The following is a 57,671-nucleotide window of genomic DNA, read 5'->3' as shown; positions in this document are numbered from 1 at the left end:
CGCTTTAGTCACATCCAAGGAGACCGCAATTGCTTGGCCATCTTGCGCTTTAATCTCGTTGGCCACCGCCTGGACAGCGTCGTCCTGAATGTCGCAACAAGCGACCTTAGCCCCGGCAGCTGCGAGGCCGATTGCAATAGCTCGACCGTTGCCCTGAGCGGCTCCCGTGACAACGGCAACCGCTCCCTGAATATCAAGCATATTTCCCTCCCTCGCCCAGCAATTTTAAGTGGCAGCGGCGCAAATTCGATATTCACGAACGCTTTTGATTATATACAATAAAACGACTTTGCCAATACCGAATGAGATATCCCAGGTCTCTGATTGCTCAGAAATGGCGATTCATCGAGGGTTAGGCCCCGCGCGACAACGCCTTCGTTTCTCTGGTGAAAGTGCGCTGGGAAATGTCGGGAGATCGAGAAAGCCGCCACTTCATTCGAATCACTGTCGCGAAATCGCGCTAAGTGTTTGTAAGCTCAGCGATTGAATGACGGCGCAATCCCACGGTAGCAAGGGACCTGGGCCGCCACCAATCCACCATCTTATTACGTCGCCATAGCCCTCTCGGCCTCATCGCTTCTGCGCCGAGAAATATCATATTGACAAATTACTTCATTATTAGAGAATGAAAATCGGAGGATGGTCACACGTCGTGGCCAGGCGGTCGTGGAATACGACCGGACGTCGGAGAGATTCGGGAGGAACTCATGAAGCTCCATTCCACCCTAAAAGGGCGCGAAGTCGCCATCCCGTGCGCCACAGGCTTCAATGAGGTGCGATCATGAACAACAACGCCGCCATTTTGCAGATGAAGAATGTAGCGAAGCACTTCGGAGCAGTCCGAGCGCTACAAGGCATTACGTTTGATGTTCGCGCCGGCGAAGTCCACGGTTTGGTCGGCGAGAACGGCGCGGGTAAGTCGACCCTGATGGGTATCGCATCCGGCGCTCTTGCGGCAACAGACGGAAACGTCTGGATATCCGGCGAAGAGGTTCGCGGCGATCCTCAGAAGGCAAGAAACCTTGGTCTAGCGATTGTTCGTCAAGAGCCCGCCTTGATGCCTGATCTTTCGGTTGCGGAGAACCTCTTTCTGGGTCTGCCTGAAGCTCGCAGACCGCGCCTGTCGAACTTGAATCCCTGGGCTAGGAACTTACTCCAGCGCTGGAGCACCAATGTCGCCATCGACGTTCGAGCACCCATCACAACACTTAATCCAGAGCAGCGCTTCATCGTCGAGATCGTCAAGGCTTTGGCGTGCGAACCTAAACTGCTGGTTCTCGATGAGCCGACTGAGCATCTCGCCACCGAAGACGTCGAACGCCTGTTCACACGAATTCGAGAAGTGACGGCTCGCGGGGCATCTGTCATCTACATCTCTCATCGGATCCGAGAAGTGCAGGCAATTGCCGATCGCCTCACCGTTCTGCGCGATGGCGAAGGACAAGGCTCATACGATGCCTCATCTCTGTCCGAAGACCAGATTGTCTCGCTAATCGTCGGTACTTCACTCGACAGAACCTTCCCGCCCAAGTCGACGTGGCATGACGGTCGGGTCATTCTTGAGACCAACAAGTTTTCTGGACCTGGTTTCGCGGATGTCACGCTAAAGGTGCGGGCGGGTGAGATCGTTGGTCTGGCAGGTATCGATGCCAACGGTCAGCGCGAGTTCATGCGAGCACTCGCAGGCATCAATCGAGGCAGCGGAAAGATCGTCATCAATGGAGGGGAAATCCGCATCCCCTCGTCCAAAGTTGCGATGCATCTCGGGATATCCTACCTGCCTGGAGATCGTCACCGCGAAGGCATCTTTGCTGACCTCGCCGTGCGCGAGAACTTCTCGATCCGCAGTCCAAGGCAAGACATACGCGGTGGTTTGATTAGTGCTTCCTCGGAAGAACGCCGCGCCAATGAGGCCGTCAAGCGTTTCAACGTCAAAACGCCTGATATTGACACACCGATCCGGTCTCTGTCCGGCGGCAACCAACAGAAGGTCGTGCTCGCAGGCGTCCTCGCGTCCAACCCAAAAGTTCTGCTCGTAGACGAGCCGACGCAAGGCGTAGACGTTGGCGCACGCGCGGAAATCTACAAGACGTTGAGAGAGGTTGCCGCTAAAGGCATCGCCATCATTCTCGTTTCGTCTGATCAACAAGAAGTCGCTGGTCTCAGCGACAAAGTGGCGATCTTCTCCCGTGGGCGGGTCGTGGAGACACTCTCTGCCGAAAGGGTCACAGAGGACAACATCACTGCATCGGTTCTCAAGGCTACGGGCCAGAGAGACAGACACCATAAAAATGTAGGCGCTATCTGGAGATGGGCTGCCGGCAATAGCGCGCCCCTCATAATGGTGGCAGCCGCAATTCTATTTCTTGGCGCCGCTGCCGCCTCGTACAACCCGTTTTATATCTCGCCGCGCAGTCTGACGGGAATGATGATGATGGTCGCGACCTTGGCGCTTGTCGCCTACGGACAACAGTTGCTCCTCCTTGTCGGAGGGATCGACCTCTCGGTCGGACCGTTAATGGGCCTATGCCAGGTGGTCGCATCTTTCTACCTGTTGGAGGAACTTGGTCCGGAATCTCACTTGATTGGCTGGGCTTTGCTGCTGCTCGTTGCGCTGATCGTCGGCTTGATCAATTGGCTGCTCGTTGAGCCATTGGGATTGCATCCAATGGTCGTGACGCTCGCCACTTTCATGGCAGTGCAGGCAGTTTCGCTTATCCTTCGCCCCGTACCAGACGGCATGATAGACTCCGACATCATGATGAGCCTTGGAACGAGGATCGGCATTTTCCCTGTTATATTCATTGTTGCCTTAGTCATAGCAGTGATCTTGGAGTTTGTCCTATATCGCCGAACTCTTGGTCTATCGCTGCGAGGCCTTGGTTCTCGCCAGGAAGCAGCTCGAACTGCCGGTATCAGGCCAGCAACCACACGACTGCTTGCCTATGTCGGATGCTCTATCCTCGCTGGTATCGCGTCGATCTCGATGATGCCTCAGGTGGGAATCGGTGATCCGCGAGCAGGCATTGGATATACCCTGGGATCAATCGCCGCCGTTGTCATTGGTGGTGCAAGCCTTTTCGGTGGTCGCGGCTCGTTCATTGGTGCATTCCTTGGAGCGGTCTTCATCACTCAGGTCAACTCTGTTACATCGTTTCTCAGCCTTGATCAGGCTTGGCAGTCTTATCTGCTCGGCTTCCTTATTCTTGCAGCAGTGTCGCTCTACTCGAAGAGCCGCCAGAAAGTGGTGCAGGCATGACCCAGGCAGCTATTCGTGAGAAGAACTCCATGACGTTGATCACTGTCGGCGAGCGCGTACGCAGAACGTCCTTCAATGAATTCACTTGGATTTGGGGTGGAACAGCCCTGATTTTCATCGTTAGCGCGATTGTGGCACCCGGCACTATTCGCCTTGCCTCAATATCTTCAATGTTGCCGTTTGCTGCAATTCTCGCAATTGCAGCGGTAGGCCAGACCATCGTGATCCAACAGCGAGGTCTCGACATGTCGCTGGCAGGCATCATGACCCTTTCTGGTTTACTGCTGGCAAAATTCGGTTTCATGACGGGATCACTGTTGCTGGCCGTTCCACTAACGCTGATCTGCGCTTGCCTGTTCGGTATTCTGAATGGCTTGTTGGTTGCCAAGGTTAACATCACCCCCATCGTTACGACCCTTGCGGTCAATGCGATCCTGCTCGGGGCAGTGCGCACTATTTCAGGCGGCAGTCCGATGTCTGCGCCGCCGGAGCTGGCAGCGTTTTCACATTATCAGGTGCTCGGCGTTCCCATGACCCTCATCTTGGCGCTGGTGTTCATCATCTTCATCAGCGTGGCCACCAGACGAACAGTATATGGACGGCGCTTCGTTGCCGTCGGTGCAAACCCAGCGGCCGCTGCGGCGGGTGGCATCTCTGTCCTTCCCTATCAAATTGGAACCTATGCGATTGCTGCGATCTGCTTTGCCGTCGCCGGAATGTTATATACGGGCTTCATCGGTTCAGCTTCCCAAACCGCAGGAAATGACTATCTTCTGCCTGCCATCGCGGCAGTTGTTGTCGGGGGGACGCCGTTTACGGGTGGTAGGGGAAGCGTGGTCGCAAGCGGCATAGCGGCCCTCTTCATGGTGCAGCTAGGTCAGATGGTTCTCGCCTTGGGTGCGGACACGGCTGTCCAGCTTCTGGTTCAGGCACTCTCGATCATCATCGCCGTAACGATCCGCTACATTCCGAACGCGTTGAGTGTGCTGAGGTCCTGACCTCAACCGCAACTACCTTCTGATACGGAATCTAAGATGATCTCAGTCTTTGGTCTGATGCGCTTTAACGAGGGTTACTCCACAGCTGAAGCAAAGGACACCGTTGCCGCAAGAATCGCTGAGAGACCGCAATTGCCGGGTTCAGTGGTGAACTTGGCGACTAGCCGTGGTCAGCTCGGCATCAGTTGCCAGCGCGGAAGCCTGGAAGTCGACGCCATCTCCCAGTTCAAGGTCGCGGATGTGTCTGCTGCCTTCACGGCTGCGGAACTGGGCGAAATGGATGTCGGCGCTGGCCTATCGCAAGGAGAGCTTACGGACATTTTCGTGCTGACTGCCTTTAGGAACACCGTTATCGAGCCGCCAACCACAGGCAAATACGTGAAACTTATGTCTCTGCTCACCAAGAGGACCGATGTAGATCTTGAGCAATTCCGAAGTGAATGGTTCGGTCTCCACGCGGTCCTTCTAAATCGTATGTCCGGCATCTTGGGTTATCGACAGAACTTCATCGTTGATGCTCCTCCCCGTGGCGACCGGACGCCGCTTCATGGCATTGTCGAGTTGTGGTTCGAAAGCGCCGAGGCAATCGAAAGAGCGTTCCGGTCGGACAAGGGCATCACCACGATGACCCACGCGAAAGAGTTCATTGGTGAGATCACTACCTACACGGTCGATCCAATCGACCTCTAAGGCGATCAATCCCTCCTAGAGTTTTCCTTGAAGGGCGTGGTAACGTGTATCCAGACCTGTCGTTTTACATCATCGCGACCACGGCGATTGTCATCTTGGGTCTTTCTAAGGGCGGTTTCGCTGGCGTCGGCATGATCAGTACTCCAATGTTGGCGTTGGTGATGGGTCCCCTTGAGGCCGCAAGTTTCATGTTGCCGGTGATGCTGAGCCAGGACGCTATCGCCGTTTTTATGTACCACCGGATTTTTAATAAAAGATCGTTGGCGGTGCTTTTGCCAGGGGCCGTAGTTGGTGTCATAGCCGCCTACCTACTCGCTTCCACTGTTGCCGAGTGGGTGGTCGAGCTAGTTCTAGGAGTTGTTTCCCTCCTATTCGCCCTGTGGCAGCTTGTTGTGACTTTAAGAGGCGCGCCGATGGTTGCTGACAAGGAAGTCAGGGGAAATCCGACTTTGGGAATTGCCTGCGGCGCTGGCGCTGGTTTCACGAGCACCATCGCGCATGCAGGCTCGCCGCCATTCCAGTTTTATACAATGCCGTTGCGGCTTGGTCGCGACGAGTACGTGGGGACCAGTGTCTATTTCTTCGCGATCCTTAACGTCATGAAACTACCGGTGTTCGTCGCGCTCGGGCAATTTCACGCGTCCGAACTTCCTCTCATCGCGATGTTCATCCCCATCGCAATGATCTCCAGCTGGGCCGGGGGCAAACTGGTGAGATACGTCAGCGTCGAAAAGTTCAATTTGCTGATTATCACGATGCTGATCGGTGTAAGCCTCGCTCTAATCGCTCAAGGTCTGAGCGGCTGATGCAGATCGGTGGAAACTGCACTAGTTCCTTTTTTTGTGGCTACCGAAAAGCCACGGTTGCTTAACTGCTCTGGGCGGGTTTTTGAATATCCTTCCCAGCATCAAAAGCTGCTTCACTTCTTCCAATAGAAGCTTCCGTGGCCGCATCGCCTCGACCACCTAACTCAAAGTGCCCGCCCGAAGGGGCAGACAAGAGCTGCACCTGGAGTAATGGCGAGGTGGGGAAACTAAGAAGGCTGAGATCTAGCGTGACCGTCAGTCGCAGCTTCGAACAATCAGGCGGCTACCTATAGGAGGCCGCCCCAATCGACTAGGGCGGCCCAAGAACCAGCGACGGGACGATCACCGCGCGAAAAGCGCCTTCAGCTTATCCTGCGGCAGAGACGAACCAAGGTCGGCGTCCGGCGGCAGGTCTTTATTGCACGCTGGGTCCTTACCCTGCTCACTGTCGGCAAACGGGAACGCAACAAGAGCGCGTGGCTCCGTGTTCGCGATGCCATTCAACTTAGCAAGCGCAGCGCGGAGAGCGAACCGCGTGTCGGCTGTAGTCCCGCTGAGAGCCAACTGCTTCCACGCTTTGCCACTGGATTTTGCATCCATGTAAACGCACGAATACTCGTTGTTCGTCGCAATAAACGCCATTGCGGGAATCGGCAGACCAGCTGCTTGATATGCCTTGACAGCCGCGAGGCTCGTCACACCGTAATCCGACGCGATTGCATCGATCTTCGGGTATTTTGCGATCAAGCCAGATACCGCCTTCTGCGCATCTGCCGGGTTCCAATTGGTGACAATGAACTTCTCGTCCAATAGCTTGATTTTTGGGTAGTCCTTAAGGCCTTCCTTGTAACCATTCAGAAAGGTGACGGATGACGCCGATCCTGCGAGACCACCAAGGAAGACCGTGTTTCCCTCACCCACAGACTTGCCCACCCATTCGCCAAACATCTTTCCCGCTCGGAAGGCGTCTTCGTATGGATTAACCGAGTAATCGACGCCGACCTTGCCCTTCAAGTTGATGAAGTACGGCGCCATGGTGACACCTGCCTGCGTGGCTGCGCGATAAGCGGGCAGGGCAGCGTCGCCGAAGTCCGTGTAAGTCACGATGATATCGAAACCTTGGGCGGTGTAGCCGTTAATAGCGGAATTGTAAGTTTGAGCGTCGCCTCCCGCGTCCGTGTACTGGACCTCGGTGATGTTGGAGCACTTCGAAGCCTCGTCCTTCAACTCGGCCAGAGCTGTCTTGCGCCAAGAATTGCCCCCATACCCGTCCACCAGCGCGACGCGCAACGGTTTCGTACCGCAAAGTTTGGTGATATCGGCATGCTTATTTACGTAGACGAAATCATCGGCCAGCGCGGTCTCCGCTGCGATTGCAGCAAGCGCCGTCGATGCGGCCGCAAGAACGATCTTCCTCGTTACCCCATTAATCTTCATGATCACTCCTCCCAAGGCCAGTTGGAAAATGCGCCACGCGGCCACGACATGGGCGCACGAACCCACCCCGCATGTTTGGCCATGCGGAGCGGGGGATTGATTTTCAACGCCAAAAAATGAACCTAGCCGCTGTTAGCCCAAGAAGGCCGCGACCGACTTTACCTCGGTGTAGAGGTCGAGTGCAGGCTTGCCCATTTCCCGGCCCCAGCCCGACTCCTTGTAGCCGCCCCAAGGCATGTTGGCGTCGCTCTGATTGTGGGTGTTGATCCAGACGATACCCGCCTTGATCTTCGCTGCGAGTTTGTGTGCTCGTGCCAAGTCCCTTGTCCAAACGCTGGCGCCAAGACCGTAGTTCGTATTATTGGCCTCGCGAGCGAGCGCATCGATATTATCCGACGTGATCTTCATAGCGCTGATAACCGGGCCAAAGATTTCTTCACGATAAACCGTCATCTCGGGATTGATATTCGTCAGCAAAGTCGGCTTGACGAAGTAGCCCTCCCCTCCAAGCGGGCCACCGGTAACAATATTCGCGCCTTCATCGATGCCCTTCTGAAGCAAGCTAGTTACGCGGCTATACTGCTTCTGCGAGATGATCGGTCCAAGGTTTGTTGAAGCGTCGAGACCATGACCCAGCTTTAGACCTTCTGCGTATCGAGCTACACCTTCGACCACCCGATCAAAGACATCTTCATGTATGTAAAGACGTGACCCAGCCGTGCATGCCTGTCCGCTGTTCAAGAACACGGCCTCTGCTACACCCGGGATAGCTGCTTCGATGTCGGCATCAGGGAAGACGAAGACAGGGCTTTTGCCGCCAAGCTCAAGGCTGACGCGCTTCAGGTTACCGGCAGCAACCCGAACAATGGCCTTGCCGGTCGCTGTGCTGCCCGTAAAGCCGATCTTGTCAATGTCATGGTGATCGACCATGGCCGCACCAATCGAGCCGTCACCAGTGACGATGTTGACAACACCTTCAGGGATGCCAGCTTCAATGCAGATTTCTGCCAGGCGTAGAGCCGACAGCGGAGTGTCTTCCGCAGGCTTGACGATAACCGTGCAGCCGGCTGCAAGGGCGGGCGAAAGCTTCCAGGCTGCCATGAGGAAGGGCACGTTCCATGGAAGAATTTGGCCGACCACACCTACCGGTTCACGGAGGGTATAGGCATGCCAATCGCCAGCCATGTTCACACTGAGCGTTTCGCCACCGACCTTATCAGCCCAACCCGCGAAATAACGGAAGTGATCCGCGGCAAGAGCAATGTAGAAGTTTTTAACGACCCCGAATGGCGACCCTTCATCGAGAACGTCGAGTTCAGCGAGTTCCTGCGAATACTTATCGATGAGCTCGCCTACACGGTAGAGAATTTTCGCCCGCTCTTTCGGCTTCATCGTGCGCCACGGACCGTTTTCAAACGCCTCGCGTGCCGACTTGACGGCCGCGTTGACGTCCTCTTTACCCGCATCGGCAACGTTGGCAATCACCTTCCCCGTAGCTGGGTCGACAACATCGCGGCGCCGACCTTCCTTCGGATCATGGAACTGGCCACCGTAAAACAGCTGGTGGCGGCGCTTCAGAAACGACTTTGTCTCCTGGCTGACGCTAGCGAGTGGGTCGGAAATCTTGAACATGGAGTTCATGACGCAGCCTTTCTATTATCTGGATATTGGGCGTCTCGGGAGAGACGTTAGCCTGATCTATTACTTGAAGAGCGCTTCCAGCTTCTCCGGTGGGAGCAGGGAGGACAGGTCAGCGTCGGGAGGCGCGGTGTCGCTGCACTTTGGCTTTACGCCTTGTGTGCTATCTGCGAACACATAAGGGACTACGCCTAGCGGCTCCTTCGTCTGGATCTTGTTGTGATACGCCAGTGCTTGGCGAAGAGCGAACCGAATATCACCGTTCGAACCGTCAAGCGCGAGGTAGGGCCAAGCCTTTCCGTCCTTCAGCTCACTAAGGTACTTGCAGTTCATCTCATTGTTAGTCGCGATTGCCGCGATTGCGGGCACCTTCACACCGGCCTGTTCGAATGCCTTGATCGTTGCAAGAGACGTCACTCCGAAATCGGAGGCAATTGCGTCGATCTGCGAATACTTTGCGATCAGACCTGCGGCAGCCTTCTGGGCATCAGCCGGATTCCAGTTCGTGGTGATATAATTTTGGTCAAGCAGCTTCAGGTCCGGAAACGCCTTCAACCCTTCTTTGTAGCCCTTTAAGAAGTCGGCCGAAGAAGACGCGCCAGCCGGTCCGCCGAGCATCAGAACGTTGCCCTTGCCGTTGAGCGCTTTCCCGACCCACTCTGCAAATGACTTACCGATGGCGATGGAGTCCTGATAGGGGTTTACCGCGAAATCGACGCCCGGCTTTCCCTTGAGAACGCCGAAGAATGGGACCATCGTTACCCCGGCTTGGAGTGCCGAGCGATAGGCCGGAATCGCGGCGTCTCCGAAATCGGTGAAGGCCAAGATAATATCGAAGCCTTGTGCCGAGTAAGAGTTGATCGCCGAATTGTACGCCTGAGGGTCCCCACCGGCATCAGTGTACTGAATGCCGGTGATATTGGTGCACTTGCCCGCTTCGTCTTTAAGTTCGGCAAGCGTGATTTTGCGCCAAGTGTCGCCACCGTACCCGTCGATCAGCGCGATCCGGATCGGCTTGGTGCCGCACAATGGTTTGATGTCGGCGCCCTGATCGACACGAGCGGACTGAGCGTAGCTTCCGGACGCCGCCGATGCGGCAAGTGCGAAAACGGCTGAGAAAAGTGCCAATTTCGAGGTCATCATGCTCATTAGTGTGCGTTCTCCAGCTGGCGTTCCGCAGACGCTCCTGAAGCTGCGGCACGGATCATGTCAGCAGCCTTCTCGCCGATCATGATGGTCGGGGCGTTGGTGTTCCCGCTCGTAAGGGTGGGCATAACCGAGGCGTCGACGACGCGAAGTCCATCGATACCCCGAACGCGAAGCTTGTCATCCACGACAGCCATCGGGTCCGAACCCATCTTGCAGGTGCCGACAGGGTGATAGACGCTTTCACAACGGGTTTTGATGTATTCGTTGAGGCCCTCGTCACTCGTAACATCGGCACCAGGGGCATACTCAGTGCCTCGGATATCATCGAACGCTTTTTGATTGACGATCTCGCGCGACATGCGAAGCGCATCGCGCATTACACGCAGATCGTCTGGTACTGAGAAGAAATTCGGGTCGAGAGCCGGAAGTTCACGCGGGTTAGACGACTTGGCGAGGACGGTTCCCCGGCTCTGTGGGCGCGAGAGGTTGAAGTATGGCATAAAGCCCTCTTCCCAGATGATCTCACGGCCATGATCGTTGTACATACACATGTTCAGGTGCCACTGAACATCTGGAGCGATGACTTCTGGACGAGTCTTCAAGAACGACATAACCTCGACGCCATGCGCAGCGGCCGCGCCAGCTCCTGTAAGAAAATACTGAGCGACGCCAAGAACCTGGCGGTGGAATTTGAGATACTTGAGAACCGAGAGCGGCTTGGTAATGCGGACCTTGAGGCCGCAACCGACGTGATCTTGGAGGTTCTGGCCGACGCCAGGAAGCGAGTGTTCGGCTTTGACGCCGATTTTCTTGAGGTGCTCGGGATCGCCGATCCCCGAAATCTGGAGGAGATGGGGAGAATTAAATGCCCCACCCGATACAATAACTTCCTTGTCAGCATAAATCGACTTGACTTCGCGGCCTTGAAGATACTCAACGCCAACCGCCCGACCATTCTTAAGAATAATCTTGGAGGCCAGCGCTCTCGTAATTACGGTAAGGTTCTTACGATCTTTGATCGGAGTGATATAGCACCGCGAGACGCTCGATCGGATACCGTCAGCTAGCGTGCCATCACACGGCCCGAATCCTTCCTGATTGCCCGAGTTCAAATCGTCGTTGTACTTGTACCCAGCCTGCTTGCCAGCTTCGAGCCAGGCCTTAGAGATCGGGTTGGAAATAGCGGCACGAGACGTCTTCAGCGGACCGTCGTAACCGTGAACATTGGGGTCGCCACCCCCGCACCAGCCTTCAGCTTTCTTAAAGTACGGAAGAATGCTGTCGTAATCCCAGCCGCGATTGCCAAGTTGCGCCCAACCATCATAGTCCGTGTGATCGCCGCGCGTATAAATCATACCGTTCACCGTCGTACACCCGCCGACGCTCTTGGCGCGAGGAACCAGCATAATGCGGTTGTTCACATGCTTCTGAGGGACTGTATAGTAACCCCAGTCAAGCTGGAGCGTCTGCATAAGGCGAAAATAGCCAGCAGGCATATGAATGAAGGGGCTTTTATCCCAGTCGCCGGCTTCAAGAAGCGTCACTTCAACGGCTGGGTCGGCGGACAGTCGGTTCGCCAGTACCGCACCCGCAGAGCCAGCGCCAACGATGATATAGTCAGTCATTTCAATCCTCCCGAAACGATGCCGATACAGCAGCTTAAGGCCGCAAAAATCGTTCGGCACCTCCCAATGCTTAACGGCGATTATTCATCGCCGAATATTTTTGTCAATAACAAATTTCTCGCGATACCAAGTCAGCGACGATTTAGGGCGCCAATCCTGTCGCCCATGTGAGGATTGAAATTTAATGACAAACTGTCGTAGGCCGCCTATGTCAAACGCTCCCAACAAGCATTAGCGATAGCCGCAGCAATACCGCAGATCGATAAGTTGACGTCAGCAGCATCAGAATGTCGACATCGCTAAGCCTGGGCTAAGCCCCTGCAATCGCCCTACCGTGGTAACTTTTGTTGGCGTCGCTGCCGATGCCGAGTTGATCGCACCGACCCCCCAAGGTCACGCCGAAAAGTGGCTTGGCATCTAACATTGCCAAAGCGCTCCGTTCATATGTAATGTGATAGTGATGGTATGCGACTAGCACCTGAATTATTTTGGACAAGGCAGCTTGTAGAGTCGCAACTGGGAGGACAATGTGGCACGAGACGCACGCGGAATTCAATCCATAGAAGTTGGCGGACGAATTCTCAGTGCCCTGATGCACGCGAGTGGTCCCATGATGCTTAGAGATTTGGCATCAGCGGCCAATCTCGCACCCGCTCAATGTCATGGTTACCTGACGAGTTACAAGAATATCGGCTTGGTCGAGCAGGACAGCAGGTCAGGATTTTACCAGCTTGGCCACTTCGCACTGAGGCTTGGTATCGGCCGCATTCGTGGAGTCGGATTGCTGAATTCTGCGTCCCAAGCCATATATCATCTCTCAGAAGAACTTGGTTTCATGGTGTTGATGGTGGTCTGGGGACCGCACGGTCCGACCATCGTGCAAGTAAGTGAGGGCAGGTCGCCTCTGACTCTGAACATTCGTCAAGGAACGCTCTTTTCGGTGACGGGAACAGCAAGTGGCATCGTCTTTGGCGCGTTCAGCAATCCTGAAGGAATGGACCGAATTGTAGATTCGGAACTGAACGGTCAAACAAGAAGCCATTCTCTCGGAAAAATTCCGCCTCGAAAGACGTATGAACTCGCTGTAAAAAAAGCTCAGGAATACGGCTATTCGGAAACGGTCGGTACGCCAATTCCAGGGATTAATGCTGTTTCAGCTCCGGTCTTCAACCGGCAATCAAAGCTAGAGTTGGTTATCACTCTCATAGGCCGCACGGAAGACATGCCTGTCGACGAGGGATCGGTTGCGGTCACTAAATTGCTCTCCGTTACGACGGGACTGTCTGAAAACACCTCTAGTGTGGGCGAAGCCAACGCTGCCTCCGCTTAATCTATTTGCCTTGACCCGGGGATCAAAGATGAACGTTCGAGTAAATGCTTCAGATAAAAGTGAAGCTAGAGGCATCCAGTCCATTGAGGTCGGTGCAAGACTTCTGAACGTTCTCGTCGAGGAGGAAGAGCCAATGATGCTAAAGGATTTGGCTCGCCTAGCAGGGATCGCTCCCGCCCAGGCTCACGCCTATCTTGTCAGCTACCGGAAACTCGGACTCATCGAACAAGAAGAGGCTGCTGGACGTTATCGTCTCGGTCCCTTCGCTCTAGAACTTGGCATAACTCGCATGCGTACGGTCGACCCCATGAGGATGGCACGGGAAGCCGCCACCGATCTTTCACTAAAAAGCGGTCTGAACGTTGCCCTTGTAGTTTGGGGCTCATTTGGTCCGACAGTCATTCAGGTTCAGGAGAGCGGCAGCCAACTGAACATGAACACGCGCGTTGGAACCGTCTACTCACTGACGGGAACAGCAAGTGGTAGGGCATTCGCAGCATTTATGCCTGAAGGGATGGTGCGCGAAGCTATTCGATCCGAACGCAAAGACGAACCGGGCTCGGGACGTGTTGGAAAGTCGAAGTTTTTGTCACGCTCAGAGATTGAAGCCATACGTACCGCAGGATATGCAACAATTGATGAACCTCCGGTTCCGGGCATCAACGCTTTGTCAGCTCCCGTTTTCGATCACATGGGCCAGATGCAATGCGCCATAACCGCGATCGGATTGGACACGGTTATGAGTAATTCACCTGATAGCGAATATATTCCAATGCTTCTCGAAACTACGCGTCAGCTCTCATTTCAATTGGGATATTCGAGTTCGAAATCGCTGCGAAAGCCATAGAAAGAACGCGTCATGCGGACCCGAAGCTTTCGGATGCGCCCAGGACGGCACCGGCAAAGATCATCAGGCCCGCCTGTAACGCGGATAGTCAATATACCCCTCGACGCCGGTGCCGTAATAGGCTTCTCGCTCCGCTGGAGTTGTCGGCCAGTCATTTGCCAGCCTTTCGACCAAGTCTGGATTGGAAATGAACGGCCGCCCTATGGCGATCAAATCCAGGAGACCGGCGTCCAGCGCTTCCTGTCCCGTCGCTTTGTCAAAGCCACCGGCAGCTATGAGCGTGCCCGCATACATTTTTCGGATCAGTTTTAGGAAATCGGCCGGAATACCAGGCAGACCAGACGTTCCAATGGTGTGCTGGTCACTCAGGTGTAGGTAGGCGAGCGCTCGTTGGTTCAGTTCGCCGATTAGCGCCAACCAAGTCTCTGCTTCCGTATCGTATGGCCTCATGTCGTGAAGTCGGCCGAAAGGTGAGATACGCAACCCGACACGGTGGTCGCCAATGGCGTCGATCGTAGCATCGATGACTTCCAGGGTGAAGCGAAGCCTGTTCTCAATCGATCCACCATATTTGTCTGTTCGATCATTCAGCGCTCCACTAAGGAATTGTTCGAAAATGTAGCCATTCGCGCCATGCAATTCGACACCGTCGAAACCGGCTTCCACTGCATTCAATGCTGCTTGGACAAAATCCTGCACAATACGCGAGACTTCGTCGGTCCCAAGTGCGCGCGGTGCAGAGCACGCCTGTTTACCCGCAACTCCATTTTCATCGTACGCGAACGCGGTGGAATTAGCAGCAACTATAGATGCCGACGAAACGGGTTGCCCCTGTTCCGGCTGGAGTGAGAAATGGGAAATGCGCCCCACATGCCAAAGTTGAGCGAAGATGCGTCCCTTGGCCATATGAACAGCATCGGTGACCAATCGCCACCCGTCTATCTGAGCAGCATCATGGATACCCGGTGTGAACAAATAACCTCGCCCTTCCTGTGATATCTGAGTGCCCTCAGAAATAATCAACCCTGCACTTGCTCGTTGAGCATAGTAGAGGGCCGTCGCCGCATCGGGTATCAAATTTGCCGCGCGCGACCTTGTCATAGGTGCCATTACTATACGGTTCGGAAGGGACATCCCCGATAGGTCGTAGGGTTGAAATAGGCTTGTCATATTTAACTCCTTGGTCCCAAACTAACTGATAGGCTAAATGATTCCCACCTAGGGGCTCACCGTAGCGAAATCAGGCAACGAAGCTATTTGCTGTCGTTCAAATTTCCCAAAGCGGATTCCACCCCAATACATTGCGAAGGCGCTTTCGAGTCAGGCCGCCTTGTGCCGGGAAATCTCACGCTCTGGAATGATCTCGAAAGGTTCAACGACGAACGTCGAAATTTCACCAATAAACTCCTTCGCGTGCATCATTGCCGTTCTTCCCTGGGCCGATTGAAATGCGTGCTCGATGGATGCCTCGTCCTCAAACCAGAGCTCAACGATGCCATCCAAACCTATTGCGTCAGAAATGGTCGCGTCGGAGAACCGATCCGCCTGCCAATCAATAACGAGGTTCTGACGGTAGCCTAATAAACCGGGAAGGCGTTTAACAAGCGGCGTGTGATGGTTGAACCACTGATCTTGAAATTCCTCTGCGGTGATCCCCGACCTGCGCTTTAGCAAAGACATTCGCTTCACCCTATTGGCGGACCTTTCGACTGGAAGGATAGTGTTTTGCAGGGCCGTAACCACGATTAGGTCCTTCAGGAAGTTGTCTTCATCAGCCATCAGCTTCTGGAGAGTGTCCGTGTCTATGCTCCGCCGCATCGCGGCAAGCGTTGGAAAGAACAACTGGGACATACCGTCAAGTTCAAGGCTGCCGCGGTCATAATCAATGCCCTTTTGCGAACGGTCAGTGATTATATTTTGTACATATGCTTCGAGGGTCTTGAGTGAATTTTTCACGAGAGTGCCGTGCTTCCCGCGCCAATAGCTCTTGAACTCCTGTACGCTGAGTTCCGGCTTACGGCGAAAAAGTCCCATGCGAACAATCATAACTTCCTCCAAGATGGCGTCGCCAAATTATAAACATGAAGTTCGATTTATACAAAGGCGTATGTAATTACCAAATAAATTGGTTGCGTTCAATCGGAGTAATGGGCTAAAACTCTATCGGAACGACGAGGGAAATTTTGGCGCTTCTAAGTGACTCGGAAACGTTCCGCGTCCAGCAACGAGAGGATGGAAAATGGGTATGCAAAACCACGAGATCATAGGCGTTGCGAATGGGACTACAATCGGCCAGGCGCTCAAACAGGCGCGTGAGAACGTTGGATACAGTGTCGATGATCTCGCTGTGACATGCGGCCTTACGACCCTTGAAATCGATCAGATTGAGTCCGGCGTGGAGACTGACGAACTTAAAGTCCGTCGGATCAGCATAGCTCTAAGTGTCGACTGGACGAACTTCGTCTGACTCCTTATTTATCGATCGCTCTGCTGGGCCTCATTTCAACAATGCAGCCTTCCATCAACGTCGCGCCCAACGAATTGGAGAGTGCGAGGTCTTCCGGTCGGATACCATAAGTTCTGCATGCCTCGCGTTCGGCGAATTCACCTCCGAAGAGGTTCATCTCGGCCGAGCCGATAAATCCCGCCACGAAGGGATTTGCCAGGTGGTTGTAGAGCGTCATCCGTGAGCCGATCTGTTCGATCTTGCCGTTATTCAGCACGACGATCTTGTCAGCCATGGTCATCGCCTCGACCAGTCATGCGTGATATAGATCATCGTCCCTCCGAGCCTGGCGTGCACAACGGTATCATCGGGGCTTCCCCTCTGGTCATCGTGGCAATCGCAATTTCGGCGACCGCCGCACGACGGTGCTCCTCGGCCTACGACCGGATCCTTGCGGGAACGCCTCTGCTCTCCACGATTCAACAAAGTGCCCTTCCTCCCGTCAGGCCGGATGCTGCTGGACACTAAGACCGCCATCGACCGTCAGGCAGGTGGCATTGATGAATGGACACTCGTCGGAGATCATGAACACAGCCGCCATCGCGATTTCCTGTGGCATGGCGATCCGTCCACCCGGGTGCAGCTTCATCGTCTCCGCCTTGGCCGCCTCCGGATCGGCAAAACCGTTCCAGTAATCGATGACCTTCTGCGTCGCGACATAGCCCGGCGCCAGCGCATTCACGCGAACATTCTTGGACGCGTATTCGAGGCCGAGGGATTTGGTCATTCCGAGAAGCGCGTGCTTGGCGAGCGGATAGGGAAAGGTATGCGGGATAATGGTGAAGGCATGGGTCGAAGCGATGTTCAGGATAGCACCGCCGCCCTCTCCGATCAGTCCTGGCAGGATGGCCTTCGAGCAGTTCCAGGCACCCTTCAGATTGATATCGAAGCAGCGATTCCATTCCTCGTCGCTGGTTTCCAGCGGCTCGGCAAAGACGTTGACCCCGGCATTGTTGACCAGTGCGTTGATCCGCCCAATCTCACGTTCGGCTTGAGCAACTGCTTCGCTGATCGCCCTCGCGTCGGTGATGTCAGCCGTCATATGACCGACAATCGCGCCTTGTGCCTGAAGCCTTCTGGCCACGGCGGCAAGTAGATCGCCATCCATGTCGATAAGAAAAACGGCAGCCGCTTCGCGAACAAAAGCCTCGGCGATTGCCAGCCCGATGCCCTGTGCCGCACCGGTAATGAACGCGCGCTTGCCCTTCAGTCTAACCATGCTCACCACTCCGCCAAACTTCCGTCTTCATGACGCCAAACGGGATTGCGCCAGCGATGCCCTTCAGTAGCTCGTTGCTTGACGTAAACCTCGTCCACCTCGACCCCAAGACCGGGACCTTGAGGGATTGCCACAAAACCATCGGCATATTTGAAGACCTCCTTATTGGAGATATAGTCCAGGATGTCACTGCTTTCGTTGTAATGAATGCCGAGGCTCTGTTCTTGAATGAACGCATTATAGCTGACAGCATCGATTTGGAGGCAAGCGGCGAGCGCAATCGGACCAAGAGGACAATGGGGAGCGAGAGCGACGTCATACGCTTCCGCCATGCTTGCAATCTTCCGGCACTCGGTTAGGCCGCCCGCGTGGCTGAGGTCCGGTTGTATGATGTCCACATATCCATCGGCCAGCACCGACTTGAACTCCCACCTGGAATATAAGCGCTCCCCGAGCGCGATCGGGGTCGAAGAATGGTTCGCGATCTCCTTCAGCGCTTCCCGGTTTTCGGAAAGCACAGGCTCCTCGATGAACATCAGTTTGAATGCTTCAAGCTCCTTTGCCAAAACCTTCGCCATCGGCCGATGCACTCGACCATGAAAATCGGTGCCGATCCCGATGTGCGGACCGACGGCTTCCCGGACAGCGGCGACATTCGCGAGGATCGCATCGATCTTCGCGTGGGAATCGACGATCTGAAGCTCTTCGGCTCCGTTCATCTTGACGGCTTTGAAGCCTTTGGCAACAACGTCTTTCGCATTCGCTGCTACATCGGACGGGCGGTCGCCGCCGATCCAGCTATAGACCTTGATGCGGTCACGAACTTGGCCGCCAAGTAGCGAGTGAACAGGCTGGCCAAGTGCTTTGCCCTTGATGTCCCAAAGCGCCTGGTCGATCCCTGAGAGAGCGGACATGTGGATGGCGCCGCCTCGGTAGAAACCGCCGCGATACATCACAGTCCAATGGTCTTCGATAAGAAAAGGGTCTTTGCCGACCAAATAATCAGCGAGTTCATGGACCGCAGCTTCCACCGTCAGCGCCCTACCCTCCACGACCGGCTCGCCCCAGCCGACCACTCCCTCGTCCGTCTCGACTTTCAGAAACAGCCAGCGCGGCGGAACGATGTAGGTCGTTAGCTTGGTGATCTTCATGGGACACATCCTTTATGCGAGAATGAGATCAGCGGCTTTGCTCGCTGCAGCCATGACGGCGGCGTTGGTATTGCCGCTGACGATTGTCGGCATGAGCGACGCGTCGACGACGCGCAGCCCTCGCGTCCCGCGAACACGAAGGCTTGTATCGAGGACGGCCTCCGGATCGCTGTCGCGCCCCAGCTTACAGGTACCGACCGGATGGTAGCCCGTCTTCACCGTGCGCTTGCAATGCGCGGCGATAGCCTCATCGCCGGTGACGTCAGCGCCGGGAAATATCTCCTTGTCGATGAGCTCACATAATGGCGATGCTTCGAGGACCGTGCGTGCGAAGCGGAAGCCCGCCATCGTCAGTCGAAGGTCATCCGGGTGCCCGAAAATCTGCGTGTCGACGATCGGGTTTTCGAAAGGATCTTTCGATGCCAACGTTACTGAGCCTCTCGCCTTGGGACGAAGCAGGAGTGAATTGATGGTTACGCCATCGCCGGGTTCGGTGCCCATGACATCACGGTCCAGATAGACCGTGGGCACGCAGAACATCTGGATCGTCGGACGGTCGTTGTTTCCGTCCGGATCGTAGAATGCGCATGTCTCCACGCCCGTGGTCGATACCGGTCCGGATTCGAAGGCGAGGTACTGCAAGCCTGCCTTGATCATCGGCCAGCCACGATCGGCGCCGTAGTAGCCATATGAGCCCTTGGTGGTGGCGACCACTGGGCACTCATAGTGATCCTGGAGGTTCTTCCCAACGCCAGCGACGACGACCCTCTTCGCGATATCATGCTTGGTCAGCTCATCTTCCGGACCGATACCGGAGATCATCAGCAGCTTTGGGGTTTGATACGCCCCTGCTGCGAGAATGACTTCGCCAGCGTTAGCTGTCTTTCGATTGCCGTTTTGAACGTAGGCGACACCGACGGCGCGATCGCCCTCCATATTGATGGCGGCGACGGTTGCCCCGGTCTCGACCGTCAGGAGCGGATTGTTCATGACTGGAGCGAGAAACGCGTCAACGGCACTAGAGCGTCGTCTGGTTTTCCAGTCGATGGTATGCTGCATGAAGCCGACACCGAACTGTCGAGCCCCGTTGAAATCGGGGTTGTACGGAATTCCCATTTCTTGCAATGTTTTCACAAAAGTCCGTGTCATAGGACTCGTGTGACCGAGATGTGAGATCTTTAGCGGTCCGCCGACGCCGTGGAATTCGCCAGCTAGATGGTCATTGTCCTCTTGGGCTTTAAAATGAGGCAGGAGGTCTGCATAGGACCACGCTGGATCGTTTAAACCTTCCGAGGTCGCGATCTCATTCCAGAGATCGAAGTCCGCCGCCTGCCCGCGCATGTAGACCATTGCATTGACGGTACTGCCGCCGCCAAGAACCTTGCCTTGAGGCACGATCGGCCCTCTTCCGTTTAGCTGGGGCTGCGGTTTGGTCTGGTGCATTGCCAGATAGGTGTCCTTCGCCAGGAACTTCATGTATCCGGCTGGGAAGCTCATGATCGGATTGGCTTTGGCAGGCCCACGCTCCAGCAAGAGCACCCTCGCCTTGCCCCCCGTGACGAGCTTGGCCGCGACGACGCAGGCTGAACTTCCTCCGCCGACGATGATGTAGTCGTACCGGTCTTTCGCAGACATTCTGAACTCCAGTTTATAGGGTGCTGGGGCGCATTCTAATGCTGCCGGATAGAGACTGACCTGGGGCCAGGACTTTGAGGTCGCCAAGATCGGGCAAGTTATGACCATTGGCGAGATGGGTCATCGGCTCGAAGCAGAAGTAATCCCGCTGGAAATCTGGGTCGAAGGTTGTGTCAGACACGAAAACGAAAGCATGCTTGAATACTGGGTCAGCGGTGAGCTGCAATTGTGTCTGTCTCTCCGGCCAGCTGATGACCGCCTCTCCCGACCAATCCTGAAAGCCATTATTTACCCATCGGTCAGGAAGACCGATAGGCTCACCGAAGTTCAGGTCCGGAGGTATCTCTTGCGCTTCGCCCGGCAGCCAACCTTCCACTTCCGTCCAGAATTTCCGTGCCGGCGCAAATAGGGTTGTTGCCGGCGTCACCGGGAAATACGGGTGCCAACCAAGCCCAAACGGAAGCGGCTCTTCCCCTGTGTTTTCGACAGTCAGGCGAAGCTCCACTCCGCCGTCAACCAGGCGAAAGTGCTGGTCGGCCCGGTAGATGTAAGGTGTGTGGCCACCTTTGTGGGCGAAGCTCATCTCGAGCTCGTCCTCGGACCAATTTGACACTGTCCACCTTGAATCCCAGCCCTCTCCGTGCAGGTAGTGAGGATCCCATAAGGTGTTGGCTGTGAACCGGTACGTTTTCCCGCCGAATTCAAACTCGTTGCCGCGGACACGGTTGCCGAAGGGTACGAGTGGATAGCAGCTAGAACCGAGAGCATCGACGTCGTCGTTGGCAGACGGTCGCAGTAGAGGAACCGGCTGACCGTGTGCGTTCCAGGAAAAGGCCAAGATCACACCGCCCCGGGTCGAGACACGGAGCATAAGATCTTTCTTTTCGAGCGTGATGATCGCCATGTCGTCAGCCTCGATTGCGTGACATGCTGCGCTTGATCGCCTGGATGTTGGCGAGCACTGCGATCACGATGATCAGGCCTCTTACGACTTGCTGGAAGAACGGGTTGATACCGAGCAGCACCAGGCCATTTCCAATGAGCGTGATGACAAGAACGCCGAGAAGTGTTCCCAGCATCGATCCCCGTCCGCCGGACAACGACGTGCCGCCCACGACAACGGCGGCGATGACGTCGAATTCGAGGCCCGTGGCAGCGGTGGCATTACCTGAACCGAGGCGCGAGACTAGCAAAATGCCTGAGATCGCAGCCATAGCTCCGGCAATCGCGAAGAGAGATACGCGGATCTTGGAGACGCTGATGCCGCTCAGAAAAGCTGCATGCGAATTACCGCCGATCGCAAACACCGACCGCCCGAAGGCCGTCTTGCGACTGATGAAGGTGAACACCACGAAGAAAACGAGCATGACGATCGCCGCAGGGGGGATTCCGAGGAACGAGCGGTCGAGGGCATCCAGGACGTCGTTGCGACCGATCGACACCGGCAGCGCGTCGGTAACGAACAGAGCAGTGCCGCGTAGAGCACTCCAAAGCCCGAGTGTGGCAACAAAAGACGGCACGTCACAGTAAGCTCTGAGTACACCGGCAATGGATCCCAGAAGAGCGCCGACGACAATTGCCAGGGCAAAGGCTATGGGCGTTGGCAATCCCCACTGGAGGAAGAAAGCAAGAATGACTGAAATGAAAGCGACCATCGGTCCGACGCTAACGTCGATCTCACCGGCAATGATGATGAGCGTTGCGGCCCACGCGGCAATACCAATGGTAGCCGCATCCCGAAGAATATTGATCTGGTTGTTAAAGGACAGGAAGCCATTCGCGGTCGATGTGAAAACAACGTAGAGCACGATGATAGCAACAAAAAGGCTCAGCTCGTTCATGTGCTGTGTGAATGAAAACCGGGACCGGGTCCCTGCAGTGGATGCTGGCTTAGCAGCGTGATCGAGCGACATCTGCTGTCTCCCTCAGTGACCGGCGATGCAGGCTGCCATCAAGGCGTCCTGATCGATGTTTGGTGATTTGAATTCTTCGTGGAGGGTGCCGTCGCGGAGAACGAGAACCCTGTCACAGACAAGCGGCAGCTCCTCGATCTCGCTTGATACGAAGATGATGCTACGCCCTTCCGCGGCAAGCTGGCGAATAATTGCGTAGATCTGTGCCTTGGCTTCGACGTCGACGCCGCGCGTCGGTTCGTCGAGCAGGAGAACGCGGCTGTTTGCATAGACCCACCGGCCAATGACAACTTTTTGCTGATTGCCACCCGACAGGGTGCCGATCGGGGTGCTCGTCTCAGCTGTTTTGATATGCAAGCGCTGCACAATCTTGCGCGTCGCATCCGCCATCATTTTCGACGACAGGATGCCGCGCTTGCTCACGCCGGCAAAGTTGGTCGAAAGCGTGTTTTCGTCCACCCCAAGAAGTGGAACAATGCCCTCTTCCTTTCGGCTTTCAGGCGTGTAGCCAAAACCCCTGGAAATCATCTGCTTGTACGCGCCCGGCTTAACTGCACGTCCATCGACCTGGACTTCGCCAAGATCTGGCGTGCGTACGCCCATAATGGCCTGAAGCAGTTCCGTGCGCCCTGAGCCAAGGAGGCCGGCGATACCAAGAACCTCCCCTGCCTTCAACTGAAAGGAAACGGAATTGAGCTTCGGAGCCAGAGCCACCTCGCGAACCTCCAGGACCGTCTTATCCCGCGTTCGGTTTTCGAGTGTCGCCGCCTTCGACCCTTCCACTCCGAGCATTAGTCGGACAATCTCCCGGGTGTCGGCACCCTTCACGTCGACAGTATCGATAATGCGGCCGTCTCGCATGATCGTCGCAGAATGGGCAATCTGGCGGATCTCGTTCATTCGGTGGCTAACATAGATAACCGCGATGCCCTCGGAAGCGATGCGCGTCACGGCGGCCATTACCCTCTCGGCCTCGGCGGCAGCCAACGAGCTGGTCGGTTCATCAAGGATCACAAGCTTGGGCTTGCCAAGGAGGACGCGGGCGATCTCCAGGAGCTGCCGCTCGGCTGGGCTAAGGCTCGCCACCAGTGCATTGGGAGCGCGATCAAGACCGAGACGCCCCATGGCTGCGGATGCCTCGGCTTCCATCTGTGAATAATGGAGAACACCGTTTTTTCGAGGCCAGCGGCCCAGGAAAAGGTTTTCAGCCAGCGTCATGCCCGGGACGAGGCTGAGTTCTTGGTAGACAACGCGGACGCCTTTCTGGAAGGCATCCTGTGCGCGGCTGGAGCCGGAATGCCGCAACTCCTCGCCATCGATCTTAACGGTACCGCTATCGGGGATTTCCGCGCCTGTCAGGAGCCGGATCAACGTCGACTTCCCCGCGCCGTTCTTACCGAGAAGTGCCCTCACCTCGCCGGCCGCGACTTTAAAGGTCGCGTTGTCAAGAGCAAGAACCCCCGGGTACTGGCGAGTGCAGCCTTCAACGAACGCGACCGACCATGACGGAAGCTCTCCTGCACGCAATATTTGTGTCATTCTTTTTCCACCTTCGAAAAGATGCCGCCGGTTTCCCGGCGGCCTCGGTTTTCGTCATCGGGAGGAGACGTCACGGAATGCCGTCAGCATGTGCTTTAAGCCATGCCTTGCCGTCATCGGAAGATTTGTAGAGGTCAATGTCGTAAGCCACCTTAATACCTTTAGGTGGCTGGCCGTCGATAGACTTGATCGCCTGCGCGAGAGCAAGCCTTCCAAGACCCTGACCGGAGATGTCGACGACAGCCTTGATAACGCTGAAGTCAGCCAGCTCCTGCGCGATTTCGGTCGTCATATCGCCACCGAACACGACAACTTTCCCGGTCTTGCCTTGGCTCTTGACCGCACGAGCAGCACCGAGTGTCGCGCCTCCGGCCTCGCCGAAGAACGCGTTGATCTCAGGGTTGGAGGTCAGCATCGTGGCAGCGACCGAAACGGCCTTGTCGAGCGTCGCGCCCTCCTGGTTCGCAACGATGTGAGCGCCGGGCACCTTTGCCTTCAGTGCTTCCTCGAAGCCCTTACGACGCGTGACGCAGACTTCAACAAACTCGCAGTTCAACACACCGATCTTCGGCGCGTCGATTTTTGCCGCGACGAAGTAGTCTGCCGCGGCGTCACCGAGCTTGTGGCCGAAATCATAGGGGTCGCCGACGGCGTATGCGGAAATGTATTCCTTCATGTCAGCGTCGTTAAGACATGTGTTGTAGCAGACGACCGGAATGCCTGCGTCATGTGCACGGCGGATTGCACGCGAAGACCCGTCGGCTGACACCGGCGAGACGATGATTGCCTGGACGCCGGATGAAATCAACGTATCGATAAAGGAGGATTCCTTGCTGGCGTCGCCCTGTGCGTTCGTCTCCACAACATCGAGTTTGCGGCCCGCATCGGACGCGCCATCTTGGATGCCCTTGCGAACGCCAGCGTAAAAACCTTGGGCGTCCATGTAGATGGCGCCGACCTTGAGGTCTTTATCCTGAGCAAATGTTGGCGTGACGAACGTTGTACTGAATGTACTCAACGCAATAATAGCTGCATATTTGATGAGCTTCATTGCTCCCTCCTCCCATTAACCGTTGATTTCGAAGACGCGAGATATCGCATCCAGCTACCAAAAGCATATGCACTGTCATATCAATGTCAATATAAATACGATTTATTTTCCCATAAATGTGTTTTTGCTGGAGTTCGTGCTAAAAAGTGGACATACATATCTCCTGACAACAATCGGAAATTTATTTAGAGCACAGACAGAACGGCTTGATTGGGGACTTCGGAGGACTGATGAGAAGCGAACGGAGACTGTCCGAAAGCAGTGACGAAATTGCCGGACGCGGCAAACGGACCGTTCGCGAGGCGCTGCTTTCGAAGTTCGTCGAGCAGATCGTGTCTGGTGAAATCCCCGAGGGATCCACACTTCCGAACGAAGCAGATTTGACAGATAAATTCGGTGTCAGTCGCACCAGTCTGCGCGAAACAATGCAGTACCTGGCTGCCCTTGGCATGATAAGATCACGCACGAGAGCAGGAACGGTCGTATTGTCGCGAGAGAATTGGAATTATCTGGATCCGCTCGTCTTGGACGTAATGTTGTCAGTCGGCGGCGACGAGAATTTCTACTCATCGCTGATTGACGCGAGACAGTTATTGGAGCCGGCCGCTGCTGCGCACGCGGCGACAAAAGCGACTGCCAAACAACTCGCGCGTATCGCTCAAGCCTATGAAGACATGGTCGAGGCCAATGCCCGGGATAATGAAGAATGGAGCCGCGCCGATCTGGACTTTCATACAGCGATTATCAATGCGAGCGGCAACTGGGTCTACCGGCAATTCGGAAGTGCAATCCGAGCAGCGCTCCTAGCCAGCTTCCGCCTTACCAATCGAGCGAGCCAATCGCACGAACAAGCGCTGGAGAAACATCATGCGGTGCTCGATGCAATCCGCCTGAGAAATCCCGAAGCGGCTCGCGCTGCGATGGAAGCCCTGATCGGGGTGGCAAGAATTGAGATCACGGACGCACTAAAGCACCGGACATTGAAGCTATAGACGCTTCGCTTTTCTGATAATTATGGCCGCTGCGAACACTGTAATTTTTGAGTTATTCGCAAGGGCGATCATTCTGACTCGTTCTTTCGATCCAAACCAGCCAAGTGACGAAGCGATGGTCCATAAATGCTTAGCCGTCGTCTCCAGCGCTTGTTGACCGGCTCGCATGTCTGCCGCAGAAGATTTCTTCACGCATATTTCCCGCATCGGCACTCGCTACGATGATTGAAGGACATGTCCGTTCCAGGGTCCCCTTGCGCCTAAGCGCTGTCGGCCTCAGCCTCGCACTTACAAAAGGTGTGAAGCAGCAGCCCCGTCTGAACAGTCAAACTCATTGAAAATTCCGGCTCTTCACCTTCAGCGTATCGATATGAAGATCAGGTGTGAACATGTCGCGGGGGACAATCGGCTTTGGCCTGTCGCGTGAATCCGGCCCGCCGCCGTGTGCAAACTCGTCGCCGCGCCCGGTTGGAAGCTTGAACTCGCTATCCCGATCAGCCAGATCGACGAGGTCCGCTGAAAGGTCGAACAGTTGCTGTGCCACGAGATGCACGACCTCCCCTTCCCGCTGGATCCGGCCGTGGATCGCCATCATCGAAGACCCCAGCACCACCCGCCGCCTCTTCTCGAACAAGGTGGGCCAGACGACGATGTTGGCCGGTCCCGTCTCGTCCTCGATGGTGATGAACATAACGCCCTTGGCTGATCCGGGTTTTTGACGAACGAGAACAAGGCCCGCCGTATAAACCCACCGCCCATCCCGCGCATTCATCGCCTCTGCACATGAGACGATATTGCGCGCGGACAGATCCTCGCGCAGGAAGGCGACCGGGTGCTGCCGCAGAGTGAGCCCGGTATGGCTGTAGTCTTCAATGACGTTGTGCCCGTCCGTCATCTGCCGAAGCGCAACCTCCGGCTCCTGCTGCTCGGCGATCGCAGCCATCTCGCGTTCGGCCGCGGCAGCGAATAAGGGCAAGGGTTCATCTCGCAGCGCCTTGATCGCCCAAAGGGCATCGCGTCGTTCGAGTTCGAGCGATGGTAGGAATGCATCGGCCTCTGCAAGCTGAACAAGTGCTCCCGTTGGCACGGTGGAACGGCGCCACATGTCATCCACCGACGCGAAAGAGCTGTCCATCCGAGCCGTTACGATCCGGGCCGCATCCGCGACCGCCAGTCCCTTCACCTGCCGAAACCCAAGCCGGACAGCATGCCGGTCCGTGCTACCGATCTGCTCCAGCGTGCAGTCCCAGCGGGAGCGGTTGACACAGACTGGCCGCACCTCGACGCCATGCTTGATGGCATCGCCGACAATCTGGGCGGGCGCGTAAAAGCCCATCGGCTGACTGTTCAAAAGCGCAGCGCAAAAGGCATCCGGGTAATGGCACTTGATGTAGTTCGAGGCATAGGCGATCAGTGCGAAGGAGGCTGCATGGCTCTCCGGAAAGCCGTAGGAGCCAAAACCTTCGAGCTGTGAGAACGTCTTCTCGGCAAACTCAGGCGAGTAGCCATTCCTCACCATGCCCGACACCAGCTTGTCCTTGAACCTGGAGACGCCACCGGTGAATTTGAACGTTGCCATCGACTTGCGCAACTGGTCGGCCTCGCCGCCGGTAAAGCCGGCGCATACCATCGCCACCCTCATGGCGCTCTCCTGAAACAGCGGCACGCCCAGTGTCTTGCCAAGCACGGCTTCAAGCTCAGGCGTCGGATATTCGACCGGCTCCTTGCCTTCACGCCGGCGGAGATAGGGATGCACCATGTCGCCCTGGATCGGACCGGGCCGCACGATCGCCACCTGCACCACGAGGTCGTAGAAGGTGCGGGGTTTGAGGCGCGGCAACATCGCCATCTGCGCGCGGCTTTCGATCTGGAAGGTGCCGAGCGTATCGGCCTTGCGGATCATCGCATAGGTGGCGGCATCTTCCTGCTCGATCTTCGACAGATCGAGACCCTCATCCTTGTGCTCGCGGATGAGATCGAAGGCTTTTGCCATGCAGGTCAGCATGCCCAACGCCAGCACATCGACCTTCATGAACTTCAACGCCTCGACATCGTCCTTGTCCCATTCGATGATCTGGCGATCCTTCATCGTCGCCGGCTCGATCGGAACGAGATCGTCCAGCCGGTCGTGGGTGAGGACAAAGCCGCCGGGATGTTGGCCAAGATGACGCGGGGCTCCCATCAGCTGCTGCGCCAGTTTCAGCGTGAGTGCCAGACGACGATCGTCGGGATTGAGATTGAGTTCGCGGATATTTCGATCCGGCACTTCCTCCGACCAGGACCACATGCCTGATGACAGCGCCTTGATCACATCTTCCGGCAGGCCAAGCGCCTTGCCGACATCACGGATGGCACCCTTCGCCCGGTAGCGGGTGACGGTCGCGCAGAGTGCTGCCTTGTCTCTCGTGTAGGTCCTGTAGATCCACTGGATGACCTCCTCGCGCCGTTCATGCTCGAAGTCGACATCGATGTCCGGCGGCTCGTCACGCTCCTGGCTGACGAAGCGCTCGAACAGGAGATCATTGGTTGAGGGATCGATCGAGGTAATGCCGAGGATATAGCAGACAGCACTGTTGGCCGCCGATCCCCTGCCCTGACAGAGAATGCCCTGGCTCCGGGCAAAGCGCACGATCGAAAACACCGTGAGGAAGTACGGGGCGTATTTCATGGTGCGGATGAGGTCGAGCTCGTGCCGCACGGTTTTCAGCACGTCTGGCGGCAGTCCTTCCGGATAGCGGTCGGGCACACATTGCCAGACGTAATGCTCCAGCGAAGCCTGGGCATCCTTGCCCGGCACGATTGCTTCCTCCGGATATTGATAGGTCAGCTCCTCGAGCGAAAATTTGCACCGGCGCACGATCTCCGTGGTTCGGGCCAGCGCTTCCGGATATCGCGGAAACAGGCGTTCCATTTCTTCCGGCGGCTTCAGATACCGATCGGCATGGCGTTCACGCTCGAAGCCGACATCGTCGATCGTGGTGTTGTGCCTGATGCAGGTAACGATGTCCTGCAACTGGCGCCGGCCAGGCTCATGAAACAGAACGTCGTTGGTGACGACGGTCTTCACCTTGAAGCGTGCCGCCATGTTGGAGATCTCATGCAGCCGCATCTGGTCGTTGGGTCGCCGGCGCAGGCACAGCGACACATAGGCGCGGTCGCCGAAAACATGCGCCATCTTGCGCAGCTGCACCGCGCAAGTATCGTCCGGAAGATCCGGCACGAGAACGCCGATCATCCCTTCCGCGTATGCGATAACGTCGTCCCAGTGCAGGATGCAGTTGTTCTTGCCGCCACGCGATTTGCCAAGCGTGATCAGCCGCGTCAGACGCGAATAGGCGGCTCGATCCATCGGATAGACCAGCACGGACATTCCATCCGCGAGATCGAGCCGGCAGCCGACGACCAGGCGCAGACCGGTGGCGCGGGATGCTTCGAGCGCCCGGACGATCCCCGCCAGTGAATTGCGATCGACAATGCCAAGCGCCTGGATACCCAGAGCCTTTGCGGTTTCGAACAGTTCCTGCGCCGACGATGCCCCGCGCAGGAAAGAAAAATGCGTCGTAACCTGCAGCTCGGCGTAACTCATGCGAAAATCCCATGGCAGAACCAGCGGTGGGAACCGGTATCCGGATCGACGCCATCGCCGGAGCGAAAAACCCAGAGGCGCTCGCCCGCCGCATCCTCGATGACAAAGTAGTCGCGCACCGCCTCCATTTCGGCGTCGCGCTGCCACCATTCTCCAAAAATACGTTCCGGGCCATCAGCACGCTTGATCTTGCGGCGCTTGCCACGCCAGACGATCGAAACCGGCGGCCGGTCCGGCATCAGCGCAATCGCCTCGATCACTTCCGGCCGGGCCAGCAGCCGGACTGGCCGGCGCCAATGACTGACCCAGGTCACTGCGACCGGATCGGCAGCAGGACTGATCCTCTGGACGGAGCGTTCCGGTACGTCGGAGGCAACCGGTGCGACCCGATAAACACGCTGGCCGCGATTTCCATAGATATCGATGAGCGGCGTGACGTCGGTAACGTCATCCTCGACCAGAGCGGACGCTTTCTGCGCCTGCTCCAATGGCTCGGCCATGACCGCGACGAGCGTGAGCTTTTCGATCCCGAAGCCCGGCTCGATCTTTTCCGTCCGGTCCCGAAACAGTTTTTTCAGCCAGGCAACATCGCGGGCAGGTTTGGCTGTTCCCGCGCGGATCGCCTGTCTCGTGCCGTCGACTGTCTCAACAACGAGATCGGCTCGGCGCACGCCCAGCCCGCGCTTCTGGAGCTCATCAACCAGCTGGACAACAAGGCGGCCGACATATTTGTTGATCGTCTCGGCCGCGCCGATCGGTTCGGCAAAAGCTTTGGCGACTTCAACCAGCTCAGGCGTGCGGATCGGCTCGATGGGCTCGGCAACACGACAGAGCATCTGGTCAAGGCGGCGGCCGACCTCCGGACCGAAACGAAGCGTCAACGGCGCGCGTGGCGCGTTGGCAACCTCGCCGATCGTTTGGAAACCGAGGATTCGCAGGTCAGAGACAGTCTTTGCCGGCAGGCGCAGCAGCGATATCGGCAGCTTTTCGACGGCACGCACGGTCTCGCCGGGTAGAATGACGATCGTCTCACAATTGACCGCGCGGGCGCAAGCGTGGGCAGCTCCCCAGCTGTCGGCGACCGCCACACGGGCGGTCAGTTTTCTTGCCAGGAACTGGTTGGCGATTTTCGTCACCATGGGAAGCTCGCCGCCCTGCAGATGGTCGGCACCTTCGGTATCCATGACGATGCCGTCGCTTCCGTCCACCGCAACGATTGGCGAATAGATCGTCAGCGCCCAGAGCGTGATGCGTTCAAGGGCCGCGGCGTCCGCTGCAGGATCGGCATCGATGAGCATCAGGCCGCGAAACAGCGACTGCGCCTTTGCGGCCGGCATGCCGACGTGGACACCCGCCTTTTTTGCAGTCGGGTCGGCGGCCGACACCCATCGCTTCGATCCGCTTTTCGCGATCACGGCGATCGGCTGTTCAGGCGGAATAGACGGATCGGCGCGACGAATGCGATCCGTCGGCAGATCCGGAAGATAGATCGAGACGACCCTTGTCATCGCACGCCCTCACGAGAAACTCAGCACACTCACCCGCTTTCACGCGCATCAATTCCAGAAACCATTGAGCCCTTCCCACTCCGGGTACCGGCAGCTCTTCCGATGGCATAACGCTCACCCGCCATCTTGTCGTCGAGGCCGTGGGCTGGCCAAAATCATTCGCCTCCGTCTGTCGCCGCCATCGTCGGACCGCGAGCGCCATCGTGCCGGTTCGCTCGGCCGCCAACTGCAGCCGACGGGAACTGACCATCGGCAGGCGAACGAGCTCGCCGACGACAGCGCCGAGACCGCCGAAGGACAGCCCCTCCTCCATATTGGCGAGCACATCCTCTTCCCGATCGGATTCCACGAAGATCACACGGTCGGGATGGAGGCCAACCTGCGCCAGAGCCGGAAAGAACAGATCAGGTCGCGTCAGGCACCAGACGACGGGCCCTTTGGTTCGCGCGGCAATGCCGGCGACACAGAGGGCGGCAGCCGCGCCATCGACAGTGCCCGAGCCACCGCCCGCAAACTCATGCAGCGCGCCATAGGCAAGGCCGCCGCCAGGCAGCGCCGCATCGATCTCGGGAACACCGAAGGCGAGTGTTCCGGCCCGCTTCGCGGATCCGCCCTCCATGGAGGCGATGCGGTCGCGCAGGTCGCAGATCACATCGGAGATCCCTTTGGGGCGGGCAGCAGTCATCATTCACGGCTCCCTTCAAGATCGTGTTCAAAGGATCGACATCATGTCGTACGGGCTATATGTTCATTGTTTGTTCTTACGGCACGAAAGAGTCAAGCACCACAGAGTTGAGGAATATTATCCCAGCATTAGGAAATCCAAAGATTCGAAGGGGATTCAAGGACGTAAGCAGAGTTGAGATTTTTGCCAGTTCCGTGTTCCCGTCGAGCGCCGATGGTGGATAGCGGGGATAGATGTGGAACGTCACAGTATTCTTAAGGTTTTTGTGCTGAACTCTCGGCATGACGAAGCCCCCGAGATCAAAGCCGCTTCTTCGCGATACCGAAGCCCCGATCCGCTCGAAGCCACGTCAGAAGCGTAACCCGGCGCAGCCACAGCTTCTGTTCGACCCCATGCCTGATCGCGTTGAGCCGGCCCTCGCTGAGCTGAAGGCGCGTCCGCCTATCGGTGACCAATGGAGCTGGGAGCTGAAATGGGACGGCTATCGACTGGCTGTCCACATCGAGCCAACGGGCATCCGGATCCTCACGCGTGGCGGCCATGACTGGACGCATCGGTTTCCGGCGATCGAACAGGCCGCTCGAGCGCTCGGGCCGGCGACGATGATCATCGATGGCGAGGCGGTGGTGCTCGACGAAAAAGGACGGCCGGATTTCGGGCTGCTGCAGCAGTCGTTGGGAGCCAGCGGCAAGACGGCTGGCAATCGAGCTTCTGATGCGATCCTCTACGCCTTCGACCTTGTCTATCTCGATGGCCATGACCTGCGAAATGTCGAATACCGATCGCGTCGGCATCTTCTCGAGGACACGCTCGATGGCAAAGACGGCGCCATCCGTCTGTCAGAAACACTCGACGCCGAACCCAATGCCTTGCTTGACAACGTCTGCCGCCTCGGTCTGGAAGGCATTGTCGGCAAGCACCTCGATCAGCCCTATCGCTCCGGCCGCACCGGCGATTGGGTGAAGGTCAAATGTGTCCAGAGCGAAGCCTTCATGGTGGTCGGCTATGAGCCATCGACAGCGTCGCCTTCCGGCTTCGCTTCGCTGTTGCTTGCCGCATACCGCGGTGACGACCTCGTCCATGTCGGCAACGTCGGCACAGGCTTCAAAGAGGCCGAGATGATCAGGCTGCGTACGGTACTGGACAAGCTGCGTTGGAAACGAAAACTGCCGCCGGTGCCCTATGCCGGAAAGGCAGATATCGTCTGGGTCGAGCCAACGCTGATCGCCGAGATCGAGTTTCGGGCATGGACCGGAGACGGCAAATTGCGGCACGCTTCCTACAAGGGCCTGCGGGAACGGCAGGACAATGCCGACGTGTTCAAGCTCGACTAGCGAAATCAGAGCCATCCGCTAGATTGTTTCCGCGGTCTGAGCGAAGGGGATGGCGCGGCATGTGTAATCTTTATCGGATGGAAGACAAGGATTGGGTCTCGAAATGGGCCCAGGATGCCGAAAGCCTGATCAATCTAATGCCGGCCTATCAGATGAACCCCGACCAGATGGGGCCGATCGTCCGCAACACAGCTGACGGCAAGAAGCAGCTGGTGCATGCGCGATGGGGACTGCCCTCCCCCCGCTTCGCGCTTGAGAAAGGCGCCAAGGCCAAGGCCGAGAAACTCGCGGCCAAGGGCAAGCCCTTCGATCTTGAGGAACTGATCCGCATGGAGGCCGATCGCGGCACAACCAATGTTCGGAACCTTAATCTTCCCCATTGGAAACGGTGGTTTGGTGTGGAGCATCGATGCCTTGTCCCTGTCACCAGCTTTGCCGAACCGGATCCGGCGAGCAAACAGGAAGGTGGCAATGTACCCAACGCCTGGTTTGCCCGCGATGAAGCAAAGTCGCTGATGTTCTTTGCCGGCATCCACGTGCCGCAATGGAAAAGCGTCCGGAAGGTTCGGGACGGACTCACGACCGACGACCTCTATGGCTTTCTGACTACCGACGCCAACGATCTCGTGAAACCGATACATGAAAAGGCCATGCCGGTCCTGCTGCGGACGAAGGAAGAAACTGAAGTCTGGATGCGGGCGCCGTGGGACGAGGCAAAGCATCTCGCTCGACCACTTCCGAAAGACGCGCTTATCATTTCTTCACGCGAACCATATGGATCGACGATCGTTTCGAAATCTGGCGAGCCGACCGCGGGTGCTTAAGCGCCCGCCATTTCGTTTCACGTAATTATTTCTGATTTAGAGGACGATAAATTGATGAGAACGGAAATTTGGACGGGGCCGAAGACCGATTTAGGTGACGCATTTGTAAAACACTCAGAAGCTTATCGCATCAACGATCGATACGCCGTCGGTCGTATTGAAAGGGGCTGGCTTGATGCAATCCGCTCTCGGGCGATCCGGTTGGGCGATGCGACGCTACGAGAACTAACGGATCAGATGATGCGTCTACTGAAGGATCCGCAAGCAATCGGAAGCGATTTCAAGGATCGAATTCAGTCGGCATTCGATACTTCGCGTGAGCTCGCCTACCCGCTTTCGCACCGGTATTTGAAGGAAGTTCACTCCTATAGCGGCGTCTCGCTTGAGTACACGCTGTCTTGCATGGATTTGGGATGGATCCGGCGTTTTGAAGACGAGGCGGTTGCCGATCCGACTATGCGTTCCTTCGTGAAGGAAATGACACACCACTTCGAAAACAAAGCCGGGCGGCCAAAGACGGAAGCTTATCGGCAGGCTTTTGACGCTTACTCGGAAGGTCTGATCTGTCAGCTGCTCCGAGACAAAGTGGGCGAGCGGCTGAACATCACGAAAATAGATGCCAGAAAGTCTTCAGCACCCGATTTCCATTGCGTTCTTTCACCTGACAAGAAGGGGAGCGAGCAGCTGGAGTTCTATATAGAGGTGAAATCGCTCGACCTAGCGGACGCCCCTCATCGACTGAAGGAAATGCTCGACGAGCAACTGGAAACGCAGCTTTCTCTCGAAGCCCAGCTCAATAACGGCGCGAAGATCGCAATGGCGGAAAGCGAGATTGCGCCCAACCGGGGGGTTGGTGGTGATCCTGCCTACGATCCGTGGTCGGTCGGCAAGAATATTGAATTCATCGCACAAAAAGCTTCCAGCAATTTCAAGAACAAGCAATTTGCTCTCGGCCCAACGTTTGCTCTGGTTAACCTATTAAGAGTGAACATCATGGGGCAGGGTCTGGGAACGCTCGCACCCGTTTTCTACGACGACTATAGTGGCGGAAGTTGCGAAAGCGGGGTCCTCTGGAATGCTGCGTTTGGCGCAACTGGAGATCCTGTTTACCGGAGGCCTGAATTCGAAGGCAAAGGTGACGTCGAAGGACGCCTAACGCGCGACGGGGTATTGGCAGACCCCAGCCTCAACCTCGATGCCGCCGGGGTCATTTTTCTTCACGACGATGAGGGATACAAGTTCGACGGCCTTTACGACGCAAAGTGGACGCAGGCAAGCAGCGGCTGGTCAAACCTGCATGTGGAAGAAGCGCTGTACGCATTGTGCCACGACTACAATGATCGACGGAACGAATTCTCGTACAAGTATTCCCGGTACAGTCGACGTCGTCCTTAAGAGGTGCACCGGCTCCAGGAGACGGAAACGAACGCATAGTGGTGGCGGCCATTTCTCGCCAAGCTGTTGCAGCTGCTCCCCGCTGTGGCGCAGTGACAAGCGATGATGGTTGGGAAACACATAGCGCGCTCACACTGCGCCGCTGCAATACTAATCTGACACTGTTACGAAAATCGCTTGCCCGCCTTGAGTCCATGCTTCAAGGCCAACCGCGGCAGCAATACCTCTAATTGGGTCCCTGAAGCGGCCTATAATCTGATCCCGCCGCGCAGCTGAGAAAGGGCCTGGACCCGCGCTCGGGCGTTGCCGCTCGAACAGATGTATCAAATTCGCTTCAAGACTCACCGGCGATTGCCGCACGCTCGTTTCGACCTCTAATCCTAGGTCCTTTGCTGTCCGCGTAGGAAGGCTGGTCGGCTCGGAGCAAACGAACTGCGCATTGTTATCGTAAACCACCCGGTGCTGACCGGCGTTGCCGCCCTGTGCTGAAAGCGCCGCTGAGATCTCCGACGGCTTCTGCAAAAGCGAGCGCTCAAGAATCGCTCCGGCCTGAAAAGCCCCGTCGAAATCCTGCCAACTGGAGAATTTTGGAGCCACATAATGAGTGTCAGCACCATCGTCCTCAAATTCTTTCAGGCGCTGGAACTGATGGGCCGTGGTATCAATGTTGAAGCGCCAGAATGGATGGGCCAGAGGGGGTATGGCTTGCGAGGGCGTTTTGCGATGAAAGCGCTTTAGCTCGTGGCCGAGTTTAAATTGCAGGACGACAACCCGCCCGCGATCCTGAAAGCCGACGTCAAAGCCGAGTTCCTCTTCGTGCAGAAGATTCGGCAGAAATGGGGTCGGGGTAAGGCCGATGGCTTCTAGCAGTGACAGTGCTTCACGAGTGGCGCCAAATCCATAAGAATATTCAGACAGGCGCTCGTGGAGATCAATCATCGGGTGATCCTATTGATACGATCCGGCTGCATGCACATTCCGGATGATGAAAACGGCGACCAAGATCTACAACGTCCTGAGGCTACCCCTGCGCTGTAGCGTCGTGCAGAAAAGCCGTCATGGCCGAAAGCGACGCGATAGCAATCTTTTTCATCGATTTCCCCCACCGTCCAATGGCGCACGTTTACGGCTAACGACGGTAGCAAAAACAGAAAGAAAGTTCAATCGGTGGATGTATAACTGATTTCCGGTTATCTCTTTAATCGCTTAGTGAGATAAGACCGGCGATAGCTCCGCGTATCGCGGTAACGAACCTCCGTCGGTCATCCGGTCCTGCAATGAATTTCTTCCGCAACGTCGCCGGAATTTCGAGCTGGACGCCTTGGCCGCTCTTTCCCCGATTGCAAATATTGAGTGGATCGAGACCCTTGAACCTCGGCGGCTCGTCATCAGTTTTGAAACCCGCTTCCACAAGCGCGCCGCCGATTGCTTGGCGAGACGTCGTATCCCGTCCACCCATCCAGATCGTCTCACCATCACCGTGATCCCCCCGGCCATGGACCGCGATGACGAGCATTGCTCTCGCGGTTAAGTCCAACGCCAGCGGCTCATCGAACTGTTCCGAAGGTATATGAAGCTCAAAAAGATTGTCTTCGCTCAGATTGCCTTCGAAAGCATAGAAGCAATAATCTAGGCCAGCAATCTCCTCGGCGATGGCCGAGGTCGGATTTTCGATCTTACCTCCGTGCGGGGTCATGATCAGTACGTCCTCACAACCGTTAGTCTGGTGGCGGATTAGGTAATCAACACCGAGACGGTAGACTGCTGCTAGAGCTTTGTAATTTGAGAACCGATAGGCCATTACTTTCCTTTTCTCGAGTGAACCGTATCTTCGCTACTGACAGACATACCTTGTGGTGCAGACGGTTGATGCTCATCGACGGCACCGCTTAGGAAGTCTTCGAGAGCGGGTGGCCTTTGATCCTCGTCTTGGATGATGGTTCGCGACCACAGGATCGATGTTTCGTAAATCGTGCTGCAAAGCCTTTCGCCATCCTGCTCAAACCAGTGTGTCGCTTCCGGCAGCAGCTCGAAGGGCACTGGGTGCCGGGCGAAGGGATTGTGGAATACCTCCATCTCCGCAGTCCATGGCTCGTATCCGAGAGGCCATAGCGCACGGTACTCTTCGCTAGTGATGTCCATGCAAAACGGAATTCCGGCGAGAGCGCCCGGTGTGCGATCAAAGAAATGTCCGATCCGCGTGTAGCGCAAGCCCTTGGGTGCTCCACCACCAGAAATCGGCACGCGATATAGCTTGGATATGGAGCACGCGTTGGAGAAGATCACTGCCGATAGTTCGGCGTGGCGGTCATCGGCGAACAAGCCCGCGGGAAACGCCGAAGGACCAAGCAGGTGCGTTGCCGGCATCGCAACAGCCCGCGGTCGCCCATCGATGACGGCGACCTGCGCGCCTTCGCCGTACAGATAGCCGATCAACCCCTCCCGGCTCCAAATCATGGATGACGCCGCCTGAAAATCCGCGAGAGCGATCATGAACGGCTTGCCAGTGACATGCGGCAGCTTGTCGTAAGCTCGATCCAGCTTGTTCCCCAGGGTCTTGGCAAACCGCAGAGCCGCAGGGCCGAAAAAGATCTCCTCCTTCCCGGTCGGCATCGCACCGTGAGGCGCATTGACGTGATTGTACGCTACCGCCGGATTGGCAGTTACGGCCTCCACCCAGGCCTCACCTCCGAGCCGGTTCTCGATATGGAAATCGGGAGATTCATGTGGCTGGGTGACCAGCAATCCCTGCTCGCGGAACGACGCCAAGAGCTGAGCCTCCCATATACGCGTGTGGAAGTTGACCGTTTGGCAATCACTGACCCAATTTCGATCCGGTCTGGGAAGAGCAAGATATAGTTGGTTTAACGCCCAGGCAGCCGGATGATGCGACGGACGAGCCAGTACGTTGAAGACATCGCTTGGTTCACGACCTTGCAGATCAAAAAGTCGGGGCCGCATGATGACGCCCGGCTTCATCGGCTCGAGTGCTTGCCCTTCAATCATCATCGGCTCGATCGCGAGCCTTGCCTCCCGTAACGATCGAAACCCGTCCACCTCGGCTGTGGTGACCCAGACTGAGTCAACGCGACGGCGCATCACAAGGAAACTGAATGGCCTATCTTCCCCATCGATCGTGACAATTCCGCATGTACGCCCGTCGTCAGTGATCCATGCGGCCGTAGGCTCCCGGTCACCGAAGCCATGGCCTCGTGGCAGCGACAGCGCATAGATATCAAACTCCCACTGCGGCAGCTCGCGCATGCCTTCCCCGATCTCAACAACTTTAATGCTCTGCGAGCCTTGATCCAATCCACACAAAGTAGACCGAAACGCGATCTTCGACTAATCTTTCTGCAACCTCGACGGTGTGGTTTTGGGGCTATTCACGGGGAGGAAGCGTTGCACATTTCGCGAGTGCTCATTACTAACTACAGGTGTCTAAAAACCGCGGATGTCACCTTAAATCCTGACCTCAACATTATTGTCGGAGACAACGAGAGCGGGAAATCAACGCTGCTGGAGGCCATTCATCTGGCCCTCACAGGTCAGCTTAATGGTAGACCAATACAGACCGAGCTTCATCCGCACCTTTTCAACGCGGCGACGGTGACGGAATACGTCGCAGCACTGGTTGCGAAGGCACCCGCCGCCCCACCGGCGATCCTTATCGAACTCTATTTCCACGACAATGCGGTTCTCTCGAAACTCAAGGGCACCAACAACACCCTCGGGATCGACGCGCCCGGCGTCGCACTCTCGATTGAATTCAATCAGGAATATGCCGAGGAGTTCAAGTCATACGTCGCCGATCCGACGCTTATTCGAACCCTCCCGATTGAATATTACGTCGTGAAATGGCGTGGGTTCGCAGACAACGACCTGGTGACCTCGCGCTCGGTTCCCATCAAGCCCGCCTTTATTGACGCCAGCATCATTCGAAACAATGCGGCGGCAAGCCGCTATGTCGTGGATATTATGCGCGACAGTCTCAACAAAGAACAGAAAGTCGACCTTGCGCTCTCCTATCGCATGATGAAGGACGCATTTCTCGACAACGCCAAAGTCAAGGGCGTCAACGAGGCCCTCGCTAAAAAGAAAGGAGAGATTTCAGACAAGGCGCTTTCCGTTTCGCTCGACACATCTTCGCGGGCGACCTGGGAAGCCGGCGTCATGCCACACCTCGATGATGTGCCTCTGCCTCTCGTGGGCAAAGGCGAGCAAAATGCGATCAAGATAAAGCTCGCGATGGAATCGTCGGCCGACTCCCACTTGATCTTGATCGAGGAGGCCGAGAATCATCTATCCTTTTCGAACCTCAATGAACTTATAAGCCACATTGCCAAACGGCGCGGTAGCCGCCAGCTCATCATCACGACGCACAGCAGCTTCGTCCTCAATAAGCTCGGGGTGGAATCGGTTGTGTTGTTTCACCATGGTAAATCGATACGGCTCAACGCCTTGACCACTGGGACGCAGGACTACTTCATGCGTCTGCCGGGCCACGATACGCTGCGCCTCATCTTGGCGAAGCGGGCTATTTTGGTAGAAGGGCCATCCGATGAGTTGATCGTTCAAGCCGCTTACGTGAAGCAGCATGGCAAAATGCCCCTCGAGGCGGGCGTCGACGTAATCTCGGTCAACTCTCTTGCCTTCAAGCGCTTCCTCGAAATCGCCGTGCTTCTTGATCGCACCGTTGCGGTCGTGACGGACAATGATGGCAAGGTTGCAGCCCTGACGGCAAAGTACGTCGACTACATGGGCAAGCCAAAGATCAACATTCTTTACGATGGCGACGAACAATTCCCGACGCTCGAACCTCAGCTCCTCAAGGCAAATGGAAGGGCGGCAATCGAGAAGGTACTCGGCAAAACATTCGCCTCCGACGCTGCCCTGCTGGACTACATGAAAGATAACAAAGCAGACACCGCGCTGAAGTTCTTCACGACAGCGGAAGCCTGGAACGTGCCGGGGTACATCGCCAGTGCCGTCAGCTAACCGGATCATTATCTGCGCCGCGGGCGGCGGCAAGACCACGCGCATCGTTGGCGAGGCAGTCAGCGGGACAGAGCGCGCGCTCCTTGTCACCTATACGCGCAACAACGAGAAGGAGATTGAACGGAAGCTCTACGGTTTGGGGCCCGCCATCCCACACAACATCGAGGTGATGACCTGGTTCAGCTTTCTCCTTCGCGACCTTGCCCGGCCCTATAGGAGAGTGCTGCACGACCGGCGCATCGAAGGCCTCCGGTGGGAAGAAGGTCGATCGGTTCCCTATATCCCTGAGACAAACACATCCGCACATTACTTCGCCGGCGGCCGTCTTATCTATTCCGACAAAATCTCGAAATTTATCTGCGAATGTGACCGCAAAACCGGCGGCGCCGTGATGCGCCGGCTTGCCCAGCGCTTCGACCATATCTTCGTGGACGAAATCCAGGACATGGCCGGCTACGATATCGACGTCCTGGAACTCATCCTCAAGGCAGGAATAAAGCTGACACTTGTCGGCGACCACCGGCAGGCCACGCTAAAGACCAATCAAGGGAAAAAGAATTCGGCCTTCGGCGGCATCAAGATAATCGATAAATTCAGAGCGTGGGAAAAGGCCGGACTGGCCGCGCTTACCTACGAGCAACATACGCACCGATGCCACCAGCACATCGCCGATCTTGGCGATCGCTTCTTTCCCAATGAGCCCACCACGAAGTCTCTGAACGATGCCGTTACGGGACACGACGGCGTGTTCATCGTCGCCAGCGCGCAAGTCGATGCCTACTTAGCTACCTTCGCGCCCCAGGTCCTCCGCTTCGACAAGAAGACAGCCTGCCGCGACCTTCCGGCTATGAATTTCGGCGAATCAAAAGGATTGACCTTCGATCGTGTGATGATCTTTCCGCACGGTCTCGGCAAAAAGTGGCTCAGCACAGGCCTAATCAGCCACGTCGAGAAGTCTGCGGCCAAGATGTATGTCGGCGCCACGCGAGCGCGTTTCAGTCTCGCCTTTGTTCACGATGGGGCCGTGGCGATCCCGGGTGCCCAGATTTACGAGTAGGGCCCAGGAATGGCAAAGGAGAAAACCTTTGATTCACTTTTGAATGGCGAGTTCCGCTGGCCAAAAGTTGGCGATCGTCCTTTTACACAGTCAGAGAACTGGGAAGACAATGCCTATATCGACCCCCATGGTCACGGACGGCGCGTGATGATGATGACGGGCTACAAGAAGGCGGCTGATCTTATGGTGGAGAGAGCCGTCGCCGACGAAGTCGATCGCACGTCCTTGGTTTACCCAATCATTTTCAACTATCGCCAATTCATTGATGTCGTTTTGCATTTAATCGTGAGATTCCGTCCCAACACTTTCAACAAGATAGCCCGGCACTAAATCTGAGACTTGGCATCTAATTTGAGATTGCCGCCTGGATTTTTTGCACTTAATGTGAGATTGGTTCGTCGATCAAATCGACGGCAGGTGTTGAATTTAATGAGATTTCCGACCCACCGAATCTCAATTAAACTGCTAAGCGGGAAAATAACGTCGGTATTCTCACGTTTAACTGGCAACCGACAAGCGTTTCAGTTCGGGCGGCGGAACGCTCGCCGACGTTGGTGAACTACGCACTCGCTGCGTCGCAGCCCTTCGCGCAGCTGACGACTATGATACTGCACTGCTGCTCGAGGTTGCATGCGCCTGAAGGTCCGCCTCATTGGTCATCGCTTGTAGCAACGGGTTTGAACCCGTAACAGCAATCTTCCAAGAAGCTATCCAATTGCGCGCACGGCTCGCGCTGGTTCCTTCATCGCTCTCCAGCGCCCTGAAGGACATCAAATCTTAATAGATCGGCTCAAACCCGCCTAGATCTGCTTTACCCGGGGCGTTTCGGGTGAGATAGTGCCCTGAACGGGAGCTAGAAGGGGCGATTCCATGTCTGATCGATGGTTATCGGTCGAAGAGATTGCCAATTACCTAGGGGTCAGCAAAGACACGGTCTACGGATGGATAACCAAAAGAGATATGCCGGCTCATAAGGTCGGAAGGCTCTGGAAGTTCAAGTCGGACGAGGTTGATTCATGGGTGCGGGCTGGCAAAGCTTCCGAGGCGAGCAGTAGCGCGAATTTTGAAGAGAACAGTGGGAATACCGTGAGCGATCTGAAGAACAGAAAAGGGCATGCCACGAGGGAGAAGAAATGAGCGAAGTCGCCTGTATCGATCTTTTCTGTGGTGCCGGCGGCTTGACGCACGGCCTAATCCAAGCAGGTGTGCCAGTCGTCGCGGGCATTGATGTCGATACAACGTGTCGTTATCCATTTGAAACCAACAATGGTGCGCGTTTTCTCACGAAGGACATCAAGAGCGTCAAGCCGTCAGATCTGAACAGGCTGTATGGCGATGCAAAGATACGGATTCTGGCGGGCTGTGCTCCATGCCAACCGTTCTCGACCTATTCCCAGCGCTACGATACCCTCACCAGCCCACGCTGGCCGCTGTTGTATCAGTTCGCGCGCCTCGTCAAATCCGTGCGCCCGGACATCGTGACCATGGAGAACGTGCCCTTGGTTGAAAAGCACGCCGTCTTTGACGACTTCGTCGCCACGCTTGAGCGGCAGGGATATAAGGTCTGGAAGAGCGTCGTGGATTGCACCCAGTATGGGTTGCCTCAAACCAGACGGCGTATGGTCATCCTGGCGAGCTTGATCGGCCCCATTGAGTTGATCTCGCCGACCCACAAGAAGCCGCGCACGGTCAAAGACGCCATCGGGAAGCTGCCCGCCATCGGGGCGGGAAGCGTTCACGACGACGACAGCTTTCATATCGCGTCCCGGCTTTCGGATTTGAACCTAGAGCGCATTCGTGCTTCCCGCCCCGGCGGAACTTGGCGTGATTGGCCCGAGAATCTGGTTGCCGAATGCCATCGCCGAGAAACGGGCCGTACCTATCCCGGTGTCTACGGGCGTATGACTTGGGAAGATCCGTCTCCGACGATCACCACGCAATTCTTTGGTTTTGGGAACGGCCGTTTCGGCCATCCCGAGCAAGACCGGGCGATTTCCCTGCGGGAGGGAGCTATCCTGCAAGGCTTTCCGAAGAAATACGCGTTCGTGGCGGATGATGGCCCAACTCATTTCAAGGCGTTGGGCCGGATGATCGGCAATGCGGTCCCCGTCGCTCTCGGCGAGGCGATCGGCCAAAGCATCGTGACGCATCTCGGCGTGGGAGTGCACACGGACCAGGCGAAGAAGGGAGGCACCGCGGATGTCGCGCGTAAGCCCCTCGTCGCATGAGGCGAGCCTCCGCATGGCTCGAGTGCGGCAGAAGGGCACTGACGTCGAGCTCTCTTTGCGCAAAGAACTCCATGCGAGAGGGCTGCGCTATCGTCTGCAAGTGCCGCTGCTGACCAAGCCACGACGCGTCGCCGACATCGTCTTTCCCCGCGCCAAACTCGCCGTCTTCGTCGACGGGTGCTTCTGGCATGGTTGCCCGGAACACGCCTCCTGGCCGAAGAGCAACGCGCAGTTTTGGTGTGATAAAATCGAAACCAATCGCGCCCGAGACGCGGATACCGATCGACGCCTCAGCGCTTCGGGTTGGCGTGTCATCCGCGTATGGGCGCATGAGCGCCCCGGCGAAGCGGCCGAACGTATCGAAAGCGTCGTTCGAGGTGGGAGCGAGCTGCAATGATCGTCGGAGAAGCGAGCAGCGCGGCGGCTCAGATCGCCCACCACACGATTCCAGAGCCTGGTCAGTTGGTCGAAGCGCGCCGACGGCAATGGATCGTGTCGGAGGTCGATGGCGGATCGACGAACTCCGGCCTTCCTACGCGCCATCTCATCCGATTGACATCGATCGATGAAGACGCCCTCGGCGAGGAAATCGAAGTCCTTTGGGAGTTGGAACCTGGCGCTCATGTCATCGAGCGAGCTGGCCTCCCACGCATCACCGGCTTGGACGATCCGGCCTCCCTTCAGGCATTCCTCGATGCCGTCCGATGGGGCGCCGCCACCAACGCCGACAGGGCCTATCTCCAAGCCCCGTTCCGCAGCGGCGTCAGCATCGAGGACTTCCAGCTCGATCCATTGGTGCGAGCCATCGATATGGCCCGCACCAGCCTGCTCATCGCGGATGACGTCGGCCTAGGAAAGACGATCGAAGCCGGGCTGGTGATACAGGAAATGCTCCTACGCCACCGCGCCCGCACAGCGTTGGTATTGTGCCCAGCCTCCCTCCAGGAGAAGTGGCGCACGGAGATGCAGGAGAAATTCGGTCTCGACTTCCGCATCGTCGATACCGAGTTCGTCAAGCGCCTGCGTCGCGAACGCGGCTTGCACGCGAATCCCTGGACCTCGTTTCCCCTCCTCATCACCTCGATGGATTGGGTGAAGCAAGGCGAAGGGCTGCGCCTGTTCCGGGACGCGCTGCCGCCCACCGTCACCCATCCTCGAAAATTTGATCTCCTGGTCATCGATGAGGCACACAACATCGCGCCCACGGTCGGACACTATGCGGTCGAGAGCCTCCGAACCCGACTGGTGCGGCTGCTCGCGCCGCATTTCCAGCACAAGCTGTTCCTCACCGCCACACCCCATGACGGCTACACCGAGTCGTTCACCGCTCTGCTCGAACTGCTCGACGACCAACGCTTCGCCCGAAACGTCCTGCCGAGTGAGCCCCAGCGCGCTCGGGTCATGGTGCGGCGGCTGAAGAGCGACCTGGTGGATGCGAACGGCAAGCGGCTTTATCCGGTGCGGCGTCTCGAAGGGCTCCCCATCAAGTATGAAGATGACGAGAGGCGGATCCGGCATCTTCTCGGCGATTACATATCGTCACGAGAGAATGGCGAGGGCGGCGCCCGAGCCGTCGATCGCTTCGTCCATCAATTGCTGCGCAAGCGCCTCGCGTCGTCGCCCGCCGCGTTCGCAGCGACACTGGAAAAGCACATAGCGACGATCGAGGGCCGCTCGTCGGCCGACCAAACCCGGCGCAAGCTGGACGATCGCATCCTTCGCCGTGCCATATCGAAGGCCGAAGAAGACTATGCCGACGACGCATTGCGCGAGGCGGCGGAAGACGACGCGCTCAGCGAAGCCGCCAAACACATCCGGCCACCCAGTGAGCAAGAGCGGCGGATGCTGGAACGCCTGCGCTCCTGGGCGCAGCAGGCGTCACGCAGGGCGGATTCCAAGGCTCGCGCGATATTGAAATGGCTGACCGAGCACCTCCAGGAGGGTGGCGAATGGACGAATGAGCGGGTCATCCTGTTCACCGAATACCGGACGACGCAGCAGTGGATGCAGGAGACGCTCGTGTCGCACGGCTTCGGCGGCGACCGGCTCGCGTTGATCTATGGCGGCATGGATCACGACGAACGCGAGGCCGTGAAGGCGGCGTTCCAGGCCAACCCTTCCGAATCGCCAGTCAGAATCCTGTTGGCGACCGACGCGGCATCCGAAGGCATTGACCTTCAGAACCATTGCCACCTGATGATCCATCTGGAAATTCCATACAATCCCAACGTGATGGAGCAGCGGAACGGGCGCATCGACCGCCACGGCCAACGCTCCAGCGAGGTGGTCATCTGGCATCCGGTCGATGACGAAGGCGATCACGGACAGGACATCCTACGAGCGCTTCGGAAGCTCGACGCCATGCGGGCCGACATGGGGAGCGTCAACCCGGTCATCGCCCCGCAGCTCCCCGACCTGATCGAGGGGCGTCGGCGCGACCTGGATACCCGGCTGGCCGAAGCCCGCATGGAAAAATCGCGGCGCTTCGTCAGGGCCGAGCGCGATCTCCGGGATCGGGTCGCAAAGCTGCACGAACGCCTTGCCGAGACCAAGCGCGAGCAAAATCTCACGCCCGATCACATCGAACGGGCGGTGAGAGTGGCTCTGCGCCTTTCGGACAAACCGGACCTCGGGACCACGTCTTTGCCCGGCGCTCCAGACGGGACCGTTTTCACCATGCCGGCGCTGTCTGGTTCATGGACTCGATGCCTGGAGGGGCTGGAGCATCCCTACACGAAGAAGGTCCGCCCCATCACGTTCGACCATGACGTGGCAAAGGGGCGCGATGACGTCGTTCTGGTGCATCTCAATCATCCCCTCGTCCAGATGAGCCTGCGTCTGTTGCGCGCCGAAATCTGGGCGCGGGACGACGTGAAGAAGATCCACCGCGTCTCCGCTCGTTCCTTGCCCGATGGCCAGCTCGAAGGCCCCGCCGTCATCGTGGTTTCTCGATTGGTAATCACGGGTGGCAGTCATCATCGACTGCACGAGGAACTCACCGAGGCCGGCGGTTATCTGCGTGACGCTGGCTTCCGCCGCGAAGATCGCGTGACCGAGGTGCGCCGATGGCTTCTGGATTCCACCCCTGCCGTCTTGCCCGATACGACTTTCGCGGCGCTGCGCACCCGCTTCGATAAGCAGCGTGACTCCGTGTTGGGATCGGTCGATGCGCGCTCCAAGGACCGCCTGCGCTTCCTGTCCAATTCGATCGACGCCCGTAAGGAACGAGAGAGCGACGACATTCGGCAGGTGCTCGACGATCTCGACACGGCCTTGCGGGCCGAACTCGTCGCCGACCGCGAGCCGCAGCAACTCTCACTCTTTTCCGAGGACGAGCGCACCCAGCTCCGACGCGATCACGCCGCTCTCGAAGCACGTCTCGCCCGTATTCCGCTGGAACGGGAGCAAGAGGTGCGTGCCATCGAGAATAGATATTCTAATGTCCGAGATCACACTTTTCCCGTCGCGGTCATCCTGCTCGTACCCGAGTCCTTGACGAAGGGGCAGCCTCGATGAGCACCAACCACGACTGGCTTAACCTCATCGAGGTATCTGGACCGTTTCTTGCCGTGCCGGTTCTGCGCGAGGTTCTGCCCCAAGGGCTGGAAGCCCTTATCTCCGGCCGTCTGCAGCGGCTGCGCGCCACCTATGACGAATGGCGTGATGCCGTCGATGCGGACGACGCCGACCTAGCGGCAATCCATTCGGCGTGGATCGACGAGGTTCTCCAGACCGCTCTGGAGGTGGACGATCAGATTTTGCGCCGGACGGCAACTTTGCCGGAACGGCTGAAGGTGTCGCTGCCCGAGCATGGTGTCACGATCGCGCCCGACCTGGCGATCGTCAACCCGACCCAGGGCGACACCCCGCTGTTGCTTGTCCAGCTTTACGATCCCGACACCGATCTCGACGCCACCCGGAATTACGACGGGGTGGCCACGACACCGGGTGACCGCATGGTGGCGCTGCTTCGCGCCGTCGGGTGCCCGGTGGGGGTCGTGACCAATGGCGAACGCTGGATGCTGATTCACGCTCCGGCCGGCGCTGTCGCGAGTTTCGCCAGTTGGTATGCCCGTCTCTGGGGCCAGGAGCCCGAAACGCTCCGCGCCTTCGTCAGCCTGCTCGGCGTTCGTCGTTTCTTCGGCCCGGAAGCCGAAAGGCTCCCGGCGATGTTCGAGCGGTCGCTGAAGCATCAGGACGACGTGACCGACGCGCTCGGCGAGCAGGTCCGTCGCGCGGTGGAGGTGCTCGTCCAATCTCTCGACCGCGCCGACCAGGATCGCGACCGGGATCTGCTGCATGACGTCGATCCGAAGGAACTCTACGAGGCCGGCCTGACGGTCATGATGCGGCTCGTCTTCATACTGGCGGCGGAAGAGCGCGGCCTGCTCCTGCTCGGTGATCCCCGATATGACGCTTTCTATGCGCTCTCCAGCCTGCGTATGCAGTTGCGCGCCGACACCGAGGAGATACTCGAACGCCGCCGCTCGGCATGGTCGCGGCTGCTAGCGCTGTTCCGAGGCGTCTATGGCGGCATCGACCATCCGCTGCTGCGGCTGCCGGCGATGGGCGGCTCGCTCTTCGACCCGGATCGTTACCCCTTCCTCGAAGGCCGCAAGAAAGGTACGAGCTGGCGGAGCGATCCCGCCGAGCCTCTGCCGATCGACGACCGGACGGTCCTGCTCCTGCTGGACGCGATCCAGACCTTTGAGGGCCGCACGCTGTCCTATCGCGCGCTCGACGTGGAGCAGATCGGTCACGTCTATGAGGGCCTGCTCGAACGCACCGTCCAGCGCGTCGATGACGTGACGCTCGAACTCGAAGGATCGGCCAAGGCCAAGAATCCGCGTCTCACGCTGGGGGAGATAGAATCCGCCCGCCTCGACGGTGCCGCCAGGATCGTTGATCTCTTGATGGAACGGAGCGAGCGTTCCGAGCCCGCCATTCGCAACGCCATCAGCCGGGAGCCGGACGAGCGCGTGGCGGCGCGTCTGCTCACCGTCTGCCGCGGCGACGTCAAGCTGCGTGACGGTATTCTGCCATATGCCGACCTCCTGCGGACGGACCCGTGGGGATACCCTCTGGTCCATCATGCCGGCGCCTTCGTCGTCGTTCTTGGCGCTGATCGACGCGAGAGCGGGACGCATTACACACCCAAGAGCCTGACCGAAAAGATCGTTGAGGAGACGCTGACCCCGGTCGTCTATCGCGGCCCGGCCGAAGGCGCGGCGCGCGAGGATTGGAAGCTCAAAAGCGCCGACGAACTCCTCGACCTCAAGGTCTGTGATCCAGCGATGGGATCGGGCGCGTTCCTCGTGCAGACTTGCCGCTGGCTCGCCGACCGGTTGGTGGAAGCCTGGTCCGACATGGAAGCGACAGGCGGCCGGATCGACGACGAAGGCCGCATCCTCGCCGCCGATGACACGGCTGGGTTCGAGCCGCTATCACGCGACACCGAAGAGCGCGCCATCCTCGCGCGTCGTCTGATTGCCGAGCGCTGCCTCTACGGCGTGGACAAAAATCCGCTCGCGGTTGAACTCGCCAAGCTGTCGCTGTGGCTGACCACTCTCGCCAAGGGGCGTCCTTTCGGGTTTCTCGATCATAACCTGCGGAGTGGCGATAGCCTGCTCGGCATCCATGATCTCGGCCAGCTCATTGAGCTGGACATGAAGCCCAAGGGGAAAAGGCAGCTTCGTCTTTTCGGCCGAACCATCCGGTCGGCAGTCGATAAGGCACTCACGCTTCGCAGCCAGCTACGCTCGATCCCCATCCGCGACATCCGCGATGTCGAGGCGATGGTTGCGCTCGACGCTCAATCGCGTAACGAACTCGCTCTGCCGGGACTGGTCGCCGACGCCCTCGTTGGTGTCGTTCTCGCCGACAACCGGTCGGTGAGTATAACGGCGCTGGCGACCATCGCCGACGAGGCCGCTGGCGGTGACGCAAATGCGCGGGCTCTCCTGCTGCGGCAGGCAACGACCGATCTTGCGACCGACGCTCCAGACGGCGCGGTGCGCCGTACCCTCCATTGGCCGTTAGAATTCCCAGAGGTCTTCTTGAGGGACAATAGTGGGTTCGATGCCCTCGTTGGAAATCCCCCATTCTTAGGAGGACAGCGGATCACCGGTGTGGCGGGTACCATCTATCGGGATTGGCTGGTGAAGCAGATCGCCGAAGGACGCAGAGGATCAGCGGATCTTGTCGCGTACTTCTTCCTGCGCGTTTACTCGCTTTTGCGCGACGAGGGCGGCTTTGGGCTGCTCGCCGTCAACACCGTCGCTGAAGGCGACACACGGCAGGTCGGTTTGGAGACCATGGTCAGTGGAGGGGCAGCAATCCACGCTGCCTATCCGAACGAACCTTGGCCAGGAAAGGCCGCGGTTGTCACCAGTCGCGTCCACATCCACAAAGGCGAGTGGCACGGCGGGCGCTCGCTGCTCGGGCGACCGACTTCCTTCATTTCGGCCTTTCTATCCGATCATGAGGAATGGAGTCCAAAGCGATTGAAAGCCAACGAGGGTATTACTTTTCAAGGTTCAATCGTCCTTGGCATGGGCTTTGTGCTTACGTCTGAAGAAGCGCAGCAGATGCTGAATGCCGACCCTATAAATGCCGACGTGATCCTTCCGTATCTTGACGGAGACGATCTCAAATCAGTTCCAGAGCAACGGCCCACTAGGTGGGTGATCAATTTCTGGGACTGGTCGGAGAAGCGCGCAACCGAATACGACTTACCTTTTAAACGCGTCTTATCGCTTGTCAAACCTGAGAGGGATAAACTCGGGGGTAATCCTAGTGCTGAAGGGCGAAAAAGAAAGTGGTGGCTGCATGGGAGGGACGCGAAAGCACTCTACCACGCCATCGGGCGTGGTCACCATTTCAAACAGCATCCTGCGGATTGGAATGCTCGCACCCGTCCGTTCGAACACGTCCTTGTGGCAGGGCGTGTCGGCAAATATCTAAATCCATCTGTAGTATCAAACGACGTCGTCTTCCACGAGAAGTGTGTCGTTTTCGCTGTGACGGATGTTTATGCATACGCGGCAATCTTCAATTCATCCCCGGTTGATGCTTGGGTTTGGAAACAATCATCCCGGATGAAGCTCGATCTAAATTTCTCGCCGTCCGACGCCGTCGAGACCTTTCCCTTCTTGCAGCCCTCCGAAATCACTCGCTTCGACGGGCTTGGCCGCGAATACCTACGATCGCGGCACGAGTTGATGACCGATCCGGCCAATCCCATCGGTCTCACAAAACTTTATAACCGCTTCCATGACGCGGCCGACACCGGTCGCTCAATAGAGCGACTTCGCGAGCAGCACCGCGAAATCGACGCGGCAGTCATGCGTGCCTACGGGTGGGACGACATCGATCTCGGGCATGGCTATCACGAACAACCGAACCTCGCGGAGAATGACCGCGTGAGGTTCACCATCTCCGATGCAGCCCGCGCTGAAGCTCTATTTCGCTTCGCGGAGTTGAACCGTAACCAGTACCAGAAAGAGGTCGAAGCGGGACCTCATAACGCAGCCAAGAAGCAAAAGTCCGGCAAGAAACGAGCCAGCCCGGACGTTGGCGATCTCTTCAATGCCGAGATGGAGGCCGTCGATGACTGACAGCAGCGAAATGGCGGTCGACCTCAACGTGCTCGTATGTCTCAAAGAAAGGGCCTGCCGATGACGAAACCCACCGCCGACCAAGCGCAGGCCAGCCCCACCAAGCGGTTCTTCGTGTCGATGCTGACGCGCGACATCAACCTTGCTGATGCGATCCTCGACCTTCTCGACAACTGCCTCGACGGCGCGCTCCGAATGGCTGATGGCGGCAATGTCGACTATGCGCAGCATTTCGTGAAAATCGAACTCGCTGGCGATCATTTCTCGATAGAAGACAATTGCGGCGGCATCCCGCGCGAGGTTGCCAAGAACTACGCCTTCAAGATGGGCCGCGAGCCTGATGACGATCGTGACTCCGAAACCGAGACCATCGGCATGTACGGCGTCGGCATGAAGCGCGCCATCTTCAAGATGGGGCGTGAAGCGCTGGTGCGAACCCGCCATGGGGATGACACGTTCGAGGTGCCGATCACCTCGGCTTGGCTCGAAGCCAAAGGCTGGGACCCGCTACCGATCAACGAGCCGACGGAAGCGAGCGAGAAGCTCGCAGAGCCCGGCACCGTCATCCGGGTCGACGAGCTGTATGAGGGCGTTGCAAGGCATTTCGCCAACGAGGCATTCGAGAACGAAGTCCGCACGGCCATCTCCGAACACTTCACGATGTTCCTACAATGGGGGTTGAAGGTCGATCTCAATGGCAAGCCGGTGGAGCCCGTTTTCGTCGAAGTGCTGGTGTCCGAGCGCGCCGATGGACCGGCGCCGTTCGTTTTCCAAAAGACAATCGACGATGTGCTCGTGTCGATCACCGTCGGCCTCAATACGGGGCGCAGCCTCGGTAACGATGACGAGGACGACCCGGGCTTCGAGCGCGACCGCTCGTCGGCGACCGCCGGTTGGACGGTCCTTTGTAACGATCGCGCGGTGATCGTCGGCGACAAGAGCCGCCTGACGGGCTGGGGCGATGGCATTCCGATGTACCATCCGCAGTTCGCGATCATTACCGGTATCATCGAGTTCCGATCCAAGCTTGCTGACAAGCTTCCGGTCACGACGACGAAGCGCGCGCTCGACACGTCATCGAACGTCTGGCTCGAGTCCTTAGTGAAGATGAAGGAAGGTATGCGGATTTGGATCTCGTATACCAATCAGTGGAAGAACCATCCGCGCGCCGACCAGTCGAATTACTGGGAGGACTCAAAGCCATTGTCTTTGGGTAAGACGATCGCTGCCATCGCTTTGCGCAGCGATGTCAAAAAGAGCGACAGCCAGATCGAGTTCAACCCGCAGAAGGCAAAGGTTTTGCCGGAACCGCCCGGAAAGACCCCGTCATCTAGGCGGATCGTATTTTCCCGGCCCGTCGAAGAGGTCCGGCTCGTTTCGAAAATGCTGTTCGACGTCGACGACGAGAAGCCGGGCATTGTCGGCGAGAAATGTTTCGAGCTGACGCTGGCCAAAGCGCAGAAACAAGGTGTTTGAGATATGAGCGCCGGATCTTCGCTTCCCTACCGGTTGAGGCCGAACAAAGCAGTCGACCGAGAATTGTTTCTCTCTCTATTGATGCGGTTGGCTCCAATACTTTCATTGGAGAAACATCATTACGTCGGCCTCGGCGGACCGTTTCTGGAAGACTTCCGATTGGTTCATGCCAGGCTCGGCGTTGGGCGGATGACCTGCGTCGAAACCTTGCCTGAGGTCCATAAACGGCAACTGTTCAATCGGCCAGTCGCTTCGATCGAATGCGTACACAAGACCCTCGAAGATTACCTCGACGGGCACGATTTCGAGACACCCGCCATTGTCTGGTTCGACTACACGGAGCCGAAGGGTATCACTACACAAATTGAACGTTTTGCTCGAACTATCGGCACGGTTCCTTTAGGGAGCGTGCTTCGGGTGACATTGAACGCCAATCCTGAATCGCTCGGGAAACCTCTCGCAAGCGACATCTCCGTCGAGATCGGCGACGCCGCATCGGGTGATCGTGCGGCAAAGCCGACGGTACAGGAGTGGCGCCTAGCTCGTTTCAAGGAGCGGGTTGGCCAACTCTTTCCAAGCGGGCTATCCCCCGAGGGCATGACGCACAAGACCTATGGGGCTAGCGTGCTGCGGGTTCTCAAACTGGCGGTCGAAAAGGAAGCGCTCAATTTTCGCGATCGCAAGATCGTATGGTCACTGGCGACCCACTACAAGGACGGCCAGGCCATGGTGACTGCAGCACTTGTCGTATGCGCAGCCGCCGACGCCTCCGTCGAGAAGCTCCTAAAGGAATGGGAGTTTCTTTCGACGCCGGACGATCCCCATCGCCTTGATCTGCCTGCTCTCTCCACGCTCGAGCGGTTGACCATGGAGTCGAACGATGACGTTCGGGAAAAGATGGCATTCGACCTGCCAAAGTCCGACATGGGCGAAGATCCGATAACGGTCTTCAAGAAATTCTACCGCATCTATCCACATTTCTCTCGCGTCGAGCTGTAGAGATCCATTCGAAGGTGACGCATGACCTTGATCGTTGATCCACACCTGCAAAGCTGGCTCATCAAGGAGCTGGCTTGGCTCAGTCCGTGCGTAGCACGGCTAAACGGGGAGCGGTCAGCCTTTCCGGCAATCAATGAAGGGCATTGGGTCGTCGCAGTGGACGCCGGTGGGAAGCTGGGGCGAGCCGGCAGGATTCTCCGCATTCGGAGCGATCTGAACACGACGACGTTCTATTTCGATCATGTCCATGCGTTCAGCGCGTCGGGAACAATCTCCGACCTCGGGTTGACGCTGCCGGCCGGTCCGATCGCGCGGCTTCGTCCGGAAGACTTGACGGGCATTTTCGCTCTCGACGGCATTTCGATCAGCGATGTTCCGGTCATCCAAAACGTCACCTATGTCCGTGACCTGCTCGAAATAGCTGTCCGCGACGACCTGCTCGGCCCGGCCGGCGGGCCGCACGAACTCATCAAGGACATGAGCGTCCGGGACCGCTATCTGGTCGGCAAGCTCGCGCCACGGCGACCGAGTGACACTGATATCGTCACCGTCGAGCCCGCGGCCGGTGCGGACGAAATCCGCGACATCGAGGACGAGCGGGCCGCGCCAATCCACGAACCCGGCGCCGAGTTCGCCAGCGTCTCCGGTCGGGTGGAGCCGGAGGACGACACACTCGACGAAATCGACACCACGAATAATCAGTCGCTCGTGCCGTCGAGCATGGGGCTCACCTTCTGCGTCGCGCCGGGTGTGGAAGCCCTGGCCGCAGATGTTCGGTGGGGACGCTATGAGCGTGTCCCGGGCGATGAGCACGATTTCGTCAAGACCCGCAAGAACCGGGCGACCGGCCGGGAAGAGGAAACCAAGGTCAAGGTGTGGCGGCGAATCCCGTGCGGTGGCATCGTTCCCCTGCCGCTGAGAGACGGGCCGATACGACCGGCGACGCCGGATCGTGACCAGCCCGAGGTGAGGCTTCAAGGGACGATCCGCACGAACGCCCAGGGGGAGCGCCTTGTCACTCTATTCCTCGTGAATGGCCAGACGGAACCTGACGACAACAAGGATCGCGCCTGGCTGTTCCAGCCGGAAATTTCGGTGGCTGCGCCCGAAGGCGCTGCAGATTCGTCGATCTTTAGACGACGTCCTTCCAACGAAATCGTCGTGGATGATCCGGAACGTGATCGCCTCGCCCTGATCTATCGCAACCGACTGGAGTTCGCCGTGGGCCACGGCGTCTCCGTCCATGCCGACACGACGTCGGGCGACTCTGCAAAGGCGTCGCGCCTCCGCACGGAAATCATCCCGCGCTATGAGGTCGCCGTCACTGAAACACCGGGCCTCGATCCGGACGACCGGCCGGCCATGCGCCGTATGGTCGATGAGGGTTGGCTCGACATGGGGCGTCTCGCGGAGATGGAACCGCAGCAATTGCACGATGCCCTGTCGTGCCTGATCGACGACTACGCCGTCTGGATCGGGGAACAGAGAACACGGCTGAAAACCGAGATCGCCGGCTTCGACGTTCCGGGACGAGATGTGATCGTCCGCTGTGACGAGATCCTCCGCCGCCTTCGCGAAGGAATGGATACGCTCTTCTCCGATAGTGCTGCGCTATCGGCATTCCGTTTCGCCAACAAGTCGATGGCGCTCCAGCGCGTTCGAAGCCTCTACGCCCTCAAACGCAGACGCGGCGAGACGGCCGACGTCGCTCAACTCGATATCCCGAAAAATCGGTCCTGGCGCCCATTCCAGTTGGCTTTCCTCCTGTTGTCGGTGCCGTCCCTTGCCGACCCGGCGCATCCCGATCGGACGAAACCGGCGGAAGCCTTCGCCGATCTCCTTTGGTTCCCGACTGGCGGTGGCAAGACCGAAGCCTATTTGGGTGTGGCGGCCTTCGCCATGGCGATGCGCCGATTGAAGGACGATCTCGGCGGCTTCGATGCCTCCCGCGGTCTGGCCGTCATCATGCGGTACACGCTGCGCCTGCTGACCCTGCAACAGTTTCAGCGTGCCACGGCCCTCTTGTGCGCGATGGAAGTGATCCGGCGCGCTGACGAGAAGCTCTGGGGCAAGGAGCCCTTCTCGTTGGGGCTGTGGGTCGGTAATCGGGTGACACCGGGCCGAACCGACGACGCCCATCAAGCAATCGAGGCGCTGCGGAACGGCGACCGGAACAAATCCGGTATCGCGTCGCCAGCGCAATTGACGAGCTGCCCGTGGTGCGGTTCCGAAATCTCGCCGGGTCGCGACATCGAGGTCGATCGGATAGCCGGCCGAACGCTCATCCATTGCAGCGACAAACTCGGCGCTTGCGAATTTTCGCGGGCCGGCTCCAGCGGTCGCCCGCAGCGCGGCCTGCCTGTGAAAGTAGTCGACGAAGAAATCTATCATCGTCCGCCGACCATGATGATCGCCACCGTCGACAAGTTCGCCATGATGGCCTGGCGGCCGGAGGTGCGAACCCTCTTCGGCCGGGTCGATGAAGAATGTGAACGTCACGGCTTGCTCTGGCCAGGGCACGATTGTGGCACCGGGCACCGTGCGCGCGGCGCTCATCCAGCCGCGAGGGTGAAGCCGGTGCGCGCCCCCGTCCGGCCTCCCGACCTCATCATCCAAGACGAGTTCCATCTCATCAGCGGGCCACTCGGCACGATGGTCGGTCTCTACGAGAGCGCAGTCGATGAGTTGAGTTCCTGGCATCTCGGTGACATCAAGGTCCGGCCGAAGGTCGTGGCATCGACGGCCACGGTCCGGCGAGCCGAAGATCAAGTGCGCAACGTATTCATGCGGCGGATCTCAGTCTTTCCGCCCACCGGCCTCGACGTGGAGGACAATTTCTTTTCGGTTCAGCGCCCCATCGGCGAGAAGCCCGGTCGCCGCTACATGGGCATCTGCGCGCCCGGCAGTTCGAGGCCAGCCGTTCTAATCCGAACCTATACGGCCTTTCTCACCGCCGCACAGGCCCTCTTCGATCGCTTCGGCCCGGTCGCAGATCCCTACATGACGCTCGTCGGCTATTTCAATTCACTACGCGAGTTGGGCGGGATGAAGCGTCTCGCCGAGGACGACGTGCAGACGCGCTCCTTCCGTGTGAACATGAGCTTGGTCGATCGTCCGGGGCTGTCCCAACGTCGCGTCGATGACGTTCGGGAACTCACATCCCGCGTCTCCAGCCACGACATCCCTCGCTATCTCGATCAGCTCGAAATACCGTTCAATGGGACGCTCGATCCCAAAACGGGTGAATGGGTCGAAAGCCGGGCTCCGGGCGATCCGCGTCCGATCGACGTCGTTCTGGCCACCAACATGCTGTCGGTCGGCGTGGACGTGAACCGTCTCGGCGTGATGGTCGTCAATGGCCAGCCGAAAGGAACGGCGGAGTATATCCAGGCGACAAGCCGCGTCGGCCGCTCGCCGCCTGGCCTAGTCGCCACAGTGCTCACCTGGGCACGCCCGCGCGACCTCTCTCACTACGAGACGTTCGAGCACTACCACGCGACCTTCTATCAGCACGTGGAGGCTCAATCTGTGACACCATTCTCGCCGCGGGCATTGGATCGCGGTCTCACGGGGGCGATGCTGTCCATCATGCGAAACACATATGATCCCTTTGCACCGAATGCGGGCGCGGGTGCAATGAACAGCCCCAGCCGACCAGAGATGACGGCGACGATCGGTGTCGTGTCCGAACGCACATGGGAGGTCACGGAAGACTCAGCCAAAAAGTCGTTGACCGAACAGGAGCTCAAGCACCGCGCCGACGAATGGGCCAAGGAGGCGGGGGTGGGTGGCCGCACCCTCGTTTATCAAAAATATGGCGCTGGTCCTACAGCCTATCCCCTGCTGGAAACACCGGGCGTCAAGCCTTGGACGGATTGGACCGTTCCGATGTCCATGCGCGAGGTGGAACCCGGCGTGAGACTGGTGATGGAAGATTCGCGATCGACCGCCGATCCGGTCTGGCGCGCCCGCGTCGTTCCCGCCGATGGGGGTGACGCATGAGCAAGACGCCCGTCGGTGAAATTCGGCCCAGTCAGCTCCTTTGGACTTACGGCCCCGGTGCCCTGATCGATCTGCCCAACCTCTCCGTCGTCACGATGGGCACGGATCGTTGGGAAAGAGACAGGTGTCAGCCGATCCAGGAGGCCCGGCTACTCGCGAACGTGCGAAGCGTTCTCGG

Annotated in this window: 43 protein-coding genes and 3 pseudogenes (2 of these 46 cut by a window edge); 24 read left to right on the top strand and 22 right to left on the bottom strand. The window is 57.7% G+C overall.

All coding sequences use genetic code 11. The features are described 5' to 3' along the window. A protein-coding gene (locus tag FHX05_RS25905; RefSeq protein WP_183715307.1) for an SDR family NAD(P)-dependent oxidoreductase crosses the window boundary here: on the bottom strand, positions 1-201 show its 5' portion. 555 nt of this gene lie to the left of the window's left edge; the window shows 201 of its 756 coding nt (coding positions 1-201); its start codon is at positions 199-201; its stop codon lies beyond the left edge, outside the window. Between the two features lie 580 nt (positions 202-781). On the opposite strand from FHX05_RS25905, the gene FHX05_RS25900 reads away from it, so the two are divergent. From FHX05_RS25900 to FHX05_RS25885, 4 genes are read left to right on the top strand one after another with little or no spacing between them, the layout of a single operon-like run. Next, a complete protein-coding gene (locus tag FHX05_RS25900; protein WP_183875428.1) occupies positions 782-3,259 on the top strand; it encodes an ATP-binding cassette domain-containing protein in 2,478 nt (825 codons plus the stop codon). 29 nt (positions 3,260-3,288) lie between these two features. After that, positions 3,289-4,257, top strand: coding sequence for an ABC transporter permease (locus FHX05_RS25895; protein ID WP_210290472.1), 969 nt, complete (start codon positions 3,289-3,291; stop codon positions 4,255-4,257). Between the two features lie 36 nt (positions 4,258-4,293). Next, positions 4,294-4,947 carry an EthD family reductase gene (locus FHX05_RS25890; RefSeq protein ID WP_183715300.1) on the top strand — a complete coding sequence of 218 codons (654 nt, stop codon included), beginning with the start codon at positions 4,294-4,296 and terminating at the stop codon, positions 4,945-4,947. A gap of 44 nt (positions 4,948-4,991) precedes the next feature. Then, positions 4,992-5,753: a sulfite exporter TauE/SafE family protein gene (locus FHX05_RS25885; RefSeq protein ID WP_183715298.1), complete on the top strand. Its 762-nt coding sequence runs from the start codon at positions 4,992-4,994 to the stop codon at positions 5,751-5,753. A gap of 342 nt (positions 5,754-6,095) precedes the next feature. Here the strand turns inward: FHX05_RS25885 and FHX05_RS25880 are convergent, their stop codons facing one another. The 4 genes from FHX05_RS25880 to FHX05_RS25865 form a co-directional block, all read right to left on the bottom strand. Then, positions 6,096-7,190 carry a substrate-binding domain-containing protein gene (locus FHX05_RS25880; RefSeq protein ID WP_183875426.1) on the bottom strand — a complete coding sequence of 365 codons (1,095 nt, stop codon included), beginning with the start codon at positions 7,188-7,190 and terminating at the stop codon, positions 6,096-6,098. 132 nt (positions 7,191-7,322) lie between these two features. Further along, positions 7,323-8,831 (bottom strand): aldehyde dehydrogenase family protein, encoded by a 1,509-nt coding sequence (locus FHX05_RS25875; protein WP_246699102.1) that lies wholly within the window; start codon positions 8,829-8,831, stop codon positions 7,323-7,325. 60 nt (positions 8,832-8,891) lie between these two features. Further along, on the bottom strand, positions 8,892-9,977 hold the full coding sequence (locus FHX05_RS25870; protein ID WP_183715295.1) for a substrate-binding domain-containing protein: 1,086 nt from the start codon (positions 9,975-9,977) through the stop codon (positions 8,892-8,894). After that, positions 9,977-11,602 (bottom strand): choline dehydrogenase, encoded by a 1,626-nt coding sequence (locus FHX05_RS25865; protein WP_183715293.1) that lies wholly within the window; start codon positions 11,600-11,602, stop codon positions 9,977-9,979. The genes FHX05_RS25870 and FHX05_RS25865 overlap by 1 nt, the downstream gene beginning before the upstream one ends. A gap of 529 nt (positions 11,603-12,131) precedes the next feature. On the opposite strand from FHX05_RS25865, the gene FHX05_RS25860 reads away from it, so the two are divergent. After that, positions 12,132-12,932, top strand: coding sequence for a helix-turn-helix domain-containing protein (locus tag FHX05_RS25860; RefSeq protein WP_183715291.1), 801 nt, complete (start codon positions 12,132-12,134; stop codon positions 12,930-12,932). Between the two features lie 28 nt (positions 12,933-12,960). After that, positions 12,961-13,779, top strand: coding sequence for an IclR family transcriptional regulator (locus tag FHX05_RS25855; protein WP_183715289.1), 819 nt, complete (start codon positions 12,961-12,963; stop codon positions 13,777-13,779). Positions 13,780-13,842: 63 nt separating this feature from the next. On the opposite strand, the gene FHX05_RS25850 is transcribed toward FHX05_RS25855, so the two are convergent. Both FHX05_RS25850 and FHX05_RS25845 read right to left on the bottom strand, forming a co-directional pair. Next, entirely contained in the window at positions 13,843-14,949 is a 1,107-nt protein-coding gene (locus tag FHX05_RS25850) for an alkene reductase (protein ID WP_183715287.1), read from the bottom strand. Positions 14,950-15,099: 150 nt separating this feature from the next. Continuing rightward, positions 15,100-15,825 carry an EthD domain-containing protein gene (locus FHX05_RS25845; RefSeq protein WP_183715286.1) on the bottom strand — a complete coding sequence of 242 codons (726 nt, stop codon included), beginning with the start codon at positions 15,823-15,825 and terminating at the stop codon, positions 15,100-15,102. A gap of 193 nt (positions 15,826-16,018) precedes the next feature. Between FHX05_RS25845 and FHX05_RS25840 the strand changes: the two genes are divergently transcribed. After that, positions 16,019-16,246 (top strand): helix-turn-helix domain-containing protein, encoded by a 228-nt coding sequence (locus FHX05_RS25840; RefSeq protein WP_183715284.1) that lies wholly within the window; start codon positions 16,019-16,021, stop codon positions 16,244-16,246. 76 nt (positions 16,247-16,322) lie between these two features. Here FHX05_RS25840 and FHX05_RS25835 read toward each other — a convergent pair. From FHX05_RS25835 to FHX05_RS25800, 8 genes and pseudogenes are all read right to left on the bottom strand, one after another. Continuing rightward, positions 16,323-16,582, bottom strand: a pseudogene (locus FHX05_RS25835) (sugar ABC transporter ATP-binding protein); the annotation flags it as partial. 145 nt (positions 16,583-16,727) lie between these two features. Continuing rightward, positions 16,728-17,504: an SDR family oxidoreductase gene (locus tag FHX05_RS25830; RefSeq protein ID WP_183715282.1), complete on the bottom strand. Its 777-nt coding sequence runs from the start codon at positions 17,502-17,504 to the stop codon at positions 16,728-16,730. Between the two features lie 2 nt (positions 17,505-17,506). After that, positions 17,507-18,655 carry a galactonate dehydratase gene (gene dgoD, locus FHX05_RS25825; protein WP_183715281.1) on the bottom strand — a complete coding sequence of 383 codons (1,149 nt, stop codon included), beginning with the start codon at positions 18,653-18,655 and terminating at the stop codon, positions 17,507-17,509. A gap of 12 nt (positions 18,656-18,667) precedes the next feature. Beyond that, a complete protein-coding gene (locus FHX05_RS25820; RefSeq protein ID WP_183715279.1) occupies positions 18,668-20,290 on the bottom strand; it encodes a GMC family oxidoreductase N-terminal domain-containing protein in 1,623 nt (540 codons plus the stop codon). Positions 20,291-20,303: 13 nt separating this feature from the next. Continuing rightward, positions 20,304-21,194 carry an aldose 1-epimerase gene (locus FHX05_RS25815; RefSeq protein ID WP_183715277.1) on the bottom strand — a complete coding sequence of 297 codons (891 nt, stop codon included), beginning with the start codon at positions 21,192-21,194 and terminating at the stop codon, positions 20,304-20,306. A 4-nt stretch (positions 21,195-21,198) separates the two neighbouring features. Next, positions 21,199-22,203 carry an ABC transporter permease gene (locus FHX05_RS25810; RefSeq protein WP_183715275.1) on the bottom strand — a complete coding sequence of 335 codons (1,005 nt, stop codon included), beginning with the start codon at positions 22,201-22,203 and terminating at the stop codon, positions 21,199-21,201. A gap of 12 nt (positions 22,204-22,215) precedes the next feature. Then, the gene (locus FHX05_RS25805) at positions 22,216-23,742 is read right to left on the bottom strand and encodes a sugar ABC transporter ATP-binding protein (protein ID WP_183715273.1); all 1,527 of its coding nucleotides are present in this window, start codon (positions 23,740-23,742) and stop codon (positions 22,216-22,218) included. 70 nt (positions 23,743-23,812) lie between these two features. Continuing rightward, positions 23,813-24,793, bottom strand: a complete 981-nt coding sequence (locus tag FHX05_RS25800; protein WP_183875424.1) for a substrate-binding domain-containing protein — start codon at positions 24,791-24,793, stop codon at positions 23,813-23,815. Between the two features lie 230 nt (positions 24,794-25,023). Here FHX05_RS25800 and FHX05_RS25795 point away from each other — a divergent pair, with 230 nt between their 5' ends. Beyond that, on the top strand, positions 25,024-25,785 hold the full coding sequence (locus tag FHX05_RS25795) for a FadR/GntR family transcriptional regulator (RefSeq protein WP_183715269.1): 762 nt from the start codon (positions 25,024-25,026) through the stop codon (positions 25,783-25,785). Here FHX05_RS25795 and FHX05_RS25790 read toward each other — a convergent pair. From FHX05_RS25790 to FHX05_RS25775, 4 genes are all read right to left on the bottom strand, one after another. Further along, a complete protein-coding gene (locus FHX05_RS25790; RefSeq protein WP_183715267.1) occupies positions 25,780-25,977 on the bottom strand; it encodes a hypothetical protein in 198 nt (65 codons plus the stop codon). The two genes, FHX05_RS25795 and FHX05_RS25790, sit on opposite strands and share 6 nt — an antisense overlap. Positions 25,978-26,116: 139 nt before the next feature. Then, the gene (locus FHX05_RS25785; protein ID WP_183875422.1) at positions 26,117-29,371 is read right to left on the bottom strand and encodes an error-prone DNA polymerase; all 3,255 of its coding nucleotides are present in this window, start codon (positions 29,369-29,371) and stop codon (positions 26,117-26,119) included. Then, positions 29,368-30,879, bottom strand: coding sequence for a DNA polymerase Y family protein (locus FHX05_RS25780; RefSeq protein WP_183875420.1), 1,512 nt, complete (start codon positions 30,877-30,879; stop codon positions 29,368-29,370). Before FHX05_RS25780 ends, FHX05_RS25785 begins: the two co-directional genes overlap by 4 nt. Next, positions 30,800-31,564, bottom strand: coding sequence for an ImuA family protein (locus tag FHX05_RS25775; protein WP_183875448.1), 765 nt, complete (start codon positions 31,562-31,564; stop codon positions 30,800-30,802). The genes FHX05_RS25780 and FHX05_RS25775 overlap by 80 nt, the downstream gene beginning before the upstream one ends. Before the next feature lie 281 nt (positions 31,565-31,845). On the opposite strand from FHX05_RS25775, the gene ligD reads away from it, so the two are divergent. From ligD to FHX05_RS25760, 3 genes are read left to right on the top strand one after another with little or no spacing between them, the layout of a single operon-like run. Then, positions 31,846-32,898: a non-homologous end-joining DNA ligase gene (gene ligD / locus FHX05_RS25770; RefSeq protein ID WP_183875418.1), complete on the top strand. Its 1,053-nt coding sequence runs from the start codon at positions 31,846-31,848 to the stop codon at positions 32,896-32,898. 59 nt (positions 32,899-32,957) lie between these two features. After that, complete coding sequence (locus FHX05_RS25765) at positions 32,958-33,722, top strand: SOS response-associated peptidase (RefSeq protein WP_183875416.1); 765 nt, start codon at positions 32,958-32,960, stop codon at positions 33,720-33,722. Between the two features lie 54 nt (positions 33,723-33,776). Then, positions 33,777-35,117 carry a hypothetical protein gene (locus tag FHX05_RS25760; RefSeq protein WP_183875414.1) on the top strand — a complete coding sequence of 447 codons (1,341 nt, stop codon included), beginning with the start codon at positions 33,777-33,779 and terminating at the stop codon, positions 35,115-35,117. A gap of 150 nt (positions 35,118-35,267) precedes the next feature. On the opposite strand, the gene FHX05_RS25755 is transcribed toward FHX05_RS25760, so the two are convergent. The 3 genes from FHX05_RS25755 to FHX05_RS25745 form a co-directional block, all read right to left on the bottom strand. Continuing rightward, positions 35,268-36,056 (bottom strand): hypothetical protein, encoded by a 789-nt coding sequence (locus FHX05_RS25755; RefSeq protein ID WP_183875412.1) that lies wholly within the window; start codon positions 36,054-36,056, stop codon positions 35,268-35,270. Positions 36,057-36,315: 259 nt separating this feature from the next. After that, the gene (locus FHX05_RS25750) at positions 36,316-36,918 is read right to left on the bottom strand and encodes a poly-gamma-glutamate hydrolase family protein (RefSeq protein ID WP_183875410.1); all 603 of its coding nucleotides are present in this window, start codon (positions 36,916-36,918) and stop codon (positions 36,316-36,318) included. Continuing rightward, positions 36,918-38,381: a hypothetical protein gene (locus FHX05_RS25745; protein ID WP_210294994.1), complete on the bottom strand. Its 1,464-nt coding sequence runs from the start codon at positions 38,379-38,381 to the stop codon at positions 36,918-36,920. Before FHX05_RS25745 ends, FHX05_RS25750 begins: the two co-directional genes overlap by 1 nt. A gap of 138 nt (positions 38,382-38,519) precedes the next feature. On the opposite strand from FHX05_RS25745, the gene FHX05_RS25740 reads away from it, so the two are divergent. The 13 genes and pseudogenes from FHX05_RS25740 to FHX05_RS25685 form a co-directional block, all read left to right on the top strand. Beyond that, positions 38,520-40,115, top strand: a complete 1,596-nt coding sequence (locus FHX05_RS25740; RefSeq protein WP_183875408.1) for an AAA family ATPase — start codon at positions 38,520-38,522, stop codon at positions 40,113-40,115. Beyond that, positions 40,102-41,172: a UvrD-helicase domain-containing protein gene (locus FHX05_RS25735; protein WP_183875406.1), complete on the top strand. Its 1,071-nt coding sequence runs from the start codon at positions 40,102-40,104 to the stop codon at positions 41,170-41,172. The genes FHX05_RS25740 and FHX05_RS25735 overlap by 14 nt, the downstream gene beginning before the upstream one ends. A 9-nt stretch (positions 41,173-41,181) precedes the next feature. Then, positions 41,182-41,502: a hypothetical protein gene (locus tag FHX05_RS25730; RefSeq protein WP_183875404.1), complete on the top strand. Its 321-nt coding sequence runs from the start codon at positions 41,182-41,184 to the stop codon at positions 41,500-41,502. A 184-nt stretch (positions 41,503-41,686) separates the two neighbouring features. Then, positions 41,687-41,812: pseudogene (locus FHX05_RS30875) on the top strand (cell filamentation protein Fic); the annotation flags it as partial. A gap of 230 nt (positions 41,813-42,042) precedes the next feature. Beyond that, positions 42,043-42,222: pseudogene (locus tag FHX05_RS25725) on the top strand (helix-turn-helix domain-containing protein); the annotation flags it as partial. A gap of 83 nt (positions 42,223-42,305) precedes the next feature. Next, positions 42,306-43,400, top strand: coding sequence for a DNA cytosine methyltransferase (locus tag FHX05_RS25720; protein WP_183875401.1), 1,095 nt, complete (start codon positions 42,306-42,308; stop codon positions 43,398-43,400). Further along, entirely contained in the window at positions 43,372-43,797 is a 426-nt protein-coding gene (locus tag FHX05_RS25715; RefSeq protein WP_210294993.1) for a very short patch repair endonuclease, read from the top strand. Before FHX05_RS25720 ends, FHX05_RS25715 begins: the two co-directional genes overlap by 29 nt. Continuing rightward, the gene (drmD, locus tag FHX05_RS25710) at positions 43,794-46,916 is read left to right on the top strand and encodes a DISARM system SNF2-like helicase DrmD (protein ID WP_183875399.1); all 3,123 of its coding nucleotides are present in this window, start codon (positions 43,794-43,796) and stop codon (positions 46,914-46,916) included. Before FHX05_RS25715 ends, drmD begins: the two co-directional genes overlap by 4 nt. Next, the gene (locus tag FHX05_RS25705) at positions 46,913-51,016 is read left to right on the top strand and encodes an ATP phosphoribosyltransferase regulatory subunit (protein WP_183875397.1); all 4,104 of its coding nucleotides are present in this window, start codon (positions 46,913-46,915) and stop codon (positions 51,014-51,016) included. Before drmD ends, FHX05_RS25705 begins: the two co-directional genes overlap by 4 nt. A 60-nt stretch (positions 51,017-51,076) precedes the next feature. Further along, complete coding sequence (locus FHX05_RS25700; protein WP_183875395.1) at positions 51,077-52,492, top strand: ATP-binding protein; 1,416 nt, start codon at positions 51,077-51,079, stop codon at positions 52,490-52,492. A gap of 3 nt (positions 52,493-52,495) precedes the next feature. Continuing rightward, positions 52,496-53,491, top strand: a complete 996-nt coding sequence (locus tag FHX05_RS25695; RefSeq protein ID WP_348648345.1) for an O-methyltransferase — start codon at positions 52,496-52,498, stop codon at positions 53,489-53,491. A gap of 21 nt (positions 53,492-53,512) precedes the next feature. Beyond that, positions 53,513-57,493, top strand: coding sequence for a DISARM system helicase DrmA (gene drmA / locus FHX05_RS25690; RefSeq protein WP_183875391.1), 3,981 nt, complete (start codon positions 53,513-53,515; stop codon positions 57,491-57,493). Then, positions 57,490-57,671 carry the 5' portion of a DUF1998 domain-containing protein gene (locus FHX05_RS25685; protein WP_183875389.1) on the top strand. It continues 1,660 nt past the right edge of the window, so the window shows 182 of its 1,842 coding nt (coding positions 1-182); its start codon is at positions 57,490-57,492; its stop codon lies beyond the right edge, outside the window. Before drmA ends, FHX05_RS25685 begins: the two co-directional genes overlap by 4 nt.

Origin of the sequence: Rhizobium sp. BK491, from assembly GCF_014194925.1 — a bacterium.
Classification (GTDB): Bacteria; Pseudomonadota; Alphaproteobacteria; order Rhizobiales; family Rhizobiaceae; genus Rhizobium.
Note: the sequence above shows the minus strand (reverse complement) of the source record. Positions and strands in the feature narration are given on the sequence as shown.

Coding starts and splice junctions, on each gene's coding strand:
- FHX05_RS25800 (WP_183875424.1), bottom strand. CDS start 24,793: ATGAAGCTCATCAAATATGCAGCTATTATTGCGTTGAGTACATTCAGT.
- FHX05_RS25695 (WP_348648345.1), top strand. CDS start 52,496: ATGAGCGCCGGATCTTCGCTTCCCTACCGGTTGAGGCCGAACAAAGCA.
- FHX05_RS25850 (WP_183715287.1), bottom strand. CDS start 14,949: ATGACAAGCCTATTTCAACCCTACGACCTATCGGGGATGTCCCTTCCG.
- FHX05_RS25755 (WP_183875412.1), bottom strand. CDS start 36,056: ATGATTGATCTCCACGAGCGCCTGTCTGAATATTCTTATGGATTTGGC.
- FHX05_RS25855 (WP_183715289.1), top strand. CDS start 12,961: ATGAACGTTCGAGTAAATGCTTCAGATAAAAGTGAAGCTAGAGGCATC.
- drmD (WP_183875399.1), top strand. CDS start 43,794: ATGATCGTCGGAGAAGCGAGCAGCGCGGCGGCTCAGATCGCCCACCAC.
- FHX05_RS25750 (WP_183875410.1), bottom strand. CDS start 36,918: ATGGCCTATCGGTTCTCAAATTACAAAGCTCTAGCAGCAGTCTACCGT.
- FHX05_RS25870 (WP_183715295.1), bottom strand. CDS start 9,977: ATGAGCATGATGACCTCGAAATTGGCACTTTTCTCAGCCGTTTTCGCA.
- FHX05_RS25760 (WP_183875414.1), top strand. CDS start 33,777: ATGAGAACGGAAATTTGGACGGGGCCGAAGACCGATTTAGGTGACGCA.
- FHX05_RS25765 (WP_183875416.1), top strand. CDS start 32,958: ATGTGTAATCTTTATCGGATGGAAGACAAGGATTGGGTCTCGAAATGG.
- dgoD (WP_183715281.1), bottom strand. CDS start 18,655: ATGAAGATCACCAAGCTAACGACCTACATCGTTCCGCCGCGCTGGCTG.
- FHX05_RS25865 (WP_183715293.1), bottom strand. CDS start 11,602: ATGACTGACTATATCATCGTTGGCGCTGGCTCTGCGGGTGCGGTACTG.
- FHX05_RS25875 (WP_246699102.1), bottom strand. CDS start 8,831: ATGAACTCCATGTTCAAGATTTCCGACCCACTCGCTAGCGTCAGCCAG.
- FHX05_RS25745 (WP_210294994.1), bottom strand. CDS start 38,381: ATGCGCGAGCTGCCGCAGTGGGAGTTTGATATCTATGCGCTGTCGCTG.
- FHX05_RS25900 (WP_183875428.1), top strand. CDS start 782: ATGAACAACAACGCCGCCATTTTGCAGATGAAGAATGTAGCGAAGCAC.
- FHX05_RS25815 (WP_183715277.1), bottom strand. CDS start 21,194: ATGGCGATCATCACGCTCGAAAAGAAAGATCTTATGCTCCGTGTCTCG.
- FHX05_RS25890 (WP_183715300.1), top strand. CDS start 4,294: ATGATCTCAGTCTTTGGTCTGATGCGCTTTAACGAGGGTTACTCCACA.
- FHX05_RS25845 (WP_183715286.1), bottom strand. CDS start 15,825: ATGATTGTTCGCATGGGACTTTTTCGCCGTAAGCCGGAACTCAGCGTA.
- FHX05_RS25840 (WP_183715284.1), top strand. CDS start 16,019: ATGGGTATGCAAAACCACGAGATCATAGGCGTTGCGAATGGGACTACA.
- FHX05_RS25820 (WP_183715279.1), bottom strand. CDS start 20,290: ATGTCTGCGAAAGACCGGTACGACTACATCATCGTCGGCGGAGGAAGT.
- FHX05_RS25730 (WP_183875404.1), top strand. CDS start 41,182: ATGGCAAAGGAGAAAACCTTTGATTCACTTTTGAATGGCGAGTTCCGC.
- FHX05_RS25805 (WP_183715273.1), bottom strand. CDS start 23,742: ATGACACAAATATTGCGTGCAGGAGAGCTTCCGTCATGGTCGGTCGCG.
- FHX05_RS25830 (WP_183715282.1), bottom strand. CDS start 17,504: ATGGTTAGACTGAAGGGCAAGCGCGCGTTCATTACCGGTGCGGCACAG.
- FHX05_RS25785 (WP_183875422.1), bottom strand. CDS start 29,371: ATGAGTTACGCCGAGCTGCAGGTTACGACGCATTTTTCTTTCCTGCGC.
- ligD (WP_183875418.1), top strand. CDS start 31,846: ATGACGAAGCCCCCGAGATCAAAGCCGCTTCTTCGCGATACCGAAGCC.
- FHX05_RS25895 (WP_210290472.1), top strand. CDS start 3,289: ATGACGTTGATCACTGTCGGCGAGCGCGTACGCAGAACGTCCTTCAAT.
- FHX05_RS25775 (WP_183875448.1), bottom strand. CDS start 31,564: ATGACTGCTGCCCGCCCCAAAGGGATCTCCGATGTGATCTGCGACCTG.
- FHX05_RS25810 (WP_183715275.1), bottom strand. CDS start 22,203: ATGTCGCTCGATCACGCTGCTAAGCCAGCATCCACTGCAGGGACCCGG.
- drmA (WP_183875391.1), top strand. CDS start 53,513: ATGACCTTGATCGTTGATCCACACCTGCAAAGCTGGCTCATCAAGGAG.
- FHX05_RS25705 (WP_183875397.1), top strand. CDS start 46,913: ATGAGCACCAACCACGACTGGCTTAACCTCATCGAGGTATCTGGACCG.
- FHX05_RS25780 (WP_183875420.1), bottom strand. CDS start 30,879: ATGACAAGGGTCGTCTCGATCTATCTTCCGGATCTGCCGACGGATCGC.
- FHX05_RS25715 (WP_210294993.1), top strand. CDS start 43,372: ATGTCGCGCGTAAGCCCCTCGTCGCATGAGGCGAGCCTCCGCATGGCT.
- FHX05_RS25720 (WP_183875401.1), top strand. CDS start 42,306: ATGAGCGAAGTCGCCTGTATCGATCTTTTCTGTGGTGCCGGCGGCTTG.
- FHX05_RS25795 (WP_183715269.1), top strand. CDS start 25,024: ATGAGAAGCGAACGGAGACTGTCCGAAAGCAGTGACGAAATTGCCGGA.
- FHX05_RS25700 (WP_183875395.1), top strand. CDS start 51,077: ATGACGAAACCCACCGCCGACCAAGCGCAGGCCAGCCCCACCAAGCGG.
- FHX05_RS25880 (WP_183875426.1), bottom strand. CDS start 7,190: ATGAAGATTAATGGGGTAACGAGGAAGATCGTTCTTGCGGCCGCATCG.